The sequence below is a fragment of the Bordetella ansorpii genome (genome assembly GCF_900078315.1).
In the GTDB taxonomy this organism is placed as follows: Bacteria; Pseudomonadota; Gammaproteobacteria; order Burkholderiales; family Burkholderiaceae_B; genus Bordetella; species Bordetella ansorpii.
Window position 1 is genome coordinate 207,325 of the sequence record NZ_FKBS01000013.1, and the last position, 57,671, is coordinate 264,995.

43 protein-coding genes (2 of these 43 only partly in view) are annotated in these 57,671 nt (G+C 65.0%); 31 read left to right on the forward strand and 12 right to left on the reverse strand.

What is annotated here, in order from left to right:
* From aroA to A7W11_RS07130, 4 genes are all read left to right on the forward strand, one after another.
* On the forward strand, positions 1-416 hold the end of the coding sequence (gene aroA, locus A7W11_RS07115; RefSeq protein ID WP_066410312.1) for a 3-phosphoshikimate 1-carboxyvinyltransferase. It extends 907 nt beyond the left edge of the window; only the last 416 of its 1,323 coding nucleotides appear in the window; its start codon lies off the left edge, out of view; the stop codon is at positions 414-416.
* Between the two features lie 18 nt (positions 417-434).
* Positions 435-1,148: a (d)CMP kinase gene (gene cmk, locus A7W11_RS07120; protein ID WP_066410313.1), complete on the forward strand. Its 714-nt coding sequence runs from the start codon at positions 435-437 to the stop codon at positions 1,146-1,148.
* A 198-nt stretch (positions 1,149-1,346) separates the two neighbouring features.
* Positions 1,347-3,059 (forward strand): 30S ribosomal protein S1, encoded by a 1,713-nt coding sequence (rpsA, locus tag A7W11_RS07125; RefSeq protein ID WP_066126134.1) that lies wholly within the window; start codon positions 1,347-1,349, stop codon positions 3,057-3,059.
* A gap of 3 nt (positions 3,060-3,062) precedes the next feature.
* Positions 3,063-3,428 (forward strand): integration host factor subunit beta, encoded by a 366-nt coding sequence (locus A7W11_RS07130; protein WP_066410314.1) that lies wholly within the window; start codon positions 3,063-3,065, stop codon positions 3,426-3,428.
* Between the two features lie 135 nt (positions 3,429-3,563).
* On the opposite strand, the gene A7W11_RS07135 is transcribed toward A7W11_RS07130, so the two are convergent.
* Both A7W11_RS07135 and A7W11_RS07140 read right to left on the reverse strand, forming a co-directional pair.
* Positions 3,564-6,497 carry an HD domain-containing phosphohydrolase gene (locus tag A7W11_RS07135; protein WP_082887135.1) on the reverse strand — a complete coding sequence of 978 codons (2,934 nt, stop codon included), beginning with the start codon at positions 6,495-6,497 and terminating at the stop codon, positions 3,564-3,566.
* A gap of 260 nt (positions 6,498-6,757) precedes the next feature.
* Positions 6,758-7,843 (reverse strand): tartrate dehydrogenase, encoded by a 1,086-nt coding sequence (locus tag A7W11_RS07140; protein ID WP_066410315.1) that lies wholly within the window; start codon positions 7,841-7,843, stop codon positions 6,758-6,760.
* A 158-nt stretch (positions 7,844-8,001) separates the two neighbouring features.
* Between A7W11_RS07140 and A7W11_RS07145 the strand changes: the two genes are divergently transcribed.
* From A7W11_RS07145 to A7W11_RS28975, 6 genes are all read left to right on the forward strand, one after another.
* Positions 8,002-8,328: a LapA family protein gene (locus A7W11_RS07145; protein WP_066410316.1), complete on the forward strand. Its 327-nt coding sequence runs from the start codon at positions 8,002-8,004 to the stop codon at positions 8,326-8,328.
* 48 nt (positions 8,329-8,376) lie between these two features.
* Positions 8,377-9,600, forward strand: a complete 1,224-nt coding sequence (gene lapB / locus A7W11_RS07150) for a lipopolysaccharide assembly protein LapB (RefSeq protein WP_066410317.1) — start codon at positions 8,377-8,379, stop codon at positions 9,598-9,600.
* Positions 9,597-10,541 carry a D-glycero-beta-D-manno-heptose-7-phosphate kinase gene (gene rfaE1, locus A7W11_RS07155; protein WP_066410318.1) on the forward strand — a complete coding sequence of 315 codons (945 nt, stop codon included), beginning with the start codon at positions 9,597-9,599 and terminating at the stop codon, positions 10,539-10,541. Before lapB ends, rfaE1 begins: the two co-directional genes overlap by 4 nt.
* Positions 10,538-11,530 (forward strand): ADP-glyceromanno-heptose 6-epimerase, encoded by a 993-nt coding sequence (gene rfaD / locus A7W11_RS07160; protein ID WP_066410319.1) that lies wholly within the window; start codon positions 10,538-10,540, stop codon positions 11,528-11,530. Before rfaE1 ends, rfaD begins: the two co-directional genes overlap by 4 nt.
* A 1,185-nt stretch (positions 11,531-12,715) precedes the next feature.
* Entirely contained in the window at positions 12,716-13,237 is a 522-nt protein-coding gene (locus A7W11_RS27920) for a hypothetical protein (protein WP_156523022.1), read from the forward strand.
* Positions 13,238-13,315: 78 nt separating this feature from the next.
* A complete protein-coding gene (locus A7W11_RS28975) occupies positions 13,316-22,441 on the forward strand; it encodes a calcium-binding protein (RefSeq protein ID WP_162270251.1) in 9,126 nt (3,041 codons plus the stop codon).
* A 147-nt stretch (positions 22,442-22,588) separates the two neighbouring features.
* Here the strand turns inward: A7W11_RS28975 and A7W11_RS07185 are convergent, their stop codons facing one another.
* Positions 22,589-23,584 (reverse strand): LysR substrate-binding domain-containing protein, encoded by a 996-nt coding sequence (locus A7W11_RS07185; RefSeq protein ID WP_156523023.1) that lies wholly within the window; start codon positions 23,582-23,584, stop codon positions 22,589-22,591.
* Between the two features lie 478 nt (positions 23,585-24,062).
* Between A7W11_RS07185 and A7W11_RS07190 the strand changes: the two genes are divergently transcribed.
* From A7W11_RS07190 to A7W11_RS07230, 9 genes are all read left to right on the forward strand, one after another.
* A complete protein-coding gene (locus A7W11_RS07190) occupies positions 24,063-26,198 on the forward strand; it encodes a type I secretion system permease/ATPase (RefSeq protein ID WP_066410325.1) in 2,136 nt (711 codons plus the stop codon).
* A 4-nt stretch (positions 26,199-26,202) separates the two neighbouring features.
* Positions 26,203-27,621 carry an HlyD family type I secretion periplasmic adaptor subunit gene (locus A7W11_RS07195; RefSeq protein ID WP_156523024.1) on the forward strand — a complete coding sequence of 473 codons (1,419 nt, stop codon included), beginning with the start codon at positions 26,203-26,205 and terminating at the stop codon, positions 27,619-27,621.
* A 3-nt stretch (positions 27,622-27,624) separates the two neighbouring features.
* The gene (locus tag A7W11_RS07200) at positions 27,625-29,064 is read left to right on the forward strand and encodes a TolC family outer membrane protein (RefSeq protein ID WP_082887137.1); all 1,440 of its coding nucleotides are present in this window, start codon (positions 27,625-27,627) and stop codon (positions 29,062-29,064) included.
* Positions 29,061-29,738 (forward strand): NMCC_0638 family (lipo)protein, encoded by a 678-nt coding sequence (locus tag A7W11_RS07205; protein ID WP_066410326.1) that lies wholly within the window; start codon positions 29,061-29,063, stop codon positions 29,736-29,738. The genes A7W11_RS07200 and A7W11_RS07205 overlap by 4 nt, the downstream gene beginning before the upstream one ends.
* A 198-nt stretch (positions 29,739-29,936) precedes the next feature.
* Positions 29,937-31,508, forward strand: a complete 1,572-nt coding sequence (locus A7W11_RS07210) for an ABC transporter substrate-binding protein (protein ID WP_066410327.1) — start codon at positions 29,937-29,939, stop codon at positions 31,506-31,508.
* Between the two features lie 66 nt (positions 31,509-31,574).
* The gene (locus tag A7W11_RS07215; protein WP_066410328.1) at positions 31,575-32,564 is read left to right on the forward strand and encodes an ABC transporter permease; all 990 of its coding nucleotides are present in this window, start codon (positions 31,575-31,577) and stop codon (positions 32,562-32,564) included.
* Entirely contained in the window at positions 32,564-33,478 is a 915-nt protein-coding gene (locus A7W11_RS07220) for an ABC transporter permease (RefSeq protein WP_066410329.1), read from the forward strand. The genes A7W11_RS07215 and A7W11_RS07220 overlap by 1 nt, the downstream gene beginning before the upstream one ends.
* A 7-nt stretch (positions 33,479-33,485) precedes the next feature.
* Complete coding sequence (locus A7W11_RS07225) at positions 33,486-34,460, forward strand: ABC transporter ATP-binding protein (RefSeq protein ID WP_066410330.1); 975 nt, start codon at positions 33,486-33,488, stop codon at positions 34,458-34,460.
* Complete coding sequence (locus tag A7W11_RS07230; protein ID WP_066410331.1) at positions 34,457-35,449, forward strand: ABC transporter ATP-binding protein; 993 nt, start codon at positions 34,457-34,459, stop codon at positions 35,447-35,449. Before A7W11_RS07225 ends, A7W11_RS07230 begins: the two co-directional genes overlap by 4 nt.
* A 19-nt stretch (positions 35,450-35,468) precedes the next feature.
* Here the strand turns inward: A7W11_RS07230 and A7W11_RS29105 are convergent, their stop codons facing one another.
* Together A7W11_RS29105 and A7W11_RS07235 are read right to left on the reverse strand one after the other, a co-directional pair.
* Complete coding sequence (locus A7W11_RS29105; RefSeq protein WP_412778709.1) at positions 35,469-35,585, reverse strand: hypothetical protein; 117 nt, start codon at positions 35,583-35,585, stop codon at positions 35,469-35,471.
* Complete coding sequence (locus A7W11_RS07235) at positions 35,540-36,445, reverse strand: LysR family transcriptional regulator (RefSeq protein ID WP_066410332.1); 906 nt, start codon at positions 36,443-36,445, stop codon at positions 35,540-35,542. Before A7W11_RS07235 ends, A7W11_RS29105 begins: the two co-directional genes overlap by 46 nt.
* A 192-nt stretch (positions 36,446-36,637) precedes the next feature.
* On the opposite strand from A7W11_RS07235, the gene A7W11_RS07240 reads away from it, so the two are divergent.
* The 3 genes from A7W11_RS07240 to A7W11_RS07250 all read left to right on the forward strand — a co-directional run bounded on the left by A7W11_RS07240 (position 36,638) and on the right by A7W11_RS07250 (position 40,656).
* A complete protein-coding gene (locus tag A7W11_RS07240) occupies positions 36,638-38,038 on the forward strand; it encodes a D-serine ammonia-lyase (protein WP_082887138.1) in 1,401 nt (466 codons plus the stop codon).
* Between the two features lie 51 nt (positions 38,039-38,089).
* Positions 38,090-39,070: a Bug family tripartite tricarboxylate transporter substrate binding protein gene (locus A7W11_RS07245; protein WP_066410334.1), complete on the forward strand. Its 981-nt coding sequence runs from the start codon at positions 38,090-38,092 to the stop codon at positions 39,068-39,070.
* 62 nt (positions 39,071-39,132) lie between these two features.
* Positions 39,133-40,656 carry an amidase gene (locus tag A7W11_RS07250; protein WP_066410335.1) on the forward strand — a complete coding sequence of 508 codons (1,524 nt, stop codon included), beginning with the start codon at positions 39,133-39,135 and terminating at the stop codon, positions 40,654-40,656.
* 48 nt (positions 40,657-40,704) lie between these two features.
* On the opposite strand, the gene A7W11_RS07255 is transcribed toward A7W11_RS07250, so the two are convergent.
* A complete protein-coding gene (locus A7W11_RS07255; protein ID WP_066410336.1) occupies positions 40,705-41,622 on the reverse strand; it encodes a LysR family transcriptional regulator in 918 nt (305 codons plus the stop codon).
* Between the two features lie 138 nt (positions 41,623-41,760).
* Here A7W11_RS07255 and A7W11_RS07260 point away from each other — a divergent pair, with 138 nt between their 5' ends.
* From A7W11_RS07260 to cysM, 5 genes are all read left to right on the forward strand, one after another.
* Positions 41,761-43,077: an MFS transporter gene (locus A7W11_RS07260; RefSeq protein WP_412778707.1), complete on the forward strand. Its 1,317-nt coding sequence runs from the start codon at positions 41,761-41,763 to the stop codon at positions 43,075-43,077.
* A 7-nt stretch (positions 43,078-43,084) separates the two neighbouring features.
* Positions 43,085-44,596, forward strand: a complete 1,512-nt coding sequence (locus A7W11_RS07265) for a M81 family metallopeptidase (protein ID WP_066410337.1) — start codon at positions 43,085-43,087, stop codon at positions 44,594-44,596.
* A 113-nt stretch (positions 44,597-44,709) separates the two neighbouring features.
* Positions 44,710-45,156, forward strand: coding sequence for a ComEA family DNA-binding protein (locus A7W11_RS07270; protein WP_082887139.1), 447 nt, complete (start codon positions 44,710-44,712; stop codon positions 45,154-45,156).
* Positions 45,157-45,280: 124 nt separating this feature from the next.
* Positions 45,281-45,445 carry a hypothetical protein gene (locus tag A7W11_RS28260; protein WP_162270247.1) on the forward strand — a complete coding sequence of 55 codons (165 nt, stop codon included), beginning with the start codon at positions 45,281-45,283 and terminating at the stop codon, positions 45,443-45,445.
* Between the two features lie 171 nt (positions 45,446-45,616).
* Positions 45,617-46,537: a cysteine synthase CysM gene (gene cysM / locus A7W11_RS07275; protein WP_066410417.1), complete on the forward strand. Its 921-nt coding sequence runs from the start codon at positions 45,617-45,619 to the stop codon at positions 46,535-46,537.
* Positions 46,538-46,546: 9 nt separating this feature from the next.
* Here the strand turns inward: cysM and mltB are convergent, their stop codons facing one another.
* Positions 46,547-47,695: a lytic murein transglycosylase B gene (gene mltB, locus A7W11_RS07280; protein ID WP_066410418.1), complete on the reverse strand. Its 1,149-nt coding sequence runs from the start codon at positions 47,693-47,695 to the stop codon at positions 46,547-46,549.
* Positions 47,696-47,783: 88 nt separating this feature from the next.
* Complete coding sequence (locus A7W11_RS07285; RefSeq protein WP_066410339.1) at positions 47,784-48,221, reverse strand: DUF4259 domain-containing protein; 438 nt, start codon at positions 48,219-48,221, stop codon at positions 47,784-47,786.
* Positions 48,222-48,471: 250 nt separating this feature from the next.
* On the opposite strand from A7W11_RS07285, the gene A7W11_RS07290 reads away from it, so the two are divergent.
* The 3 genes from A7W11_RS07290 (at position 48,472) to A7W11_RS07300 (ending at position 51,133) form a co-directional block, all read left to right on the forward strand.
* The gene (locus A7W11_RS07290; RefSeq protein ID WP_066410419.1) at positions 48,472-49,386 is read left to right on the forward strand and encodes a histone deacetylase family protein; all 915 of its coding nucleotides are present in this window, start codon (positions 48,472-48,474) and stop codon (positions 49,384-49,386) included.
* 65 nt (positions 49,387-49,451) lie between these two features.
* Positions 49,452-50,201, forward strand: coding sequence for an electron transfer flavoprotein subunit beta/FixA family protein (locus tag A7W11_RS07295; RefSeq protein ID WP_066410340.1), 750 nt, complete (start codon positions 49,452-49,454; stop codon positions 50,199-50,201).
* A 2-nt stretch (positions 50,202-50,203) separates the two neighbouring features.
* Positions 50,204-51,133: an electron transfer flavoprotein subunit alpha/FixB family protein gene (locus tag A7W11_RS07300; protein ID WP_066410341.1), complete on the forward strand. Its 930-nt coding sequence runs from the start codon at positions 50,204-50,206 to the stop codon at positions 51,131-51,133.
* A 142-nt stretch (positions 51,134-51,275) separates the two neighbouring features.
* On the opposite strand, the gene A7W11_RS07305 is transcribed toward A7W11_RS07300, so the two are convergent.
* The 4 genes from A7W11_RS07305 to A7W11_RS07320 all read right to left on the reverse strand — a co-directional run bounded on the left by A7W11_RS07305 (position 51,276) and on the right by A7W11_RS07320 (position 56,142).
* Positions 51,276-51,764 carry a hypothetical protein gene (locus tag A7W11_RS07305; protein ID WP_066410342.1) on the reverse strand — a complete coding sequence of 163 codons (489 nt, stop codon included), beginning with the start codon at positions 51,762-51,764 and terminating at the stop codon, positions 51,276-51,278.
* Positions 51,765-51,909: 145 nt separating this feature from the next.
* Positions 51,910-54,306 (reverse strand): TonB-dependent siderophore receptor, encoded by a 2,397-nt coding sequence (locus tag A7W11_RS07310; protein ID WP_066410343.1) that lies wholly within the window; start codon positions 54,304-54,306, stop codon positions 51,910-51,912.
* A gap of 220 nt (positions 54,307-54,526) precedes the next feature.
* Complete coding sequence (locus A7W11_RS07315) at positions 54,527-55,603, reverse strand: FecR family protein (protein WP_066410344.1); 1,077 nt, start codon at positions 55,601-55,603, stop codon at positions 54,527-54,529.
* Positions 55,600-56,142, reverse strand: a complete 543-nt coding sequence (locus A7W11_RS07320; RefSeq protein ID WP_066410420.1) for a sigma-70 family RNA polymerase sigma factor — start codon at positions 56,140-56,142, stop codon at positions 55,600-55,602. Before A7W11_RS07320 ends, A7W11_RS07315 begins: the two co-directional genes overlap by 4 nt.
* A 225-nt stretch (positions 56,143-56,367) precedes the next feature.
* Here A7W11_RS07320 and A7W11_RS07325 point away from each other — a divergent pair, with 225 nt between their 5' ends.
* A protein-coding gene (locus tag A7W11_RS07325; protein WP_066410345.1) for an acyl-CoA dehydrogenase crosses the window boundary here: on the forward strand, positions 56,368-57,671 show its 5' portion. 541 nt of this gene lie beyond the right edge of the window; only the first 1,304 of its 1,845 coding nucleotides appear in the window; its start codon is at positions 56,368-56,370; the stop codon falls past the right edge of the window.

The following is a 57,671-nucleotide window of genomic DNA, read 5'->3' on the forward strand; positions in this document are numbered from 1 at the left end:
GCGGCGTGCGGGTGGCGCAGGGCGAGCGACTGCGCGCGTTCGATGCGGATTTCAACCTGATCCCCGACGCCGCCATGACGGCCGCGGCGCTGGCCCTGTATGCAGACGGCCCGTGCCGCCTGCGCAACATCGGCAGCTGGCGGGTCAAGGAAACCGACCGCATCCACGCCATGCACACCGAGCTGGCCAAGCTGGGCGCGCAGGTGGAGTCGGGGCCGGACTGGCTGCGGGTCACGCCGCCGGCAGCGGGCCAATGGCGCGATGCGCACATCGGCACCTGGGACGACCACCGCATGGCCATGTGCTTCTCGCTGGCCGCGTTCGGCCCGGCCGCGGTGCGCATCCTGGATCCGGGCTGCGTCAGCAAGACGTTTCCCGGCTATTTCGACGTCTATGCGAGCCTGGTCAGCTCCTGAATCGATAGAGGGATTCGCATGAATCAATCCCCCGTGGCGCCGGCCGACGGCGCCGTACCGGTCATTGCCATCGACGGCCCCACCGCCTCGGGCAAGGGCACCATCGCCCATCGCGTCGCCGACGCCCTGGGCTGGGCGGTGCTCGACAGCGGCGCGCTATACCGCCTGACCGCCCTGGTCGCCCTCAATCGCGGCATTTCCCCCGACGACGCCCCGGCACTGGCCGAGGCGGCCCGCACGCTGGACGTGCGTTTCGAGGGCTCGTCCATCCTGCTGGAAGGCCAGGAAGTGGCCGATGCCATCCGCCAGGAGCAGGTCGGCAACCTGGCCTCGCGGATCGCCGCCTATCCCGCCCTGCGCGAGGCGCTGCTGGCCCGCCAGCGGGCTTTTCGCCAGGCGCCGGGCCTGGTGGCCGACGGCCGCGACATGGGTACGGTGGTGTTTCCGGACGCCCCATTGAAGATATTTCTGGTGGCGGATGTCGAGGCCAGGGCGCAGAGGCGTTGTAAGCAGTTGATCGACAAGGGAAATCCGGCTAATATTGACGACCTGCTCTCCAAGGTGCTGGAAGATCTGCGTGCACGCGATGCGCGCGACTCGCAACGCGCCGCCGCGCCGCTGGTTGCCGCGGCGGATGCCCGGGAGCTCGATTCGTCGAATCTCACGATCGAGCAAACGGTACAGGCCGTGCTGGATCACTGGCATGCGCGGGCAGGGCAGGCGGAACGGTAATCCGTTCTCTTGCAAGAGCAGTACCGAGTACCCATATTCTGTATCACAGCTGTAGGCCCTGACGGCCAAGCGCGCATCCCCACGGGACCACCCCGCAAGCATGCGTGATGCCGGCAGGTTTCTTTCACTCCGCTGGAGCGGGCAATCCGCCTTGGCGTGTATTCAACCCGGCCATTTTGGCCATGGACGCATAACCTAATGTCTTCCGTTTCCACTTCCGACTTTGGCGGCGAAAGCTTTGCCGCCCTTTTCGCCGAGAGCCTCAAGAACCAGGACATGAAGTCCGGTGAGGTCATCAGCGCTGAAGTCGTTCGCATCGACCACAACTTCGTGGTCGTCAACGCCGGCCTGAAGTCCGAGGCGCTGGTTCCCCTGGAAGAGTTCCTGAACGACCAGGGCGAACTCGAAGTCCAACCCGGCGACTACGTCTCGGTGGCCATCGACTCGCTGGAAAACGGCTACGGCGACACCATCCTGTCGCGTGACCGCGCCAAGCGCCTGTCGGCCTGGCTGCAACTGGAAACCGCGCTCGAGAACGGCGAGCTGGTTACCGGCACCATCACCGGCAAGGTCAAGGGCGGCCTGACCGTCATGACCAACGGCATCCGCGCGTTTCTGCCGGGCTCGCTGGTCGACCTGCGCCCCGTCAAGGACACGACGCCGTACGAAGGCAAGACCCTGGAATTCAAGGTCATCAAGCTGGACCGCAAGCGCAACAACGTCGTGCTGTCGCGCCGCCAGGTGCTGGAAGCCAGCATGGGCGAAGAGCGCCAGAAGCTGCTCGAAACCCTGCACGAAGGTGCCGTGGTCAAGGGCGTGGTCAAGAACATCACCGACTACGGCGCGTTCGTGGACCTGGGCGGTATCGACGGCCTGCTGCACATCACCGACATGGCATGGCGCCGCGTGCGTCACCCGTCCGAAGTCCTGCAAGTGGGTCAGGAAGTCGAAGCCAAGGTCCTCAAGTTCGACCAGGAAAAGAGCCGCGTCTCGCTGGGCGTCAAGCAACTGGGCGAAGATCCTTGGGTGGGCCTGGCCCGTCGCTACCCGCAGGGCACCCGTCTGTTCGGCAAGGTCACCAACCTGACCGACTACGGCGCGTTCGTGGAAGTCGAAGCCGGCATCGAAGGCCTGGTGCACGTCTCCGAAATGGACTGGACCAACAAGAACGTCGATCCGCGCAAGGTTGTCACCCTGGGCGAAGAAGTCGAAGTCATGGTCCTGGAGATCGACGAAGACCGTCGCCGTATCTCGCTGGGCATGAAGCAGTGCCGCCAGAACCCGTGGGAAGAGTTCGCCACCAACTTCAAGCGTGGCGACAAGGTCCGCGGCGCCATCAAGTCGATCACCGACTTCGGTGTGTTCGTCGGCCTGCCCGGCGGCATCGATGGCCTGGTCCACCTGTCCGACCTGTCGTGGACGGAAACCGGCGAAGAAGCCGTGCGCAACTTCAAGAAGGGCGACGAGCTCGAAGCCGTGGTTCTGGGCATCGACACCGACAAGGAACGCATCTCGCTGGGCATCAAGCAGCTGGAAGGCGACCCCTTCAACAACTTCGTGGCTACCTATGACAAGGGCGCCGTCGTTCCTGGCACGATCAAGTCGGTCGAAGCCAAGGGCGCCGTCATCACCCTGTCCGTGGACGTCGAAGGCTACCTGCGCGCTTCCGAAATCTCGGCTGGCCGTGTCGAAGACGCCACCACCGTGCTGAAGGCCGGCGAGAACGTCGAAGCCATGATCATCAACGTCGACCGCAAGGCGCGTTCGATCCAGCTGTCGATCAAGGCTCGCGACAACGCCGAAACCGCTGAAACCATCCAACGCATGTCGGATGCCAGCGCTTCGTCGGGCACCACCAACCTGGGCGCCCTGCTGAAGGCCAAGCTGGACCAACAGCGTAACGACGGTTGATAAGTGACCAAGTCGGAGCTGATCGCCGCGCTGGCGGCCCGCTATCCCCAGTTGGCCGCCCGCGACACCGATTACGCCGTCAAGACCATGCTTGACGCGATGACCCAGGCCCTGGCCTCGGGTCAACGCATCGAGATCCGTGGTTTCGGCAGCTTTTCGTTGTCGCAACGGTCGCCAAGGATCGGGCGCAACCCCAAGTCGGGCGAACAAGTGCTGGTGCCTGGTAAGCAGGTGCCGCACTTCAAGGCCGGCAAGGAACTGCGCGAACGCGTGGATCTGGTTGCCAGCGAGCGGGACGGCGCGGCCGCGTCGGGTTCTGTGGATTCCGATCCGCAGGCCTCGACGATGGACATGCATGCGATGCACTGACTGAAGCACTTCGACCCGGCAATACCCCAGAAGGCCCTCCATTTGGAGGGCCTTCTGTCTTTGGGGCGGGTAGCGGGAGCCAGGAACTCCCGGCCGCATCGGCCTGGACGGCCCGCCCATCCCTGCGGTGGTTGCTCAGCCTGCCGGTTGCGGCTCCGGCAGATAAGAGGCCACGTCCACCTCGTCGATCTGCTGCGCCGCAAGATAAGTTTCCGCGTAGCGTTGAAAAACCCCCGAGGTCAGGAACAGCTTGAACAGGTCGCCGTCGATGTGCCCGCGATCGCGGAAGCCCGCCAGGATATGCACCGCCTCCGACAGCGGCTTGGCCTTCTTGTAGGGCCGATCGGAGGACGTGAGCGCCTCGAAGATGTCGGCGATGGCCATGATGCGCGCCGGAATCGACAACTGGTCGGCGCGCAGCCGGCGCGGATAGCCCGTGCCGGTCAGCGTTTCGTGGTGCGTGCCCGCGTACTCGGGCACGCGCTGCAGATTGGGCGGCAGCGGCAACTGGTCGAGCATCACGATGGTCTGGATGATGTGCTCGTTGATCTTGAAGCGTTCTTCCGGCGTCAGTGTGCCGCGCTCGATGGTCAGGTTGTGCAGCTCGCCGAAGTTGTACAGGTCCTTGGGCACTTCCATGCGGAAGCCGTAGCGTTCGTCGTAGCGGTTGCGGTCGGTGCGCGGCACGACGTGTTCGGGCCGGTCGGCCAGCAGGTGTTCGCGTACCGGCAGCTCTGGCACGGGCAGTTCCGCCATGCGGTCCTGTTCGGCATAGGACAGGCCGATGCGGTCGTCGAAATAACGCAGCCAGGTGCGCTCGCCGATCTGGCGCAGCCGTTCGGCCGTGCCGGGGGCCATGGCTTCGCCGCCGATGTTGCATTGGGCGATGAAGGCATAGTCTTCATGCAACTGCGCGCGCAGCGTCTCGTAATCGCGTTGCGCGCCCGAGGCATCGGTGCCCGACAGCAGCGACTGCAGGCGCTGGATCTCGGCGTCGCGCAGCAACACCTCGAAGCGGGTACGGATCTCGTGGATGCGGTTGTAGATGGTTTCCAGCTTGGTGGCCTTGTCCACCACGTGCTCCGGCGTGGTGACCTTGCCGCAATCGTGCAGCCAGGTGCCGATGCGGAACTCGCGCCATTCGTCGTCGGTCTCGAAGCGGAAGTCGGCCAGCGGACCGCTCTTCACCTCGCAGGCCTCTTCGGCCAGCATGCGGGCCAGTTCGGGCACACGGGCGCAATGCGCGCCCGTATAGGCGCTCTTGGCATCGATGGCGCCGGCAATCAGCTTGAGCATCGAATCCATCAGCTCGCGCTGCGAGGCGATCAGGTTCAGGTTTTCCAGCGCGATGCCGGCCTGCGCCGCCAGCGTCTGCGCATAACGCACCGTTTCGGCGTCGAAGTTCACGTCGCCGTGGCCGGACAGCACCAGCACGCCCAGCGGCTTGTCGCCGCGCGCCAGCACCGGCACCGCCAGCAGCGCGCTGGGTTCGCCGCCCGGCAGCAGGCGCTGCACGCCCAGGTCGAATTCGTGCACGGAGCTGTCCAGCCGCAACGGCCGTTTGTGCGTCAGTGCCCACACACAGGGATCCAGCGGCGTGTCTTCCGAGGATACGTGCAGGGCAGGGGTGGGCCAGTCGTGATTGTCCTCGAACGCATGCGCGGCCAGTTGCAGCGTATCGGGGCGGATACATAGCCAGAACTGGCCGGCATGCGCATGCCCCAGTTGGCAGGCGCTTTCCAGGATCTGGCTTAGTACCGTGTCGCGGCTACGGCGCGACGCCAGTTGCATGCCGCTGTCCAGCAGGCGCTGCAGGTTGACGCGGGCGTCGTCCAGCGCCTGCGTGCGCTGCCGGATGGCCGTCTTCATCGTGTGCTGGGCACGGCCCAGCAGGTCGATCTCGTGGAAGATCGAGTGGACCGTGCGCTCGCCGCCGAAATCCAGGCGCTGGATGCGCTCTGCCTCGGCGGCCAGCCGCTCCAGCGCGCCGGAGATGCGCCGGGCCACCAGATAGGTCAGCGGCAGGCACAGCGCCAGGATCGCAATGCCATACAGCAGCAGGCCGTTACGGGCGGTATCCACCGAACCGGTGTACAGATTCATCGGCGCGAAGGCCACGACATGAATGGCGGTGCGGGGCGTGATGGCCACCGAGCGGCTGGCGTAGGCCAGGTCGGCGCCGTCCACGTTGATGATCTGCGTGCCGTTTTGCCGCAGCAATTGCGCCGCCTGCAGGAACAGGGGGTTGGTCGTGCGCGAGGCGAGCTGCGTCGCCTCGATCTGGGGGGCGTTGAAATTGCGGCTGGCGTGGGTGGCCAGCACGCGGCCCCGGTCGTCAGTGATCAGGATGCCGCCGTCGCGGCCTTCCAGCGAATCCGCGGCGAAGCTTTCCAGGTCGCCCAGCGAGACGTCCGCGCCGAATACCCCATTGCCCTCGCGCAGCGCACGCGACAAGGTCAGGCCCAGCCCCTGCAGCGAGTCGTAGACATAGGGATCCGTGATGTGCACGCCCGACGTGGCCAGGGCGCTGTCGTACCAGGGGCGCGAGCTCGGCACGTAGGTGGCCGGGTTGACCAGCGTGCCCAGTTCTTTTTCGTTGTTGGCCAGGAAGCGATAGGTTTCGGTTCGCTCGGTGGGATCGATCAGGCGGACGGCGTAGTAAGTGCCTGCCGGTGCATGGATGCGGTCGGCGATGCGGGTATCGCCGCGCACGCCGATCACCTGCAGGAATGCGCCGTTGCCGAAGCCGTAGTACAGGCTGTAGATACGCGGATGCGCACGCAGGGAGGCCGTCAGGGCGGGCACCAGCGTGGTTTCGTTGATCCTGCCGTCGGCCAGGACCTGCTGCGGCAACAGTATCGACTGCGCGTCGACCACGTCCGCGGCGTTGGCCAGCACGGCCTGCAACTGGTCGGCGTTGCGCTGCGCGATCAGCGAGAACACCGTGCTGGCGCTGTCCTCGGACAGGTTGCGCAGCTTGGACATGGAGAACACGATCATGACCGTCGTCAGTGCCAGCACGAACGCGCCCAGCAACATGGTGGGCAGCAGGTGAAAGCGGACTTTCATGAGGTGAGTTCCTACGCGAAGACGCCATGGACCGATGCCCAATGCGATCGTAAAGGATACTGCGGCAATTAGACACCGATAGTTACAACAAGCGTGAAAACTGTCGGCGGCTCCATAGGATTAACCCCTAATGCCATGAGGACTGCACCGGTGTGGTGCGAGCGTTCAGGGGCGATTCGGCCCGTGAGGGCAGGGGAAGGCACCGGGTAGCAAGGGCCGGCGCCGCGAGGCCCGATCTTGCGACCGGGCCTCGATGGCGATCAGACCGCCTCGATGGCGCGGGCGATGGCCAGGCCGGCCTCGGTGGTCGAGGCGCGGCCGCCCAGGTCGGGCGTGACGTCGCCGTCCAGCAGCGTCTTCTCGATGGCGCGCAGGATGGTGTCGTGCGCCTCGCGGTACTTGCCTTCGCCGTGGCCCAGGAAATCCAGCATCATCGCGCCCGACCAGATCATGCCGATGGGGTTGGCGATGTTCTTGCCGTAGATGTCGGGGGCCGAACCGTGCACGGGCTCGAACAGCGAAGGGAACTTGCGCTCGGGGTTCAGGTTGGCCGACGGGGCGATGCCGATGGTGCCGGTGCACGCCGGACCCAGGTCGGACAGGATGTCGCCGAACAGGTTCGAGGCCACCACCACGTCGAAGCGTTCCGGACTGAGGACGAAGCGCGCGGCCAGGATGTCGACGTGGTATTTGTCCCAGCGGACGTCCGGGTAATGCTTGGCCATGGCTTCGACGCGTTCGTCCCAGTAGGGCATGCTGATCGAGATGCCGTTGGACTTGGTGGCCGAGGTCAGGTGCTTCTTGGGGCGGCTTTGCGCCAGGTCGAAGGCGTACTTCAGGATGCGGTCGGTGCCGCGGCGCGTGAAGATCGACTCCTGCAGCACGAATTCCTGCTCGGTGCCCTCGAACATGCGGCCGCCCACCGACGAGTACTCGCCCTCGGTGTTCTCGCGCACCACGTAGAAATCGATGTCGCCGGGCTTGCGGCCGGCCAGCGGCGAGGGCACGCCGGGCATCAGGCGCACCGGGCGCAGGTTCACGTACTCGTCGAACTGGCGGCGGAATTTCAGCAGCGAGCCCCACAGCGAGATATGGTCGGGCACCGTGTCGGGCCAGCCCACCGCGCCGAAGAACAGCGCCTCGCAGTCTTTCAACTGGTCGTACCAGTCGGGCGGCATCATGTCGCCATGCTCGGCGTAGTAGTCGCAACTGGCCCAATCGATGTGCTTGAGTTCCAGCTGGATGCCAAAACGCCTGGCGGTGGCTTCCAGCGCGCGCACGCCTTCGGGCATGACTTCCTTGCCGATTCCGTCTCCGGGAATGACTGCGATCTTGTGAGTTTTCAAGGCGACCTCTGGTTGTGGTGCGGACAGTAGGGGGATGCAAAAAAGCCCGGCGGCAAGCCATGTGCCGCGAACCGATCCATCATAAACGCAGCCGCGCGGGCAGCGCGCGGCGGGTTGCGCTTACAATCTATGTCTCGATTTTCTAGGAGCATCGCGCCATGCGCTATCTCGTCTGGGCCCTGCGGCTGCTGGTTTTCGTTGCGGTGCTGATGTTCGCCCTCAAGAACACCGAGCCGGTCGCCGTCAAGTTCTACGCCGATTACGTCGTGCAGAACGTTCCCTTGATCGTGGTGATGCTGGCCGCCTTCGTGGTCGGCGCCCTGTTCGGCCTGCTGCTCAGCGTGCCTGCCACCATGCGCCGCCGCCGCGAGGCCATCCGCCTGCGCCGCGAGGTCGATCGCCTGCAGGCGCAACTGAACGGCGGCCCGGCGCCCGCCCCGGCGACGGTCGCGCCCGAGTCCGTGGCGCCCATGTCGCCGCTGTAAGCGGGCCTTGCGGCCTGTCCGTCCTGATTTTCCGCACGAGTCCGAAACGTGGATTTTGAACCCTGGTGGTTGATTTTCCTGCCCATGCTGTTCGCATTGGGCTGGCTGGCGGCGCGGTTCGATTTCAGGCAGATGCTGCGCGAGACGCGCACGCTGCCCGATTCGTATTTTCGCGGCCTGAATTTCCTGCTTAACGAAGAACCCGACCGCGCCATCGACGCCTTCGTCGAGGTCGCCAAGCTCGACCCGGAAACCACCGAGCTGCACTTTGCGCTGGGCAGCCTGTTCCGGCGCCGTGGCGAAATGGAGCGCGCCATCCGCGTGCACCAGAGCCTGCTCAACCGCTCCGACCTGCCCGTGGTCGAGCGTGACCACGCCCAGCACGAATTGGCCCAGGATTTCCTGAAGGCCGGCATGCTGGATCGCGCCGAGAGCGCCTTCGGCCAGTTGAAGGACACGCGCTATGCGCTGCCCGCGCTGCGCTCGCTGATCCGCATCTACGAGTCCGAGCACGACTGGGGCCGCGCCATCGAGGCCGTCAAGAACCTGCAGGCCCTGGCCGACGAGCCGGTGCCGCAGATCGTGCACTACCACTGCGAACTGGCCCAGACGGCGCTGGGCGCCAAGCCGGCCCCCGACCTGGAAACCGCCCACTCCGCGCTGGATGCCGCCGACAACGCGGCCCAGGCTGCCGAGCGCGCGGGCCATGCGCCCAAGGGCGGCCGGGTGCGCATCGCCATGCTGCGGGCCAAGCTGGCGGCCATCGAGAACGATCCCAAGGCCGAGCGCCTGTACCTGGGTTCGGTGCTGTCCGAGGCCCCGGAATTCGCGGGCCTGGTCGCCGAGTCGCTGCTGGCCAACTACCGCAACGCCGGCCAGCCGGCCGAAGGCCTGGAAGCCCTGCGCCGCCAGTACGAGCGCCATGCCTCGCTGGACCTGTTCAACGTAGTGTTCCGCGAGCTGCGCGTGCAGCAGGGCGGCGGCCCCGCCTGGACCTTCGCCCGCGAGGCCCTGCGCCATCATCCCTCGCTGCTGGGCCTGGACAGGCTGCTCGAGGCCGAACTGGCCACGCCGGCCGACGCGCCCAAGGATGCCGCGGTGCCCGGGGGCGACCTGGGCCTCTTGCGCAGCCTGATCCACAAGCATACGCAGCGCCTGGACCGCTATTCCTGCCGGTCCTGCGGCTTCCAGCCGCGCCGCTTCTACTGGCAATGCCCCGGCTGCAACGCCTGGGAAACCTACGCACCGCGCCGCCTGGAAGAACTTCAATGAACCTGCAATTCCCCACTGCCGCCGTCAGCCGCTGCCGCGTGCTGGTCGTGGGCGACGTCATGCTGGACCGCTACTGGTTCGGCGAGGTCGACCGCATCTCGCCCGAGGCCCCGGTGCCCGTGGTGCGCGTGGCGCGCCGCGAAGACCGCCTGGGTGGCGCGGCCAACGTGGCGCGCAACATCGCCGCGTTGGGCGCAAAGGTCACCCTGGTGGGCGTGGTCGGCGCGGACGAGGCGGGCGACCGCATCGCCCGCATGTCGGCCGAGGCCGGCGTGGATGCCGACCTGATCCGGGATGCCGAACATCCCACTACGCTGAAGATGCGCGTGCTGGGCCGCGCGCAGCAGTTGCTGCGTGTCGATTTCGAACAGCATCCCGAGCCGATTGCCCTGGATGGCATCGACGCCGCCATGGCGCGCCATGTTTCCCGCCACGACGTCATCGTGCTGTCCGACTACGCCAAGGGTGCATTGGATCGCGTGTCTTCCCTGATCGCCCTCGCGCGTTCGGGGGGCGTGCCGGTGCTGGTCGACCCCAAGGGCGACGATTACGCGCGCTATCGCGGCGCCACGCTCGTCACCCCCAACCGTTCCGAAATGCAGCAGGCCGTGGGCCGCTGGAATACGGAATCCGAACTGACCGACCGCGCCCAGCGGCTGCGCGCCGAGCTGGAACTGGAGGCGCTGCTGGTCACGCGTTCCGAGCAGGGCATGACCCTGTTCCACGATGCCGGCCGCGAGCACGTCGATGCCCAGGCGCACGAAGTGTTCGACGTGTCCGGCGCGGGCGACACCGTGCTGGCCACGCTGGCCGTGATGCGCGGCGCGGGCCTGCCGTGGCTGGACGCCATGCAGTGGGCCAACCGCGCCGGCGGCATCGTCGTCGGCAAGCTCGGCACTTCCATCGTCACCGCCGAAGAATTGGCAGGAGAAGCGACATGATCATCGTCACCGGCGCCGCTGGTTTCATCGGCAGCAACATCGTGCGCGGTCTGAACCGCCGTGGCATCCAGGACATCATCGCCGTGGATGACCTGACCGAAGGCGACAAGTTTCGCAATCTGGTGGATTGCAGTATTGCGGATTATCTGGATCGCGACGATTTCCGTGCGCGGGTGCATAGCGGCGATCTGCCTGAAATCCAGGCCGTGTTCCACCAGGGCGCTTGCTCGGACACCACCGAGCGCGACGGGCATTACATGATGGATAACAACTACCGCGTCACGCTGGAGTTGTTCGAGTTCTGCCAGGCGCGGAAGGTGCCGTTCATCTATGCGTCGTCAGCGGCGGTGTATGGCGGGTCGTCGGTGTATGTGGAAGATCCGGCCAACGAAGGTCCGTTGAATGTGTACGGGTATTCGAAGCTGCTGTTCGATCAGGTGCTGCGTCGTCGTATGCAGGCCGGGTTGACCGCGCAGGTGGTGGGATTGCGGTACTTCAATGTGTATGGCCCGCACGAGCAGCACAAGGGGCGCATGGCGTCCGTGGCCTTCCACAACATGAACCAGTTCCTGGCGGAAGGGCATGTGAGGCTGTTCGCGGGGTGGGATGGGTATGTGGACGGCGGCCAGAGCCGGGATTTCATCTCGGTGGAGGATGTGGTCGCGGTGAATCTGCATTTCCTGGATCATCCGGAACAGTCGGGCGTGTTCAACTGCGGCACGGGACGGGCGCAACCGTTCAATGACGTGGCAGCGGCGGTGGTGAATACGCTGCGGGCCGAGCAGGGGGATGCGGAGCTGCCACTGGATGAGCTGGTGAAGGCCGGATTCATTCGGTATATCGCGTTTCCGGATGATTTGAAGGGTCGGTATCAGAGCTATACCCAGGCGGATGTCACGAAGCTGCGCGCGGCGGGGTTTGCGGCGGCGATGCGGGATGTGGCGACGGGGGTGGGTGAGTATGTGAAGTATTGGCGGGCCAAGGGCTGATCGTCCGCGTGGTTCGCCGCCAAACAGAAAAGCGCTTCTTCGGAAGCGCTTTTTTTTGGCTTGTGCGCCTAGCATGGGTGCACTCCTGCGGGTGCAAGTCCCGCCGTAAGTAGATCACGACGAACGAAGCGAAACGCAACTGCATGAGGGTGACCGAGTGTGGGGAGGAAGCGTGTAGCGTAAATCGCGAGCCGATGGACAAGAACCGGATAGAAGGCGTTGCCGAGCAGGGCGAGCGGGCAAGCAACCGCGAAGCTCTAGTGGTCAAGGCGAGGCGGCGTAGATCCGGCGGTTGTGCGATGAAGGAGTGCGCAATTACCTGGGGAGATCTCGCCTTGTGCCTGAAAGGGCGACAGCGCAAGCTGGAGCGAGAAGTCAGCAGAGGTCGTAGTAGCCGGAGTATCGGGGCTGGTGAGGCCAGAAGATAAACGGCGAAGGACCGAAGGATAGGGAGGGCAAGCGCTCTGATTATCGGAATCGAAGCGTCTCAGATGTTCGCGAAAGCGAAGCTCGCCAGAGAGGTGGATAGGGTGAAGCCCGACAGGCCGTGGCAGCGAGAAATCGAATCCGCCGAATCAGGTCAGGTAAGTCCAGGAGCCGGGTCGGCAGTGCCCCAAGCCCGGCGACCTCAACTTATTCAACCGCCCAGTGCGGACCCGCATGCCGGGTAGTGTGGCAGGGGCGCAGCCCGTAAGGGCTGCCCCCTATGCCGATTTGTGGGCTTCACTTCTGGTTTTTTGGTGGAGGTTTTCTGATTATGACTAGGGGTTAATTAATTTTCATTTTTATGGTTTTTTGGATAGATTGAGGGCTGGTACGCCCATCTACTCTCAGGGGCTGAAGAGGGTCGCGTACAGACAGTCGTATGAGCGCCGCTGGACTTGCCGGGGGGCGGCGGCAACTGCTTCTGGATTCGGATCCAGGGCCTGGATCGGGGTCTTCTCATCGACCGAGAGCTTCGCGGCATTCTCGGTTGAGTTCGTATACCGCCAGACCACATCGATCTCCTTTTCGGCAAGGCGCGGATCGGCACTGATCTTGAGGATTCCGTATCCGGTGCAGCGTCAGGTCGACTGGCCGGGATGTGCTGCGTAGTCAGAGTGAGGATCTCGCACACCTGCTGCTACGACTGCTTGCGACGGGCGATGGATAAAATTTCTTTCGTGATGAAAGTAAGGGTGTGTTATGAATTGGTTGAGAAAAAATAGTTGGAGAAATGGTGTCAGATTGGTTATGGCGGCCATAATTTTCTTCTTCCTTGTTTTGCCTGATTTTTATACGTATTTAAATAAGATTCCGCCAGAATCGGAATGGAAGCGGACGGTTGGTGTTGTGGATTTTAAATATAAAAAAGGCCGAGGGAATTTGATGGCTGTTGGTGGGGTGCCTGTTTCTTGTGCGGGGAATGTGCACCTTTCTCAGGATTGCATCTATGGGGAACAGGCTAGAGAGTCATTGAGAGGCAGCGAGGTGGAGGCGGTGTGGTTTAGATGGTCGATATATCCGATGGTCTACGAGAATCGTTTGCTGTCTCTGCGGAGGGGAGCGGCGGTAATCGTGTCGATAGAGGAGACGCGCTCTGAAATTGACAAGGGTTTTGATCGGTTGATGCGCTCGACAATTATTCAGTTGATATTCATGTCGTTGGCGTGGATTGCGGCGGAATGGTTGATGAGAAAGAACGAGCGGGGTAGCGATCTTGCTTAGTGATTTATCGGAGTTTTGTGATATTTGATTAATCGAAACTTTATATTTTTGTGATGAGGGTGTATGAGTTCAGCGGCAATGATGACTACGCAGGATGCTATTAGCGCGGTTGCGGCTTTTTTTTCCAGCCATACCAATGCAATTCCTGCGATTTCTAGTGGGGCAAGCGGAAATACGTTAGGAGCCTTGACGGGCCTCGGTCAGGTGGCCGTTAGCCTGATTCAGGCTTTTGGCCGGAAAGTTGCCATGCCTATAGATTTTATAGTCACCGCCGCCAGCACAGCAGCGACTCTTAAAAAAATAAGCGATGATTATGAAAAAAAAGGAGTGGTGGATAAAGCAGATCTTTGGTCGGTTGCCTCTGGAGCGGCTGGTCTTCTTGGTATCGTTGGGGTAGCTGCGGTTTCTAGCGTGCCGATGGTTCTGGCGACTGTGGCTGCTGCAACGGTGGCGACTACCGTGCTGACGGCTCTGGCACTGACGTCAACGGGCACTGTTGATATTGACGGCCCTTTGAAGTTCATCAAAGAATCGGTGCAGCGTGCTGCTGAAATATCTGGCTCGGCCCTTTTTTCATATTTGGATCTGTTCACCAGTAAGACGTTTCCGGCAATAGCGGAGCAACTCGATATTTCCTCAACGGATGGTGGGAAGGTTTCGTTTTCTGTCTTGTCGGATGGCACAAGATTTGTCACTGATGCCGAGCGAATTACAGACTTTGGTGTGGACGTGGATGGCAAAGTCTATCTGCAGGCGAGTCTTGGCAGTGTCTCTGCAGTGACCGATCCTAGGATCGTCTTTGACGGAGTTACTGGTTCATACATCGCAGCTAATGGCGTGAAAGTTGTAGGTATTCCTCCGGGGGCCGTGCTGGTTCAGGGTCCTGGCTCTCTGACTGCGACTTCCGTGATAAATGGTTTCACACAGGAAATCACATTCGATGGCCAGAGCGTCTCCGTGCAGTGGCGCAGCTCGGATGGAAGTATTGTCGTCAAGTCTGCATCCAATTTGACAGAGGTCAACGGAACACTCCAATGGACTCAGAACGGTCAGACATTTACCGGGGGAGACCTGGATGGCTTTGTCAGGAGCATCGCGGCTGGTGTCCAGACGACAAAGTCTGCAGGTATTGTCCAAGCATCCATGAACCAGCTCGCGGCCCGGTTCAACGTGCAGGCGCTTGGGGTCAGCGATGCGTTGAACAACGCCATCACCAATCAGTACATGGGAGATAGAATTACCTTCGGCAATGTGCCCGAGCGATGGTTCCCCGCGTTTCTCAACAGCGACATGGTGAATCAACTATCGCTGGCTAATACGCAGTCCGCCGCCATACAGCAGGCCTTGATTTCCCAGGCGGCATGGCAGGCCAAATTGCCCTACACAGGATCGATAATTACCGTACTCGTTTATGAGAATGGTAGGTGGATAGGCCCGTTCGGCTCAGTTGTCGGAGGTGCGCCTGCTCCCTTTCTCGGGAACTCGAGCCCCCGATTTCCTTTAGTGCTGGATCTGACCGGCAAAGGTGTCTCCCTGATTCCAGCATGGCAAAGCGATGCTGTATTTGATCTGGATGCCGACGGCGAGAAGAAAGTTACCAGTTGGGTCGATGCGGAAGCTGGCATTCTGGTGTTGGACCGTAACGGCAACGGCATCATTGACAACGCGAGCGAATGGTTTGGTGAGTCTTTCTCCGCGTATGGGCAGACTCCTCTCGCGGGCCAGGATGGCTTCAAAGCGCTGGCCACGCTGGCTGCCAGCGGCACCTCCATGTTTTCGCGGGCAACGGCGCGCACAGATAGCGTCACCGGCAAGAACTTCTTCGACTTGGTTCAAGTCTGGCAAGATGCCAATGGCAACGGTGTAACCGACGCAGGAGAGTTGCGCACGCTTGCGCAACTAGGGATCGAGTCCATTGATCTCAATGCGACATCGGATGGCAGAAAATTCTCTGCGGGTGAAATCGGTGCCGTCGCCGGGTATACGGCGGTAGGCGGTGGACGCGGCCAAGCCGTGGACGTTGGCTTGTTGCCTGCCGGTGTCAGTATCACGACGCCGACATGGATGCCGTCGGCTGCTGCGGTGATCTTTGCCGAATACACCGCCAAAGGCTATGCCGTGATTTCGCAGGCACAGGCTAATGGTATTCAGCAGGCGTTGTCGGCACGCAGGGCAAACTTCTCTGCGGAGATTTCGAAGCTCCAGTCGTGGATGTCGACGATACGGTATAGGACATCCGGAGGTATCCAGCAACCCGTGGCGCCTATTGGGGATGCATCCCTGATCTCCGTCTACGATAGTGTCAGGGGTTCAAGTGGCAGCCGTGCGGGCTTGGATATGGTGGCGCTTTTGCAGGACGGGATATCGTTCGATGCCCAAGTTGTCAACGTTGCCTCGGCTATTTCCGGCGGTTCCGGATCCATTTTCTCTGCCGAAACTGCTGCTCAAGTTGCCAACGCGACGGGAAAAACCTCGAACTTCGCCTCAGCTTTGAGCTCCGCGAGAGCTGCCGCTAATCAGTGGGGCAGTGCGATGACATCGTTCCTGGATACCTACGCAGTGTCGCTGTCATTGAACAACAGAATGCTGGCTCTGCAGACCGAACTGAATCAGTTCATTCCGGTAAATAGGGATCCGGCGAACCACCTGCCTGGCGGCAAGACCTATTTCTCGGCAGGCGATGCTGATTTTGCAGCCGACACGTTTACCTCCTACGCCAACATGCTGCAATTCCTGAGCGACCGCAAGGCCGCAATGGATCAGTTGCTTGGCGCGATTGCACAATCCTCTGGCTACGCCAGCGCCTATGTCGCTTCGTCGGGGCAGATCACAACCGCAGGCTCGGGCTTCAATCTTCTGTTGGCACAAGGCAGTCCTACAGTGGTGTTGGGTAGCCGCGTGGATCACGTCTTGCTTAGCGCCGCCGCATCGCAGGTTTCGGTGCGGAACTTCTCTTCAGGCGCCGCAGGGGACCAACTCAAGTTCTTGGGCATTGGTGATACGGTCAGTGTTCTGAGTATCGCGGGCGGGATTCGTATTCAGGCCCAGAACGGGGCCTATGCCGATCTTGCTGGCGTGACGGCCTCGACGCTGGACCTGTTCTCCAACGTGGTGGGGGTGTCGGCTATTTCTTTTGCCGGCATGCTCCAGTCAGGTACCTATGAGTTGCGCGGCGATTCGTTCTTCGACGGGCAGGTGCACCTCAACAAGATCATTGCGTCGAATCTGGGGGATACGCTGATCGGCGGAGCTTGGCAGAGTGTGCTGCAAGGTGGTGAGGGTAACGATACTTTCGTCGTTCGGGGGGGCGAGTACGCCATTGACGGAGGCCTCGGAAAGGACGTTGTGTCCTACGCCGAATTGGGCGGTAGCGTGATGGTCAATTTGGCCGCAGGTCAGGACAACCTTGGCAGCACGCTCGTCAGGGTGGAAAACGTCGTGGGCACCCGGTACCGAGACTGGTTGACGGGGGACGGCAGCAACAACGTATTGGAGGGCGGTGGCGGGGCGGACACCTTGACGGGCGCGGGTGGCAACGACCGATACGTATACGGCCGAGGGGATGGCGCCGATACGGTCATCAACGGGGTCTTGTCGAATGCCAGTGCATCTTCCGTCCTGGTGTTCAAGGATAATCTTGGCGCGAACGACCTGTGGCTGACGCGCAGCGGAAACGACCTGTTGATTCAGATTTTGGGTGGGCATGACCAGATCAGGGTACAGGGATGGTATGCCGATGAGTCCTACAAACTGGGCGCTATTCAGCTTGCCAATGGTCTGCGCCTGGATACTGCGGGAGTCGAAGATCTGGTGACGATGCTGGCTGGCTATGCAGGTTTCGACCCTCGCCGTACGTCGGCCTTGCCTGGCGGGCTGTCGCTCGAGACCTACTTCCAGCAGCGCAACGTTCCCGAAGTGCCTGAGACGATCAACGTCGTCCTTGAAACCAAGGATGCCTACACGAGCGGTAATGCCAGTGCCAAGGCTGCCGTCGCCAACGCCATTGCAGCGGCTATCAATCAATCCGCTGGTTTGGCGAGTTCGGCCGGATCGGCAGCTTCATCGCAGGCAAGCGTCGTCACTCCGCGGGAGTGGACTGCCTCGTATCGCATCTATCGCTACACGACGAGCAAATTCCCGGGCACTTTCTACACCGTCACCCAGTCCAATTTCTCGAACACACAGACGCAGGCGATTTTTGGAATTACCTGGTACGAGGAGTTGTCCGGGTTCGAGGCGGGGCGGATCTATTACGACGTAACAAATCGGCCGACGAACGGGACGCTCAGCCGAGACGTAATGGAAGGCGAGGCGGGCGTAATGGACGCCATTTTGAATGCCCTGTCTACGGCGAATAGCGCGCTGTCGCCGATCGGTGCGATCGCGAGCAGATTCGGGACAGCGTTGGCGGCTAGGCAGCAGGCATTGGCAGCGGCTGTGACCGCCAATGAAACGAGCTCACCGAGTTCGGGGGCCGTAGCGTCCTCCCTGTCTTTCGAGGATAAGTTCTTCGCTGCGATCAATTCATACCAGGGTATCTATCCTGCCTTGGCGCGTGCGCAGGCAGCATTGGCTGGCACCAGCGCGTTGCTGGCCAGGTTGGCGGTGCCAGCCAACACGACCAGTAGCAACGGTGGCACGACCTCCTATTCGTTCCATTCGTCGGTGGACCAGGCGAAATACAACGCATTGGCCGCGGCAATACAGTCGGCGAACAACGCCTATGCCACGGCTCAGGCACAGGTTGCCGGGTTGTTTGGCACCTTGTCTGGCATCGGAAAATTCTCGCAGGTGCGCTATGTCGAGCCGAGTGGTACAGCTGTTGCCGGAGCCGGCGGTGAGTTGCTCATCGGGGGTGGTAGCGGTCGGCACATACTGATTGGCGGTGCAGGGCGAGACCTCTTCGCCCTGACCAACAATCTCCTCATAGGTCCAGCAAGAGACACCATCAAGCTGTTCCAGGTAGGAACCATGGGTGACCGCTTGCTGCTGGAGACATCGGGCTCAATACTCAGAGGCGGGGCAGGAGTCGGGTTCTTTTCCCAAGAAGCGGATGGAACTGTCGTCGTGGAGTACTACGCGAATGGCTCGCGTGGCGTGGTTCGCCTTGATGGCGTTACCTACGACAAAGGTCTGTCTCTCTACGACAATTTCCTTGGCATGGAACTGGCGGACTTTTCTGCCGGAAAAAGCGGTGTGAAAATTTCGCTGGATTCCGCCACGTCAAGAGCAAAAGATGGCTTTACCCATATTTCCAGTCTAAAGGGTACGGCTTACGCTGATACCCTGATAGGTGACTCGCAAGACAATACGTTGTACGGCGGCGGCGGAGACGACGTCTTGACGGGTGGCGCAGGTAACGACACCCTTTACGGCGAGTCTGGGAATGACACCATGATCGGCGGGGCTGGTGACGATACTTATTACGTCGGGTCTTCGGGCGACATCATCATCGAATTGGCCGACGAAGGCGTCGATACGGTTTCGTCCTCGCTCTCGTCCACCACCCTGTTGGACGACGTCGAGAACCTGGTCATCACCTCCAGTTCGGCTGCCAACGGGTATGGCAATGCCTCCGATAACGTCATTTACTCCGGCGCTGGCAATAACATCATGGATGGTGGGTTGGGCAATGACACCGCCAGCTACACGGCTTCGATCGTCGGTGTCACGGTCAGCTTGGCTACGACGAATCCGCAAGTGACGGGGCACGGCACCGATACCCTGCTCAATTTCGAGAACCTGACCGGCAGCAATTATGCCGACAGGCTCACGGGCAACGCACAGGACAACGTGCTTGACGGTGGTGTGGGCGCGGATTGGATGAGCGGTGGAGCCGGCAACGATATCTACTATGTTGACAACGCTGGCGATGTCGTCGTGGAAGCCGTGGACGAGGGTATCGATACCGTGTATTCGTCGCTGGGCGCCCATATCTTGGGAGCCAACGTCGAGAACGGGCGGATCCTGTCGACCGGCGTGGCAAACATGACGGGGAATGGCCTGTCCAATGTGATCTACGCTGGCAGCGGAAACAACGTCATGGACGGCGGAGCCGGCATCGACACGGTTTCCTATCTTTACGCGACGGGTGCGGTGACGGCGAGCCTGGCCACAACGGCTGCGCAGGCGACGGGCGGGTCGGGCAGCGATACGTTGCGCAACGTCGAAAACCTGACGGGCAGCGATTACAGCGACACACTGGCCGGCAACGCCGATGCCAACGTGATCGACGGCGGCAAGGGTGCCGACCAGATGTCCGGTGGCGCGGGCGACGACCGCTACATCGTGGACGATGCCGGCGACAAGGTCATTGAGGCTGCCAACGCGGGCATTGACCAGGTCGACTCATATCTGGCCGCCTATACCTTGGGCGCCAACGTAGAGGATGGCCGCATCATGTCGACCGGCTCGGCAAACATGACGGGCAACGCGCTGGCGAACTTGATATACGCGGGCGACGGCAACAATGTCATCACCGGCGGCGCGGGTGCAGGCAACGACACGGTGTCCTACTTGTATGCCAAATCTGCCGTGACCGTTTCCCTGGCCACGACCGCCGCACAGAACACGGGCGGCTCGGGTACCGATACGCTCAGTGGCATCCAATGGCTGACGGGCAGCAACTATAACGATACGCTGACCGGTAGCGACGGCGACAATCATATCGACGGTGGCGCGGGTGTGGATCGGATGATCGGCGGAGCCGGCAACGATCTCTACTACATCGATAATCCAGGCGACATCATTGTCGAACTGGCCGGCGAGGGCACGGATACCGTTTATTCGAAAGCCACGTCCTATACCCTACCCGATTACGTCGAGAACCTGCGTATCTGGACGAGTTCATCTGCCAATGCGACGGGCAACGGGATGAACAACACGATCTTTGCGGGTAACGGCAACAACGTGATCGATGGCGGCGCGGGTAACGACACCGTGTCCTACCAATTCGCATCAGCCGCGGTCACCGTCAGTCTGGCGACAACGACTGCCCAGGCTACGGGCAGTTCGGGTGTGGATACGCTGCGCAATTTCGAGAATCTGACCGGCAGCGATTTCGACGATACGCTGACGGGTGATGCGAATAACAACATCCTGCTCGGTGGCGCGGGGGCCGATACGATTTACGGCGGCGCAGGCGCGGATCGCCTGGACGGCGGCGCCGGTAACGATACGTTGATTGGCGGCACCGGTTCGGATGCGCTGTACGGCAGCCTGGGCAATGATACGTACGTGTTTGGCCGGGGCGACGGCGCCGACACCATCTACGAGAACGATGCCACCGCCGGCAATCAGGACGTCGTTTCGTTCGGCGCGGACATCCAGAACAAGCAGCTGTGGTTCTCCCGCAGTGGCAATAACCTGGTGGTCGATCTCATCGGTACATCGGATCGCATCACCATCAGCAACTGGTATCTGGGCGCGCAGTATCGCGTCGAGACGTTGCAGACTGCCAGCGGAGCAATCCTGGCGGCGGAGAAGGTCGAGGCATTGGTGCAGGCCATGGCCGGCGTTACCAAGCCGTCGTCTGGTCAGTTGGTTTTGAATGCCGCGCAAGAGGCCGCACTGAGCGGTGTGCTGGTCTCCAGCTGGCAAGGGGGCTCCGGTCCAGCCAGCCGGACACAGGAAGGCACCGAGGGTGACGATACCCTATCGGGAGACGACGGCGACGATACGCTGATCGGTCACGGCGGCAATGACACCCTGAACGGTGGGGCGGGCCGCAATACGCTGATCGGTGGGGCAGGCAACGATGTGTACATCGTCAGCAATGCGAACGATGTGATCGTCGAGCTTGCCAATAAGGGTATCGACCGTGTGCAAGCCTCCGTTTCCTTCGTGCTGCCAGACAACGTCGAGAACCTGTTGTTGAGCGGCACTGCCAGCATCAACGGCACCGGCAATGCGCTGAACAATACGGTGACCGGAAACGCCGGCAACAATATCCTGTCTGGCGGTGCCGGAGACGACCTGCTGGTGGGCTTGGGAGGCGACGATGTCCTGATTGGCGGAACCGGTAGTGACCGTTATCTGATGACCTCGCAATCCACGAGTCGTATCATCGAAACCGAGTCGCTTGCGGGAGACGTCGATGTCGTACAGGTATCGGTGGCGCCGGAGAAGCTATGGTTCCGTCGCGTGGGCAATGATCTGGAGGTCAGCGTCATCGGCATGCCGGGCCGGTCGTTGGTGACGGACTGGTATCTCGGCAGCCAATATCAGGTCGAGAGGTTCGTCCATGGCGTGGCGAGCATGTTGACAAGTGATCGTGTCGAGCAGTTGGTGGTTGCCATGTCCGCCTTTGCTCCGCCGCCGGTTGGGCAATATTCGCTGACTGCCGCGCAGGAAGCCGCATTGGGCAGCGTGCGGCAGTCGAGCTGGCAAACTTATGTCGAAGTGGGAGCCCCTATCGGTGGATCAGACGACGACAGGCTGGAAGGTACCGAAGGTGCCGACACCCTGTTGGGGGGCGACGGTGACGACACTCTGATCGGTTACGGTGGCAACGATATGCTGGATGGCGGATCCGGCCGCAATATGCTGATCGGCGGCAAGGGGGACGACGTCTACATCGTCAGCAACGAGACCGATACCATCATCGAGCTTGCCAGCGAGGGGGCGGACCGTGTGCAGGCTTCCGTTTCTTTCGTGCTGCCCGATAACGTGGAGAACCTGACGTTGACCGGCACCGCCAACCTGAACGGTACCGGCAATGCGTTGAACAACTCGCTGGTCGGCAATAGCGGCAACAACATCCTGGCCGGTGGCGCGGGGAACGACACGCTGCTGGGCGCAGGAGGCGACGATGTTCTGATTGGCGGCACCGGTAGCGACCGCTATGTGATGAGCGCGCATACGGACCAGACCGACCGTATTGTCGAAACCGAATCGCTGGCCGGGGATGTGGATACCCTGCAGGTGGCTGGTGCGCGGGACAAGCTGTGGTTCCGCCAGGTGGGCAACGATCTGGAGGTCAGCATCATCGGTATGTCGAATACGATGCTGATAACGGATTGGTATCTCGGCAGCCAGCATCGCGTCGAGAAAATCCTCGCAGGCGGGGCGACGCTGACGGATGATCGTGTCGAGAACCTGGTTGCCGCCATGGCGGCGTTTGCGCCGCCCGCCGCGGGTCAGACGACGTTGCCGGCCGCATACCAGACCGCTCTGGCGCCTGTCATCGCTGCCAACTGGCAGTGACGTCGGTTGGAGCCGCAGGTAAGGGGCTCCAATTGAAAAGCCCGCATCGTTTCCGGCGTCGTCCGGACACAATGCGGGCTTCTTTCATGGCGGGTGTTCTGGCCAGGCGTCACGGAAGACAGGACGAAGCGCCTCGCGGACGGTGCATTATTCCTTCCAAGCCGCCTTCAGGCGCGCCGCGACCTGGGTGGCCAATACATTGTTGGCATCTGCCGTGACCATGGCCAATTGCAGGTTTGGCAATGCAGGCAGATTCAGCGCTGCGGTGGCGATAGCCTGATCCATGGCAAGGGTTCGCCGTGGCAGTACACCGATGCCGAGTCCGGCTGAAATCGCGGCATGCACATTTTCGATGTTCGCGCTGGCGCAGACGATCGTCCATTTCCGGTTTGCCTGAGCCAGCGCCTCCAGTGCGCATTGGCGGTAGATGTAGCCATCTGGAGACGTGACCAGTGGCACCGCTTGCGTGATGTCGAATCCGGTATCCCGCGGTGCTGCCCAGCACAGATCTTCGGTTTCCAGAACTTGTGCCATTGGAGGCAGAGGGGCGGATTCCCGTTGCTTGAAAATGATGAGATCCAGTTTCTGATGCAGATCGCGCAGGAGCTGCTGGGACGACCCCGTCTGTACCTGCAATTGCAGCCCAGGCCAATCCATGCTGGCCAGCGTGGGGGCAATCCTGGGTAATGCATCCTCGGGCACTCCCAGGCGGACCACTCCTTCCACTGATGCGCGCCGGGTAGTTTGGATCGTGGCGCTGACTCGGCGCAGTATGTCGCGCGCGCCGGGTAGAAAGCGTTCGCCCGCATCCGTCAGATCTGTAATGCGCCCTTGTTTGCGTGCCAGCAGGATATGGCCCAGCGCTGACTCCAGTTGCTGCAGTTTCTGGGTGACGGCGGACTGGGAGCGGTGCAGCACGAGAGCGGCTTGGTGAAAGCTGCCCGAGTCGATGATGGCGACGAAGGTACGGAGCTGATCGAGCGTAACCCGAGAGTCATCAAGGAGCGGGCTGGTGAGCGAAGGGGGAAGATCTGAGGGGGCGTTCATGGCCTGTAATACGGCGGTCAGGCGCGCGAATACTTCGAGGTCAGGAGTTGTACACGGAAAGCTGAAGTTACAAAAGTGAATAAAAAATGAAAGCAAGTTGCAAGATTGCTATGCGGCATCTTACTTGGTTCGAAAAATTTAATTTTGATATTAGAAAAATAATTTTACAATTCTGTGTTTTGCATGGATTATTCCTGCCGTTTTGGACGGTAAATGGGGTTTGATTTCCAGTGGGATTGTTTGGAAATACCCAGGGAAACCTTCATTTTTCAGGATTCGCAGCAGTGTTTTGGTCGGAGCAGATATTCCAGAGGCGCATGCCGGCATGCCGCGCAACCGATAAAGATTCCCCCGTCGAATTGACTGAATCCTTGGCAATCTCGGTTCCTTTTTTTCCTGAAACCTTGAGTTCGATCAGATCTACAGCTCCGTTCCCAATTCCCTTACCCGCCCGTGTGAAATGCCGCGCCGTATGCGCGGCAAGTTGGAGTTTTCACCAATGAAAAGCCTGGACATTATCCCTGGAGGGCAGCCACCGGGGCCGCCAGGCGCTCCCCTCTCGGGCCCAGGTGGCATGGGAACGACGCTGCCGCCCGAATCCGGCCCCCCCATGGACACCGGCCTGATCTGCCTGGCAATGCTGGCCCGCTACCACATGGTGGCGGTAGATCCCGATCAGTTGGCCCATGAGTTCCGCGTGGACGGCGCGCCGTTCGGCGTAAACGAAATCCTGCTGGCCGCCAAGAAGCTGGAACTGCGCGCCCGCTGCGCCACGATCCGTCCGGCACGCCTGGGCACCACGCCGCTGCCCGCCATCGCGCTGGACAACGACGGCGGCTTTTTCATCCTGGCTCGCGTGGATGCCGGCAAGGTCCTGATCCAGGACCCGCGCCAGAAGGGCGCCGCCGAACTGACGCTGGCCGAGTTCGAACAACGCTGGACCGGCGAACTGATCCTGCTGGCTTCGCGCGCCTCCATCGCCGGAGAACTGGCCAAGTTCGACTTCAGCTGGTTCATCCCCGCAGTGGTCAAATACCGCCGCCTGCTGGCCGAGGTCTTCATCGTCTCGCTGGTGCTGCAACTGTTCGCCCTGGTCACACCGCTGTTCTTCCAGGTGGTGATGGACAAGGTGCTGGTGCACCGCAGCTTCACTACGCTGGACGTGATCGCGATCGGCCTGTTGGCCGTGGTCACCTTCGAAGTGGTGCTGACCGGGCTGCGCAGCTATGTGTTCGCTCACACGTCCAGCCGCATCGACGTCGAATTGGGCGCGCGCCTGTTCCGCCATCTGCTGAACCTGCCACTGTCCTATTTCCGTGCGCGTCGGGTCGGCGACTCGGTGGCGCGCGTGCGCGAGCTGGAAAACATCCGCTCTTTCCTGACCGGCAACGCCATCACCGTGGTGCTGGACCTGATCTTCTCCGTGGTCTTCCTGGCGGTGATGCTGTACTACAGCGTGTGGCTGACGCTAATCGTGCTGGCCTCGCTGCCGTGCTATTTCATCCTGTCGATGGGCTTCACGCCCTCGCTGCGCGCACGCCTGAATGAGAAGTTCAATCGCGGTGCGGAGAACCAGTCGTTCCTGGTCGAGACCATCAGCGGCATCGAAACCCTGAAAGCCAGCGCGGTCGAGCCGCAATGGATCCGCAAATGGGACAACCAGTTGGCCGCGTATGTGAAGGCGGGCTTTCGCACGACGGCCATCGGCACGGTCGCCAACGGCGGCGTCACCTTCGTCAGCAAGCTGGTCACCGTGGGCACCATGTGGCTGGGCGCCAAGCTGGTGATCGACGGACAGCTTACCGTCGGCCAGTTGATCGCCTTCAACATGCTGTCGGGCAACGTGGCCGGGCCGGTGATGCGGCTGGCGCAGCTGTGGACGGACTTCCAGCAGGTCGGCATTTCGATGCAGCGGCTGGGCGACATCCTGAACACGCGTACCGAGGTGCATGGTGCGCGGCCGGCGCTGCCGCCCGTACGCGGACGCATCGATTTCGACCAGGTCGAGTTCCGCTATCGCCCCGGTGCGCAACTGGCGCTGCGCGGCGTCACGCTGAACATCCAGGCCGGCGAGACCATCGGCATCGTGGGCCGCTCCGGTTCGGGCAAGAGCACGCTGACCAAGCTGGTGCAGCGGCTCTATCAACCGGAGCAGGGCCGGGTGCTGATCGATGGCGTGGATATCGCCACCATCGACGCCAGTTCGCTGCGCCGGCAGATCGGCGTGGTGCTGCAGGAGAACGTGCTGTTCAACCGCAGCATCCGCGACAACATCGCGCTGCACGATCCAGGCATGCCCTTGCAGCAGATCATGCGCGCGGCACAGCTGGCTGGCGCGCACGAGTTCATCGCCGAGCTGCCGGAGGGCTACGAAACCATGGTGGGCGAGCATGGCGCCACGCTGTCCGGCGGACAGCGCCAGCGTATCGCCATCGCGCGTGCGCTGCTGTCCAATCCGCGCATCCTGATCTTCGACGAGGCCACCAGCGCCCTGGACTACGAGTCGGAACGCATCATCCAGAACAACATGCGCGAGATCTGCAAGGGCCGTACGGTGATCATCATCGCGCACCGCCTGTCGGCCGTGCGGGACACGCACCGCATCGTCGTGATGGATCGCGGTGCAATCGTCGAGATGGGTCGGCATGCCGATCTGCTGGGCAAGGCGGACGGGCACTACGCCGCGCTACACAACATGCAGCAGGCGTAGAACGATGAAGATGTTGCTATCCGGATGGGGCGAGCTGGTCAAGCGCTACGGCTCGGTGTTCGCGGCTTCATGGGCCGAACGCAAGAACTGGGAAGGGACGCGCTACCAAGCCGCCGAGGCGGAATTCCTGCCCGCGGCATTGGCGCTGCAGCAGCGCGCGGTCTCGCCCGCGCCCCGCGTGGCGATGTGGCTGTTGATCCTGTTCGCCGTGCTGGCGGTGCTGTGGGCGGTGCTGGGGCACGTGGACATCGTCGCGACGGCGCAGGGCAAGATCATTCCCAGCGAGGGCACGCAGACGATACAGCCGATCGGCACGGCGACGGTCAAGGCGATCCACGTGCGGGAAGGGCAGGCTGTGCGCGCGGGCGATCTGCTGCTTGAACTGGACGGCACGGTGACGGCGGCGGAAGAGCAGCGGCTGGTCAGCGACATGCGCACCTGGTCTTTGCAGGCGGCGCGGGCAGCGGCCATGCTCGATGCCATCGACCAGGGACGCTCGCCCAATGTGGCGGCCGTGGATGGCGATGCAAAGACGCTGGGCGACGCGCAGCGCCTGGCCGAGGGCGAGTACGCGGCCCTGCAGGCCAAGCTGGCCGGGGTCGACGCCCAATTGGCGCAGCATCAGGCCGAGCGGCAGTCCACCGCCGCGCTGGTTCGCAAGCTGGAGTTGACCTCGCCCATCGCGCGCGAGCGCGCGGCGGCCTTGAAGGAGTTGGCGGGCGAGCAGTACGTGGCGCGCAGCACGTACCTGGACCGCGAGCGCGAACGCATCGAGCAGGAGTCCGACCTGGTCATGCAGCGCAGCCGCATCAAGGAGATCGACGCGGCCATCGCGCAGGTACGCCAGCAGCGGCTGACGTTGCTGGCCGATGCGCGGCACGAGAACCTGGATCGCCTGACCGAAGGCCGCCAGCACGTGGCGCTGCTGGAGCAGGATCTGGTGAAGGCGCGTCAGTCGCAGAAGCTGACGCGATTGACCGCACCCGTGTCCGGCACCGTGCAGCAGTTGGCCGTGCGCACGCTGGGAGGCGTGGTGACGGAAGCCCAGCCGGTGATGCTGATCGTGCCGCAGGAAGACAAGCTGGAGATCGAGGCATTTCTGGAAAATCGTGACGTGGGTTTCGTGAAGCCCGACCAAGAGGCCGAGGTGAAGATCGAGACCTTCCCGTACACGAAGTACGGCGTGGTGCCGGGAACGGTGGTCACGGTGTCCGACGATGCGATCAACGACGAAGAGCGCGGCCTGGTCTACAGCATGCGCATCGCGATGTCGCGCGCGACGGTGAACGTGAAGGGCACGGACGTGCGCCTGGCGCCAGGCATGGCTGTGACAGCCGAGATCAAGACAGGGCAGCGGCGCGTGATCGAATACTTCCTGGATCCGTTGATCCAGTATTCCAGCGAAAGCATCCGGGAGCGTTGAAGGATGGCATTCGCAGGCATTGATGTCGTCGGGACGGTCCGGCGCGGCTTGACGGTATGCGCGCTGGCGCTGCTGGGCGTGCAGGCACAGGCCGCCGGTTTGATGGAGTTCTACGCCCGCGCGCTGGAATACGACCCCACGTATCGCGCGGCGATGAAGGAGCGCGACGCAGGACTGCAGCAACGCAACATTGGGCGCGCGGCGCTGTTGCCCAATTTGTCTTATCAGTACCAGACCGGGAGGAATTGGTCCGAGGTCAATGAGCCGGGCTTCTTCGGCCCGGTCACGTCGAACCGCAACTACCGCAGCTATTCGTCGTCGCTGTCGCTGCAGCAGCCGGTGTTCGACTACGAGGCGCTGTCGCGCTACTACTACGGCGTGGCGCAGGCGCATTATGCCGACGCGCACTTTCGCAGCCGCAGCCAGGAACTGGCGGTGCGCGTGGTCAAGGCATATACGGATGCACTGTATGCCGCGGACCAGATCGATCTGGTGCGTGCGCAGAAGCGCGCCTATGCAGAGCAGATGACCTTGAATCGCCGCCGCCTGCAGGCGGGCGAGGGTACGCGCACCGACGCGCTGGAAACCCAGGCACGGTATGACCTGGCGCAGGCGCAGGAGATCGAGGCGCAGGACGGGCTGGACGCCGCCTTGCGGGAGTTGTCGGTGCTGGTCGGGCAGGAGGTGCAGGCCGAAGACCTGGCGCCGATGGTGGGGAAGATTCCGGTGCAGGCCCTGCAGCCGGCCCGCTTCGACGAATGGCGCACGCTTGCGCTGCGTAACAACCCCGAGCTGGAAGCCTTCGAGCATTCGGTGCAGGCTGCGCAGGAACAGGTCGAACAGGCGCGCGCGGGGCATTTCCCCAAAGTCAGTCTGTATGCGTCCGCGGGTCGGCAAAAGTCGAGTTCGGAGTCGACGTTCGAGCAGCGCTACAAGACCGACAGCGTGGGCTTGCAGGTGAGCGTGCCGATCTTCGCGGGCGGCGGCGTGTCGGCCAGCGTGCAGCAGGCCGTGGACAACAAGGAACGCCTGCGCTACGAGAATGATGCCAAGCGCGAACAGACGCTCAATGAATTGCGCAAGCAGTTCAACCTGTACAACAGCAGCGCAGCCAAGATGCGGGCGTATCAGCTGGCGGTGGATTCGGCGCGCGAACTGACGGTGGCGATGAAGAAAAGCGTGGCGGGCGGCGAGCGCGTCAACGCGGACGTGCTGGACGCGGAGCAGCAGTTGTACGACGCGCTGCGCAATCTGGCGCAGGCGAGGTATGCGTATCTGCTGTCATGGCTGACGCTGCGGTTTCATGCGGGGGTGTTGAGCGAGGCGGATGTGCAGGCGGTAGCGGAGCATTTTGCCGAGCCTGCTTTACAGGTTACCGACCCCATGAATATCGAGTTCATGCCTCGGGAAAATATGACGATATCGCGGAGAAGTGAAAAATGATGGATTTGAAAGTAGCCGCACTGGCGGCGACGATGCTTTACGCTTTGGCGGTCGGCGGCGCTGCGGCGCAGCCTCCAGCAACGAAGGCACCGGCTGCAAGCCAGGCCAGGGCGGCGAAATGGAAGCCCGAGACATCGGCCTGGACGCTTTGGATGCGGACATGCGGGCAGCATATGTCGGACACTGGCAACGTGCTGCCCATGATGCGACGCGAGGGGTACGAAGAGAATCCTGCGTGGGCGGTGTACAGGTTGGGCGGGCTTCCTGGGCATATCTGGTATGTCCCTGTGCAGTCCCATCAAATGTTGCTTGTGTTGCTCGATAACGGAACCTGCGAAGTATTTCTGCGGCGCGGCGATGTCGATGCGGCCGAACGCGATATGCAAACTTATCTCGATCTGCAGCGAAAGCAGGATTACACGGTAAAGGCAGAGGCAGACTCGGTCGTGCCTGGCCAGAAGAACGCACGCAAGATCATATATTCCATTGAGCAACACCGGCCTACTCCAAAGACCTGGACGCTGGGCGTCAGTCTGATTCGAGACCTTTCCGGTATCAGCGACGACAGGGCCACGCAGGTCATGATCTCGATGGTGCAGGGAAAAGGTGAAGGCTCTCGCTTTAACCTGAAAACCAACAAACAGGGCGGCTCGAGCAACTTTCTGATCCGATGACGGTGGTGGCGGCGTGAGGCACGCGATTTTCGGGGCAGACCGCGGCATGCCGTGAATGAGTTGGAATAAGGATATATATCCCCATCCTCTGCCACACCCCAGCCGTCCCCCATTATCGGCACAAACCCCTAATTGACGCCGGTTCGGCGCCTAGGCAATATCTGCAACCATTATTCAGATATATGTCAGGAGTCGTTCATGCGCCGTACCTTGCTTGCATTGGCAATCGCAGCCGCTGTCGCGGTTCCCGCGCTCGGCCACGCCAAGACGTTCCGTTGGGCCGCCCAGGGCGACATCCTGACGATGGATCCGCACTCGCAGAACGAGGGCATGACCATCGCGGCCAACAGCTATATCTACGAGCCCCTGGTCGACTACGACGCGTCGTTCAAGGTGATTCCGCGCCTGGCCACGTCCTGGGAACAGGTGTCGCCCACGCTGTACCGCTTCACGTTGCGCAAGGATGTGAAGTTCCACGACGGCGCCGCCTTCACGGCCGACGACGTGGTGTTCTCCGTGCATCGCGCCATGGCGCCCACGTCGAACTACAAGGCCTACACCACCGGCATCAAGGAGGCGCGCAAGGTCGATGACCATACGGTCGAGATCGAGACCACCGCCCCCAATCCCGTGCTGCTGCGCCAGTTGCCCAACGTGTTCATCATGAACAAGGCTTGGTCGGAGAAGAACAACGTCACCAAGCCGCAGGACTTCGTCAACAAGGAAGAAACCTTCGCCGCGCGCAATACCAACGGCACCGGCCCGTACATGTTGAAGACACGCGAGATCGACGTGCGCACGGTGTTCGTCGAGCATGCCGGCTGGTGGAACAAGAAGGACAAGAAGGGCAACGTGACGGAAGTCGTCTTCACGCCGATCAAGCAGAACGCCACGCGCACCGCGGCGCTGCTGTCGGGCGAGATCGATTTCGTGCTGGACCCGGCCGCGCAAGACCTGGAGCGCCTGCGCCGCGAGGCCAAGGTGGTGGAAGGCAACGAGTACCGCACCATCTACATCGGCTTCGACCAGAAACGTCCCGAATTGCTGTATTCCAGCGTGAAGGGCAAGAATCCGTTCACCGACGTGCGCGTGCGCGAGGCCCTGTACCGCGCCATCGACGTCGAGGCGATCAAGCGCGCGGTGATGCGCGGATTGTCGGCGCCGACGGGCACGATGATCGCGCCGCAGGTGCATGGCTGGACGGAAGCGCTGCACAAGCGCGTGCCCTACGACATCGAGAAGTCGCGCGCGCTGCTGAAAGAGGCCGGCTACGACGGCACGCTCAGCTTCACGCTGGACTGCCCGAACAACCGCTACATCAACGACGAGGCCATCTGCCAGGCGGTGGTGGGCATGTGGGCCAAGGTGGGCGTGAAGGCCTCGCTGAACGCCATGCCGCGCGCCACGTATTTCCCCAAGGTGCAGAGCCGCGACACCAGCGTGTTCCTGTTCGGCTGGGGCGTGCCGACGTTCGACGCGATGTACACGCTGCAGAACCTGATCCGCACCAAGGGCGAGGGCGCGGATGGCATGTACAACCTGGGCGACTACAGCAACAAGGAAGTCGACGCCATCATCGACCGCGTAAAGACCGAGACGGACACGGCCAAACGCGACGCCGACATCCACAAGGCGCTGGAGATGCATGCCAAGGAATTCGGCCACATTCCGCTGCATGACCAGGTGATTCCGTGGGCCATGCGCAAGAACGTCAGCGTGGTCCACCGGGCCGACAACCGCCTGGTCGCCGACTGGGTCAAGGTCGACTGATCCCGTCTCGCTCCTTCCATTGCAACGGCGCCTTGCGGCGCCGTTGCCCTCCGGTTTCACATCCCCATGCTCGCATTCATTCTTCGCCGCCTGTTGCAGGCCGGTGCGGTCATGCTCACGGTCGCGCTGCTGGCGTTCGTGCTGTTCCAGTATGTCGGTGACCCGGTCACCATCATGCTGGGCCAGGACGCCACGGACGCCGAGCGCGTCGAGCTGCGCCACAAGCTGGGGCTGGACGATCCGCCGCCAGTGCAGTTCGCCCGTTTCGTGGGCAATGCCGTGCAAGGCGATTTCGGGGTGTCGCTGCGGCAGAGCGAGCCTGTTTCCAGCCTGATCCGCAGCCGTCTGCCCGCCACGCTGGAGCTGTCGTTCGCCGCCGCGCTGCTGGCGCTGGTGGTGGGCCTGCCGCTGGGCGTCTACACGGCCCTGCGCCGCAATGGACTGCTGTCCCAACTGGTGCTGGCGGGGTCGCTGCTGGGGGTGTCGCTGCCGACCTTCCTGATCGGCATCCTGCTGATCCTGGTGTTTTCCGTGCAACTGGGCTGGCTGCCCAGCTATGGCCGCGGCGATACCGTTGCGCTGGGCTGGTGGACGACAGGCCTGTTGACGCCCACGGGATGGAAGCATCTGATCCTGCCGGCCATCACGCTGTCGCTGTTCCAGATGACGCTGATCCTGCGGCTGGTCCGCTCGGAGATGCTGGAGGTGCTGCGCACCGACTACATCAAGTTCGCGCGGGCGCGGGGCTTGAAGCGCCGGGCCATTCATTTCGGGCACGCACTGAAGAACACCATGGTGCCCGTCATCACCATCACGGGGCTGCAGCTGGGCGGCATCATCGCCTTCGCCATCGTCACCGAGACCGTGTTCCAGTGGCCGGGCATGGGCCTCTTGTTCATCCAGGCGGTGCAGTTCGCGGATATCCCCGTCATGGCGGCCTACCTGTGCCTGATCGCGCTGGTGTTCGTGGCGATCAACCTGGCGGTGGATCTGCTGTATTTCGTCGTCGATCCGCGCCTGCGCGCGGGACTGGGCGGCGCCCGGGGAGGCCATTGATGGGCACCGTGTTGAAACGCTGGTGGAACAGCGATCTCTGTTGGTCGTGGCGGCACGCGCCGGTTGCGATGGTCGCCACGGTGGTGCTGCTGGTGCTGCTGGGGGGCTCGTTCGGGGCGGGCTGGGTGGCGCCGCACAATCCGTTCGACCTGGCGTCCATCGAGCTGCTCGATGCCTTGCTGCCGCCCGTCTGGGAAGACAACGGCTCGGCCAAGTATCTGCTGGGCACCGACAGCCAGGGGCGCGACCTGTACTCGGCGCTGCTGTACGGCATGCGGGTGTCGCTGCTGATCGGGCTGGCGTCGGTGGTGGTATCGATGCTGCTGGGTATCGTGCTGGGCCTGCTGTCGGGCTACGTGGGCGGGCGCGTGGATGCCTTCATCATGCGCGTGGCCGACGTGCAGCTGTCGTTTCCGGCCATCCTGATCGCGCTCTTGATCGACGGCGTGGCGCGCGCGGCCGTGCCGCGCGAGTTGCACGAGGTGATCGCGTTTCCGGTGCTGATCGGCGCCATCGCGCTGGCCGGCTGGCCGCAGTATGCGCGCACGGTGCGCGGCTCGACGCTGGTGGAGAAGAACCGCGAGTACGTGCAGGCCGCGCGCGTGATCGGCGTGTCGTCCCCGGCGATCATGTTCCAGCACGTGCTGCCCAACGTGATGGGGCCGGTGCTGGTGCTGGCCACCGTGCACTTGGCCACGGCCATCATCACCGAGGCCACGCTGTCCTTCCTGGGGGTGGGCGTGCCGCCGACCTCGCCGTCGCTGGGCACGCTGATCCGCATCGGCAACGACTTCCTGTTCTCGGGCGAATGGTGGATCACCATTTTCCCCGGCGCGGCCCTGGTGCTGCTGGTGCTGTCGGTCAACCTGGTGGGCGACTGGCTGCGCGATGCGCTGAACCCGAGATTGAACTGAGGCGGCCATGAGCGAATTGCTGGAAGTGAAGAACCTCTCGGTCGAGTTCCCCACGCGGCACGGCGTGCTCAAGGCGCTGGACGACGTGTCGTTCTCCATCGCCCAGGGCGAGGTGCTGGGCGTGGTGGGCGAGTCCGGCGCGGGCAAGTCGCTGACGGGCGCGGCCATCATCGGCCTGCTGGAACCGCCGGGCCGCATCAGCGGCGGACAGATCCTGCTGTCGGGCCGCCGCATCGACAACCTGCCCGACGACCAGATGCGCCGCGTGCGCGGACGCGAGATCGGCGCGGTGTTCCAGGACCCGTTGACCTCGCTCAATCCCTTGTACACGGTGGGGCGGCAACTGGCCGAGACCATCGTCACGCACCTGCCCATGAGCTGGAGCCAGGCGCGCACGCGTGCCATCGAGTTGCTGGCCGCCACGGGCATTCCCGCCGCGCGCGAGCGCATCGACCACTATCCGCACCAGTTCTCGGGCGGCATGCGGCAGCGCGTGGTGATCGCGCTGGCGCTGGCCGCCGAGCCGCGGCTGGTAGTGGCCGACGAGCCGACCACGGCGCTGGACGTGTCGATCCAGGCGCAGATCATCGAGCTGCTGAAGAAGCTGTGCCGCGAGCAGGGCGCCTCGGTGATGCTCATCACCCACGACATGGGCGTGATCGCCGAGACGGCGGATCGCGTGGCGGTGATGTACGCCGGGCGGCTGGCCGAGATCGGGCCCGTGGCCGACGTGATCCATCGTCCGCGCCATCCGTATACGGTGGGCCTGATGGGCTCGATCCCGTCCATGCGCGGCATGGCCGAGCGCCTGGTGCAGATCGACGGCAGCATGCCGCGCCTCAATGCCATCCCGCCGGGCTGTGCCTTCAATCCGCGTTGCGGCCGGCGCATGCCGCGCTGCACGCGGGAGCGTCCCGAATTGCTGGCCGTGGGCGGATCGCGCGCGGCCTGTTGGCTGCATGATGTGGAGGTGGCGGCATGACGGCCCCCCTGGTTTCCGTGCGCGATGCCGCGCGCTGGTTCGACGTGTCGCAACCCTGGCTGGAGCGCGTGCTGGCGCGCAAGCCCAGGCAGATGCTGCGCGCGGTGGACGGCGTGTCGTTCGACATCGCGCGCGGCGAGACGCTGGCCCTGGTGGGCGAATCCGGTTGCGGCAAGTCGACGGTGGCGCGCCTGCTGGTCGGGTTGTATGGCCTGACGCGCGGCGCCATCGAGTTCGATGGCCGGCCCGTGGCGAGCATGCAGGGCCGCTCGGGCCGCGCGCTGCGCCGGCGGCTGCAGATGATCTTCCAGGATCCCTATGCCAGCCTGAACCCGCGCTGGCGCGTGGGCCGCATCATTGCCGAGCCCCTGGTCACGCACACGGACATGAGTCCGGCGGCGCGGCAGGCGCGCGTGGCCGAGCTGCTGACGCAGGTGGGGCTCGATCCGGCGGACCAGAACCGCTATCCGCACCAGTTCTCGGGCGGCCAGCGCCAGCGCATCTCGATCGCGCGCGCGCTGGCCATGCGGCCCGAGTTCCTGGTGTGCGACGAGCCGACATCGGCCCTGGACGTGTCGGTGCAGGCGCAGGTGCTGAACCTGATGAAGTCGCTGCAGCGCGAGCTGGGCCTGACGTATCTGTTCATCTCGCACAACCTGGCCGTGGTGCATCACGTGGCCGACCGCGTCGGCGTGATGTACCTGGGCCGGATCGTCGAGGTGGCGCCGCGCGACGCGCTGTTCGCGCATCCCCGGCATCCCTATACGCGCATGCTGCTGGATGCGATTCCCGACCTGGAAGGCACGGGCAGGCCGCGCACCGCGGTGGCCGGCGAGGTGCCGAATCCCCTGAATCCGCCGACGGGATGCACGTTCCATCCGCGCTGTCCCCATGCCAATGACCGGTGCCGCAGTGAGGTGCCGGTGGCCATGCCCGCCGGGCCGGGCGTGGTGGCTTGCCACGCGGTACAGGAGGGGCGGCTGGACTGATATGTGGGTACTGGCCCGTCTACACCTCCACCCACTCCCGCAGCAGGTTGTGATAGCAGTTCGTCAGCGGGGCGTGTGAACAGGCCCTGCCTAGCGCCGGACTTCGGCGATCACGTGGGCGATGAACGCCTTGCAGGCTTCGGGCAGGGGCCGCCCCGCCAGGGTCTGCACTTCGAAGTGCCGTTCGTTCATCTCGCGGTCGCGCAGCGGCAGGCAGACGATGTCGCCGCGCTTGACGCGCTCGCGGATGGCCAGCTCTCCGCAGAACGTGACGCCGCCGGATGCGGCCGCGAAGGTGATCAGCGCGTCCAGGTGGCTGCTGGTGAAGACGGGGTCGTAGACCAGTTGCTGACGGCTGCAACTGATTTCCAGCAACTGGCGCAGCGTGGAAGCCCGGTCTGGCAGGGCCATCGGATAGGGGGCGAGCTGGGCCAGCGAGAGCGTGCGTTTCCTGGCCATGGGATGATCGGGCGCCACGACGGCCATGACGGGGGCGGGCGTGCGCAGTTCGACGCGGATATCGTTGTGCGAGGTCAGGCTCAGGGTCAGCCCGATGTCGGCCTCGCCGTCGCGGATGCGCAGGGGAATGTCGTGCTGGGAGACCGCCTGCAGTTCGAAGCGTATTCCCGCGTATTCGCGGCGGAACGAGGCGATCAGCGCGGGGACGAAACCGAAGGCGTAACCCTCGGTGCAGACCAGCCGGATACGGCCCTGGCGTACGCCTCGCAGGGCCAGGATGTCGCCGTTGAGGCGGTCGATGTCCTGCCGGGTGCGCTTGGCGTGGGCCGCCAGCAGTTCTCCCGCCGCATTGGGCACCATGCCGCGCGCATGGCGCTCGAACAGCAGCGTGTTCATCTCTTTTTCAAGCCGGGCGATCTGGCGGCTGACCGCCGAGGGGGCAACGTCCAGGCGTTCGGCGGCTTCGGTCACGGAGCCGCTGCGCACGACCTCCAGGAAGTAGCGCAGGGCGGGGCTTTGCAGGGTGGAAAGCGTCATGGTGCGTCGTATTCCGGGGCCGGGCCGAGCCGTCAGGGTATTCCCGATAGGCTGGGCGGCTTCTCTCGTAGCATTGCCGATTCGGCAACGATGGATTGTAGTCGTTGAGGTTGTTGCGCAACGCGGGCATGCCTAGGATTACAAAAGGGTTGCAGCCGCACTCGGCCACTTCTTCTGATTCCCATACTGCTCATGACCGCTACTTTTGCTGCTTATCCTGAAGGCTCGGCCGATGCCGGCGTTTCGTCCGGCGTTACGACTCAGGCTGTCCGGACGCTCGAAGCATTGCGCAGCGCGCAACCCTGCCTCTGGACTCGGCCTGCGCAGCACCGAGGCGATCCCGCGTCCGCGCAGACCGGATTTCGTGCGGCATGGGTGGAGCAGGCGCAGGCGCGCTTCCAGCGCTTTGCCCCCTTGCTGGCCGAGCTCGCGCCCGAAACGGCCGCCAGCGGCGGCATCATCGAATCGCCGCTGCTGCGCGCCACGCACATGCAGGGGGCATTGCACCTGCCCACGCAGATGGGGACGCTGTACATCAAGGCCGATCATGGCCTGGCCGTGGCCGGGTCCATCAAGGCGCGCGGCGGTATCCACGAGGTGCTGGAGTTCGCCGAGACGCTGGCCTTGCGCGAACAACGGCTGCGGCCTGGCGACGACTACCGGGTCCTGAACACTCCCGCCGTACGCGCCTCGTTCGCCCGCCACCGCGTGGCGGTGGGGTCTACGGGCAACCTGGGCATGTCCATCGGCATCGCGGCCGCCCTGCTCGGGTTCCAGGCCGAGGTGCACATGTCCGCCGATGCCAAGGCCTGGAAGAAGGCACGGCTGCGTGCGCACGGCGTCAAGGTCATCGAGCACGCCGGCGACTATGCGCAGGCGGTGGCGGCCGGACGCGCGGCGGCCCAGGCCGATCCGTTGACGCACTTCGTCGACGACGAGCGGTCCGCGTCGCTGTTCGCCGGTTACGCCGCGGCCGCGGAGCACCTGTGCGCGCAATTGCGCCAGGCCGGCGTGCAAGTGGACGCCGCGCACCCCCTGTTCGTCTATCTGCCCTGCGGCGTGGGCGGCGCGCCGGGCGGCATCGCCTACGGCCTGAAGCAGCGGCTGGGCGAGCACGTGCATTGCTTCTTCGCCGAGCCCGTGCAGTCGCCGTGTTTCCTGGTGGGGATGATGGCGCAGGGGGGCCTGCTGCCCGGCCTGCCGGCGTTGCCGTCGGTCTACGACATCGGCCTGCAGAATCGTACCGAGGCCGATGGCCTGGCGGTGCCCAGCGCCTCCGAACTCGCGTTGGCGGAAATGGCCACGCGGCTGGCCGGGGTCTATACCGTCGCCGATGAACGGCTGTTCGCCGACCTGTACCGCTTGTACGGCAGCGAAGGCCTGCGCATCGAGCCGTCCGCCGCCGCAGGCTTCAGCGGTCCGGGGATGCTGTGCGGCACCCCGGCGGGGCAGGCGTACCTGCGCGAACAGGGCCTGCTGGCGCACATGCCGCAGTCCACCCACCTGGCGTGGACGACCGGGGGAAGCCTGGTGCCGCCTGATGAATTCGACGTATTCCTGAGCCGCGGCAAGTCAAGCGCGACCGTCCTCTGAGCGCCCTGACCGGGCCTCTTTCATCCACCAGTACCTTTCGCACTTCCTGCCATGAACCTTCGAACTCTCTTCGCCGCGGCTGGGTTGGCCGCGGCTTGTGTGGCCGCCGCTCCTGTCCTCGCGGCGGATGCCTATCCCGCCCGTCCCGTCACGCTGGTCGTGCCTTTCCCGCCTGGCGGGGCGACCGATGTCGTGGGCCGCGTGCTGGCCCAGGGGCTGAGCAAGCAACTGGGCCAGAGCGTGGTGGTCGAGAACCGCGCGGGCGCGGGCACCGTGATCGGCGCGTCCTATGTCGCGCGGTCCGCCCCGGACGGCTACACGCTGCTGGTCAGCTCCGGCACGACCTTCACCATCAACCCGGTCGTGCGCAGCGACCTGGCCTACGATCCCATCAAGAGCTTCCAGCCGCTGGGCATCGTGGCGCGCACCGGCCTGATCCTGATCGCCAATGCCCAGGTGCCGGTGACCGATGTGGCATCGTTCCTGAAGTACGTGAAGTCGCCGTCGCGCGAGTCCACGCCCTACGGCTCGTTCGGCAGCGGCAGCACCGCCAACTTCGTGGGCGAGGCCTTCTCGTCGGCAGCCGGCCTCAAGCTCACGCACGTGCCCTACAAGGGCAGCGCGCCGGCGATGACGGACCTGATCGGCGGGCAGATTCCGTTCTCGGTCGATACCGTGGCGGCCGCCTTGCCGATGATCAAGAACGGCAAGATCAAGCCCGTGGCGGTGTCCAGCCCGCAACGCTCCAGCTTCCTGCCCGATGTGCCGACCTTTGCCGAACAAGGCTATCCGCAGATCGCCATGGACACCTGGCTGATGGTGGCCGCGCCGCAAGGCATTCCGGCCGACGTGAAGACCCGTCTGGAAAAGGCCCTGGCCGCGGTGGTGGCGGATGCCGCGACGCGCGACAGCCTGCAGGCGCAGGGCTTCGAGGTCGGCTTCCAGGATGCCGCGGCCGGCTCGGCGCTTATTGCCAGGGAACTGCCGCAGATGCGTGAGATCGCGCAGCGCGCCAACATCAAGCTGGACTGATTCATCGTCCCGCGCCATGCGGCCTGTCGCGGCATGGCGCGATAACGGAAAGGAGACTCCGAATGTCGTCGAACTCATCCCTGGTCGGCCTGGATGCCATCGAACTGCGGCGCCTGATCGGCACGCGCCAGGTATCGCCCGTCGAACTGCTCGAGGCCTGCATCGAGCGCATCGCGGCGATCAATCCCTACATCAATGCCGTCACCGCCACGGCGTACGAGCGTGCGCGCGCCGAGGCGCGGGCGGCCGAACAGGCCGTCATGCGCGGCGATGCGCTGGGGCTGCTGCACGGCCTGCCGATGGGCGTGAAAGACCTGGAACCCACCGCCGGCCTGCTGACCACGTACGGTTCGGCGATCCATCGCGGCAATGTGCCCACGCAGGACGTGACGCTGGTCGCCCGTCTGCGGCAGGCCGGCGCCATCGTCACGGCCAAGACGAACGTGCCGGAGATGGGCGCGGGCGCGAATTCGCGCAATACGGTGTGGGGCGCCACGGGCAATCCGTTCAATCCCAACCTGAATGCGGGCGGGTCGTCCGGCGGGTCGGCCGCGGCATTGGCCAGCGACATGCTGCCCGTGTGCACCGGCTCGGATACCGGCGGCTCGCTGCGCATCCCGGCCGCGAAGTGCGGCGTGGTCGGATTCCGCCCGTCGCCGGGTGTGGTGCCCAGTGTGCGCAAGCTGCTGGGCTGGACGCCGATCTCGGTGGTGGGCCCCATGGGGCGCACGGTGGCCGACGCCTGCCTGCAGTTGGCCGCCAGCGCGGGGATGGATGCGGGCGATCCCCTGAGCTATCCGCTCGATCCGCTGTCTTTCCTGCAGCCCGGCCGTGCCGATCTCGGCCGGTTGCGCGTGGCCTATACCGAGGACTTCGGCGTGTGCGACGTGGACGAAGGCATCCGTGCCACCTTCCGTGCCAAGATCGATGCCATGCGCCATCTGTTCCGCACCTGCGATGCGGTGCCGTTCGACATGGCGGATGCCCACGGATGCTTCGACGTGCTGCGCGCGGAATCCTTCGTGGCGGGCATGCGCGATGCGTACGAGAAGGATCCCGCCAGCCTGGGGCCCAACACCCGCGCCAACTACGAGATGGGCGCGGCGATGAGCCTGAAGGACAGCGCCTGGGCGCAGGCCGCGCAGACCCGTCTGATCAAGCAGTTTCAGTCCGTGTATGCGGATTACGACCTGGTGCTGTCCCCCACGACGCCGGTATCGCCGTTCCCCTGGACGCAGCTGTATGCCGACACGGTCGGCGGGCTCAAGCAGGAGAACTACTACCGCTGGCTGGCCCTGACGTACGTCATCACGCTGACCACGCATCCGGCGATCTCGCTGCCCTGCGGACGCGACCACAAGGGTATGCCGTTCGGCCTTCAAGTGGTTGGCCGCTTCCGTGGCGACCATGATCTGCTGGCGGCGGCCCAGGCCATGGAGCAGGCGTTCGCGGCCTCGGAAGTGCTGGCGCGCCCGCGGCCCGACTTGTCCGGATTGACCCATGCCGAACCCGCGTTGACGTCCATCGTCACCACGCCGCCGATCCTGGATGGCGCGGGCGGCGGCCAGGCGGTGTCGGCCGTCTGATCGGCCTGGTCCGCCCGATGCGCGGGCGGCGCGCGGCGGCCGGGCAGGTCATTGCGGTTTGGCGAACAACGGCAGGCGCGATTCGATCCGCAGCAGCAGCTCCGCGGCGGCCGTGGACAGCGGCCGCCCCAGGCGGACCATCAGTTGCATTTCCGCCTGCCGCATCAGCGGATGGTCGATGGGTACGAGCACCAGATCGCCGTTGGCCAGCTCGGGGCCCCCGCCCAGGTTCGCCATCAGCACGACGCCAGCGCCACTCAGCGCATATTGGCGCAGCACGCCCAGCGAGTTGGTGGTCAACGCGGGAGACAGGTGGATCTTCTCGCTGAACTCCAGCATGTCCACGATACGCCGTAACCCGTAAGGGGCCGTCATCAGCGCCAGCGGATAGCGCAGCAGCTCTGCGGGCGCGATGCCCTTGCGGCGCCGCGCCAGCGGGTGCCCCGCCCGGACCAGTACGCCGACGGGAATATGGCGGCGCGCCCGGATGCGGACGTCGGGATGCGAGGGCGGATTGAAGGCCAGCCCGATGTGCGCGCGGTCGGTACGCACCATTTCGACGACTTCGTCGACCGACGCCGTATTGATGCCGATGCGGATGTTTGGAAACTCGAGGCAATAGGGGCCCAGCACGTGCGTCATGAGAGGCTCGATCATGCCTTCGCTCAGGCTGATGTCGACGTGTCCCCGGCGCATGCCGCGCAGCGCCTGCAGTCGATCCTGCAGGTGTTCGTGCTGTGCGCGATAACCGCGCAGAAACTCCTCCAGCATCTCGGCGGCCTCGGTGGGTACCAGGCCGCGCGCGCGGCGCTCGAACAAGGGCAGGCCGACCTCCTGTTCCAGCAACTGGATCTGGCGGCTGATCACCGAGGCCGACATGTCCAGTTTCTCGGCCGCGCCGCGCACCGATCCGCACACGATGACTTCGTGCATGTAGCGCAGCCTCGCTTGATTCAGTTCCTGCATGGAGCGCGTCCCGGTGCCTTGGTGGCGAGTGTTGCTTGAAAGCGAACGATAAGTTCAGATCGCGCCGTTGTCCACAACGCAGGGGTCTGCGAGCATTGCCTTGCCACAAGCAATTACTACGACACAAGGGAAACTCAGATGACACTCGGCATTTCGATGTCCGGGACGCAGGGCGCGCGCACTGCCGCCGACCTGTCCGGCCTGTACCGCAAGATCAGTTGGCGCCTGCTGCCATTGCTGCTGCTCTGTTATTCGTTCGCCTACCTGGACCGCGTCAACATCGGCTTCGCCAAGTTGCAGATGCAGGCCGACGTGGGGCTGTCCGATGCCGCCTATGGCCTGGGGGCCGGCATCTTCTTCCTGGGCTACGTCCTGTTCGAGATCCCGAGCAATCTGCTGCTGGTGCGCGTGGGCGCGCGCCGGACCATCTGCCGCATCATGGTGCTCTGGGGCCTGACTTCGGCCTGCATGCTGTTCGTGCGGGACGAATACAGCTTTTACGCGTTGCGCTTCCTGCTGGGTGTGTTCGAGGCGGGCTTCGCGCCCGGCATGATCTTCTATCTGACGTATTGGTACTCCAGCCGGCGCATGGCGGGTGTCATGGCGGTCGTGATGTGCGCCGGGCCGCTGGGCGGCATGCTCGGCGGGCCCCTGTCCGCGTGGATCATGACGCGTTTCAGCGGCGCGCACGGCCTGGACGGCTGGCAGTGGATGTTCCTGCTGGAAGGGCTGCCGTGCGTGCTGCTGGGCGTGGCGGCGTTCTTCGGCCTGGCCGACCGGCCCGAACAGGCGAACTGGCTGTCCGCCCGCGAACGGGCGTTGCTCGCGGACGATCTGCGCCAGCGGCAGGACACGCACAGCACGCATGCGTTTCGTGACGTGTTGCGCGACCCTGGCATCTACGCGCTGGCCATTCCGTATTTCTGCCTGATCAGCGGCATCTATGCCGTGAGCTTCTGGCTGCCCACCCTGCTGCAGGCGGCGGGCATACGCGACACCATGCAGATCGGGATCTGGTCGGCGGTGCCGTACGTCGCCGCCATCGCCGCGATGTTCCTGCTGTCGCGCCGCTCGGACCGCCTGCGCGAACGGCGCTGGCACGTGGCCGCGCCGGCCATCGTCGCCGGTGTGTCGCTGGCCGCGGCCCTGGCCACGCCGCAGTACTTCGTTCTGTCCATGGCGTTGCTGGTGCTGGCGACCGCACTGATGTGGGCGGCGTACACCGTGTTCTGGGCCGTGCCGTCGCAGCACCTGAAGGGGCCCGCCGCGGCGGGGGGCATCGCCTTGATCAACAGTATCGGCCTGCTGGGCGGCTTTGCCAGCCCGACGCTGATCGGCTGGGTGAAGACCGCGACGCAGTCGCTCAACGGCGGGCTTTACGTGATCTCGGGCCTGCTGATCGTGGGCGTGCTGCCCATTCTGTTCACCCGTCACGCCCGCGTACAACAAGGATGATGTTCCGATGAAGATTCTCGTGGCCGGTTTCCAGCACGAAACCAATACGTTCGCGCCCAGCCGGGCAGCCTATGCCAACTTCGTGCGTGGCGAAGGGTTCCCCGCGATGACGCGCGGCGCCGACATGCTGGCGTTCGCCGGCATCAACATCCCGGCGGGCGGCTTCATCCGGGCCGCGCAGGCGGCCGGGCACACCGTCGAGCCCGTCATCTGGGCAGCCGCCAGTCCCTGCGCGCACGTCGAGCAGGATGCCTTCGAGCGCATCTGCGGCGAGATTCTCGACGCGGCCCGCCGTCTCGCGTACGACGCCATCTATCTGGACTTGCACGGCGCGATGGTGACGGAAGCGCACGACGATGGCGAGGGCGAACTGCTGGCCCGGTTGCGCGCGTGCGTCGGGCCGGAGATGCCGATCGTGGCCAGTCTGGACCTGCACGCCAACGTTACGCCGCGAATGCTGGAGGAAGCCAGTGGACTGGTCGCGTATCGCACGTATCCGCATGTGGATATGGCCGGCGCGGGCGAACGCGCCCTTCACTTGCTGCAACAGGTGCGGGCTGCCGGTGGCCGCCTGCACTCGCGCTCTGTGCGCCTGCCGTTCCTGATTCCCATCAATGGCATGTGCACGATGGTCGAGCCCGCGCGATCCGTCTATACCCGGCTGGAGGCGCTGGAGAGACGGCCGGGCGTTGCCTGCATGTCCTTCACGCCAGGGTTTCCGGCCGCTGATTTTCCGGGATGCGGGCCGGTCGTGTGGGCGCATGGCGATGATCCCCGGGCGGTCGAGGCGGTGACGCAGGAGCTGGCCGCGCTGGTCAACCAGGCCGAACCGCATTGGATGGTGCCGTTCCTGGAGCCGGCCGAGGCGGTTCGCCAGGCGCAGGCGCTGGCGCGCGAGGCGGACCGGCCGGTGGTCATCGCCGATACGCAGGACAATCCCGGCGCGGGCGGAGACTCGAACACGACGGGCATGCTGCGGGCCTTGATAGAGGCCGATGCCCAGGATGCGGCGTTGGGCCTGCTCTGGGATCCCGACGCCGTGCAGGCGGCCGTCCGCGCGGGCGTGGGCCAGCGCCTGACCGTGCCGTTGGGTGGACGATCGGGGGTGCCGGGAGACGAACCGCTGACGGCCGAATTCGTCGTCGAGCACCTGGGGGACGGCAAATGCCGTTTCGACGGTCCGATGATGCACGGCGTGCAGGCCGACGTCGGGCCGGTCGCCTGCCTGCGCCATGGGGGAGTGCGCGTGGTGGTGAGCGCCGGCAAGTCGCAGATGCTGGACCGCAATCTCTTTCGCACGGGCAATGTCCAGCCGGAGCGCATGAAGATTCTGGTGGTGAAGAGTTCGGTGCATTTCCGCGCCGATTTCCAGCCCATGGCGCATGCGGTGCTGGTCGCCAAGGCGCCTGGCCCGATGCGTGCCGACAGCGCCGATCTGCCCTGGACGCGCCTGGCGCCCGGGATGCGTGTGCGGCCGATGGGCGAACCTTTCGCACCGCTCGATCGGGATGTCGCATAGGTAGAAACCGAAGGGGCATATTCATGCACTGCCCGTCCCCGGACAGGCGGGGAGGGGACATGATGCAGGCAGGGCGGATGCTTCCTTCCGCCCGCGTGCATCAGGAGAACCGCATGAATCCCTTTATCCAAGAACCCATCGCGCGACCCCATACCGAAACGTGCCGCTTCGTCGCGCGGATTCCCGCTGCCGGCCGGCCCACGCGCCGCCTGCTTGTCCGCACGGTGGGCCGGCTGGCCGTGGCGGGCTCGCTGGGCCTGGCGGCGTGGCCCGCCAGTGCGCTGGACGTGAATACCGCCAACGCCGAGCAGCTCGAAACGTTGCGCGGCGTGGGGCCGCGCATGGCCCGGACCATCGTGCAGGAACGCACGCGCGGCGGACGCTTCGAATCCCTGGAAGACCTGTCGGACCGCGTGCGCGGCATCGGCCCGAAGCGGGTGCAAGCCCTGCAGGCGGCGGGGCTTGCGGTGGGGCCGGACGTCGGCTCGGCCGCCCGGCCGTCGATGGCGTCGGCGCCGGGGAATGCGGGCGCGCAACGGCGGCCGGCGGCGGGCAAGTAGCACGGGCCGGCCCCGGCCGAATTGCGGGAGTTGGTCTTAATTTGCGCCTGCGCGCAGAAATTTGGCTCAGGACTGGCATAAAAACTGGTCCTGAGCCCGAGAGGGAGCCAGATTGGAAAAGACCTTGGACATCGCCAAACTTGAAGCGGACATCGCAAAGCTGATTGCCGAGAGCATGAAACTGCACGCGGAAACCTGCAAGATGAATCGAGAACGTGCGTGGTATCCGGTGGTGGTCGGGGCTGCGGTGGCAACGGCTTTCATCGCATTTGCAAAGCTGTTCGTCTGATGGCCGTCCGCAACGGCGGAGGCGGCCGAATCGTTGTCATCGCCGCTCGTTGGCCGGCGGGCGGCAACGGTACGCCGTGTATTTGCCGCGTGCTCGCCGTCCACCGCCGTGTCCCTGGCGCCAGCGCGGCCATTTCGCCCGATGTTGCGCCGCGGAGTTATCATGCCCCGCATGGATCCGATCACCTACCCCACCATCGAGCAAACCGTCGGCAATACGCCGCTGGTTCGTCTGCAACGCATTCCCGGCGATGCCGGGCAGCCTCGCGGCAACGTCATCCTGGCCAAGCTGGAGGGCAACAACCCGGCCGGTTCGGTGAAGGACCGCCCCGCGCTGTCGATGATCCTGCGCGCCGAGCAGCGCGGCGAGATCCGTCCGGGCGACACGCTGATCGAGGCCACCAGCGGCAACACCGGCATCGCGCTGGCCATGACGGCCGCCATGCGCGGCTACCGCATGATCCTCATCATGCCGGACAACCTGTCGGTCGAGCGCCGCGCCGCCATGACGGCCTATGGCGCGCAACTGATCCTGACGCCCGCCGACAAGGGCGGCATGGAGTACGCCCGCGACCTGGCCACCGAGATGCAGTCCGAAGGCAAGGGCAAGGTGCTGGACCAGTTCGCCAATCCCGACAATCCCCAGGCCCATATCGACGGCACCGGCCCCGAGCTGTGGACCCAGACGGGCGGACGGATCACCCATTTCGTCAGCGCCATGGGCACCACGGGCACCATCATGGGCGTGTCCGCCTACCTGAAGTCGCAGAACCCGGCCATCCAGGTGGTGGGTGCGCAGCCGGCCGAAGGCTCGCAGATCCCCGGCATCCGCAAGTGGCCCGAGGCCTATCTGCCCAAGATATTCGACCGCAGCCGGGTGGACGCCTACGAGTCCATCGAGCAGAGCGAGGCCGAGACCATGGCGCGCCGCCTGGCTGCCGAAGAGGGCATCTTCGGCGGCATTTCCTCGGCTGGCGCGCTGGTCGCCGCGCTGCGCGTGGCGCAGCGGGTCGAGAACGCCACCATCGTATTCATCGTCTGTGACCGCGGCGACCGCTACCTCTCCACCGGCGTGTTCGACGCGCCGGCCTGAGCGCAACCGTCAGTACCGCACCTGGCTGGCGATGGCGTCCGCCAGGTCGGACACCGCCGTGGCGTAGAAGTAGCTGCGGTTGTACTGCGTCAGCGCGAAGAAATTCGGCGTGCCCGTGCGGTATTGCACGGTGCCGCGCGCTTCCTCCACCAGATCGACCACGCCCAGCGGCATGGACTGCCAACTGGCCGGCGCCGCGCCCGGGCCGAGCCTGGCGCCAGCCGCCTGCAGCCTGGCCCAGTCCTGCGTGGGTTCGAGCCCGCCCGTGGCCAGCCCGGACGGGTCGGCGGGCAGCACCACCGGCGCGAACACCGGCGCGCCCCGCTGCCAGCCGTGCCTGGCCAGGAAGCTGCCCACCGACAGGATGGCGTCGGCGCGGCTGTTGGCCAGGTCGATGTGGCCGTCGCCATCGCCGTCCACGGCGTAGTTGCGGATGCTGCCCGGCATGAACTGCGGCATGCCGATGGCGCCGGCGAACGAGCCGCGCGTCTCCAGTTCGAGCTTGCCTTCCAGCACCAGCACGATGAAGTCGCCCAACTGGTCGCGGAACAGCTGGATGCGCTCGGGCTTGGCGGGCTGCGGGTAGTCGAAGGCCAGGGTGGTCAGCGCGTCCATCACCCGGAAATTGCCCATGTTGCGCCCGTACAGGGTTTCGACGCCGATGATGGCGGCGATGATGGGGGCGGGCACGCCGTACTGCTGCGCCGCGCGGTTCAGCAGGTCCTGGTTTTCCTGGTAGAACTCGACGCCCCAGCGGATGCGCTTGGGCTCGACGAAGCGGCCGCGATAGGTGTTCCAGCTGCGCCAGATCTTCTTGCCCGGCGGGGCGGGGGCGATCAGGCGGGCCACCGTGGCGTTGTAGGTGGAGCCGTTCAGGCTGGCCGTGACGCGCTCCAGCGGCAGGCCGTTGCGGGCGGCCAGCTCGCGGGCGTAGGCCTCGACTTCGGGGCGCAACTGGCCCGTGGGCGTGGCGACGGAAGAGGGCTCCGGCGGCGGCGCCGTGGGGCCGATGCGCATGGCGCCGTTGGCCTGCGGCGTGGCCGGCTGCACGGCGGGCAGGGGCGCGGCGGATGCCGACGGAGCGGGGGGCTTGGATGCCGCGCAACCCGCCAGGGCCGCCAGCATGCCGAACTGCAGTACTCGCCTACAAATGAACATGATCTTCCTGTTGAGGGGCGGCAGCGGCTGGATGCCGGACCTGCCGCCCGATGCGCCGTGCATGCGGCGCGTGGGAATGGTGCGCGATTCAGGCCGGTTCGTCGAGTCCCGCGCTGACGGCCGCACGCAACCGGGCAATGGATTCCAGCCAGGTCTCGTCGCCGCTTTCTTCCCAGAGATCGGCCAGCTCCGACGTGCCGGGCTCGATGATGGCGTCAAGGACCTGCACCGCCTTGGCCTGCAATGCCTTCACGGGCTGCCCCTTCAGCGCGACCAGCCAGGCGACGATGGCGTCGGGATACTCCTCGGCGGGCATGGTGCCTCTGCCCAGCGAGGCGGCGATCACCTCGGCGGCCGCCACCGCGAACTGGGCGTCGCCCGCATCGATGTCCCCATCGTCGTCCGGATCGGCCAGGACCGCGTCCAGGGTGTCTTCCAGATAGGCCAGATGACCCTCGCCGACGATACCGGTTACCCAGTCGTGCGCGGCATCGTTTCCAAACGGTTGATGTGACCAGGTACCCATGGCGGCTCCTTACGGGACGGGGGCGGTTCGGCAAAGCGGGCGTCGTCGGCGCGTCGGGTGGCTATACTGGGGCCGGGCGGACCGTGACGGAGCCGCCGAAGGCGCCGCGCATTCCTGCGCGTCCGGCACGGGCCAGGACGCCCCCGTGCCGCGGACCTTCACTGAACAACAAAGCAAGAGCACCCGGTTCCAGGCGGCACGACATGCGCGTGCGGCCTGCAAGGAAACCACTTACGTGACGTACGAGACACTGTATCTTACCCACCCCTCATGCCGCCTGCATGAGATGGGAAGCTGGCATCCGGAATGCCCCGAGCGGCTGGACGCGATCTCCGACCAGTTGCTGGCCAGCGGCGTGATGCCCTACCTGAATGAGCGCCAGGCGCCCGAGGCCGCGCGCGCCGACGTGCTGCGCGTGCACCCCGAGTCCTACCTCGAGATGCTGCGCGAGAAGCTGCCCACCGAGGGCTACACGCCCATCGATCCCGACACGCTGATGAACCCGCACACGCTGGAGGCCGCGCTGCACGCCGCGGGCGCCGCGGTGGCCGCGGTCGACGCGGTGCTGGCGGGCGAGGCGTCCACGGCCTTCTGCGCGGTGCGCCCGCCCGGCCATCATGCGTGCCCCTCGCAGGCCATGGGCTTCTGCTTCCTGAACAACGTGGCCATCGCCGCGGCGCACGCCATGGCCGTGCACGGCATCCAGCGGCTGGCCATCGTCGATTTCGACGTGCATCACGGCAACGGCACCGAAGCCGTCTTCGCCGGCGACGAGCGCGTGCTGATGTGCAGCTTCTTCCAGCATCCGTTCTTCCCGAACAGCGGTACGGCCGATCCCGCTTCCAACATGCTGAACGTGCCGCTGGCCGCCTACAGCACGGGCACCGCGGTGCGCAACGTCGTCACCGACCAGTGGCTGCCGCGCCTGGCGGCGCACAGGCCCGAACTGATCCTGATCTCGGCCGGCTTCGACGCCCACCGCGAGGACGACATGGCGCAGATGGGCCTGGTCGAGGCGGATTACACCTGGGTCACCGAACGCCTGGTGGAAGTGGCGGACCGCCATGCGCAAGGGCGCATCGTCAGCACGCTGGAGGGCGGCTACAACCTGTCTGCCCTTGGCCGCAGTGTGGTTGCCCATATACGCGCGTTGGCAAAGTTGTAGAATCAATTAATTGTGCACTGCAAGCTTGGCTCCGCCGGGCAATTACATATCTTGGAGGCTGTTGGATGAAGGTGCTTGTTCCTGTCAAGCGCGTCGTTGACTACAACGTCAAGGTGCGTGTGAAGTCGGACCAAACGGGCGTGGACATCGCCAACGTGAAGATGTCGATGAACCCGTTCGACGAAATCGCCGTTGAAGAAGCCACGCGCCTGAAGGAGAAAGGCGCTGCCGCGGAAGTGATCGCCGTGTCGTGCGGCGTGGCGCAGGCGCAGGAAACCCTGCGCACCGCGATGGCCATCGGCGCCGATCGCGGCATCCTGGTGCAGACCGACGTCGAACTCCAGCCGCTGGCCGTGGCCAAGCTGCTGAAGGCGGTGGTCGACAAGGAACAGCCTCAACTGGTCATCCTGGGCAAGCAGGCCATCGATGACGACGCCAACCAGACCGGCCAGATGCTGGCCGCGCTGCTGGACTGGCCGCAGGCCACGTTCGCCAGCAAGGTCGAACTGGCCGATGGCAAGGTCACCGTCACCCGTGAAGTCGACGGCGGCCTGGAGACCATCGCCCTGACGCTGCCCGCCATCGTCACCACCGACCTGCGCCTGAACGAGCCGCGTTACGTCACGCTGCCCAACATCATGAAGGCCAAGAAGAAGCCGCTGGACACCGTCACGGCCCAGGACCTGGGCGTCGACCCGGCTCCGCGCCTGAAGACGCTGAAGGTCTCCGAGCCTCCTGGCCGCAAGGCCGGCATCAAGGTGGCCGACGTGGCCGCGCTGGTGGACAAGCTCAAGAACGAAGCGAAGGTGGTGTGAACATGACGACCCTGGTAATTGCCGAACACGATAACGCCCAGCTCAAGGCGGCCACGCTGAACACCGTGGCCGCCGCCGCCAAGATCGGCGGCGACGTGCACGTGCTGGTGGCTGGCGCCAATGCAAAGGCGGTGGCCGACGCCGCCGCCAAGATCGCTGGCGTGTCCAAGGTGCTGCTGGCCGATGGCGCGCAACTGGCCGATGGCCTGGCCGAGAACGTCGCCGCGCAAGTGCTGGCCGTGGCCAGCTCGTACAGCCACCTCCTGTTCCCGGCCACCGCCGCGGGCAAGAACGTGGCGCCGCGCGTGGCCGCCAAGCTCGATGTGGCGCAGATCTCCGACATCATCTCGGTCGAGTCCGCCGACACCTTCCAGCGCCCGATCTACGCCGGTAACGCCATTGCCACCGTGCAGTCGGCCGACTCGGTCAAGGTCATCACCGTGCGCACCACCGCGTTCGACGCCGTGGCCGCCGAAGGCGGTTCCGCCGCCGTCGAGGCCGTGGATGCCGTCGCCGATTCCGGCAAGTCCTCGTTCGTGGGCCGCGAAGTCGCCAAGAGCGACCGCCCCGAGCTGGCTGGCGCACGCGTCGTCGTGTCCGGCGGCCGTGGCCTGGGCAGCGCCGAGAACTTCAAGATCCTCGATCCGCTGGCCGACAAGCTGGGCGCCGCCCTGGGCGCCTCGCGCGCCGCCGTCGACGCGGGCTATGCCCCCAACGACTGGCAGGTCGGCCAGACCGGCAAGATCGTCGCGCCGCAGCTGTACGTGGCCGTCGGCATCTCCGGCGCCATCCAGCATCTGGCCGGCATGAAAGACTCCAAGGTCATCGTGGCCGTCAACAAGGACCCGGAAGCGCCGATCTTCGGCGTGGCCGACTACGGTCTGGTGGGCGACCTCTTCACCGTGGTGCCCGAGCTGACTTCGGCGCTGTAAGCCGCCTGCGCAGTCCGGCCATCGCGGCCGGCCCGCCTTTGTCATGCGAAACGCCCGTCCTGGCAACAGGACGGGCGTTTCCTTTCTGGCATTGGTTTCAAGCGGCAGCGTCTTGGTGGGCGTCGGCGAGCCGCGCCGCCGCTCAACCGCCGCTCAGGAACAGCTTGTCGCAGTAATCGCCCAGCAGGTCATAGGACACGATGGTCTTGTTGGCATCCGTGGTGAACAACATGCGGCAGACTTCGCCTTCCTGGGCGTAATAACCGGTCGGCGCCGTATTTTGCTGATAGATCGGAATGGCAGCCTGGCCGCCGCCGGCCGGCAGCACCGTGACCAGCGTGCTTCCCGTCGACGCCGTGCCTGTCTGCACGAAGCGCTGGTGCTGGGTGGAGCCGTAGCGGCTCCAGGTGTGCATATAGCGGGGATTCTGCGGGGTGCCGATGTTGGGGTAGGTGGCCGACCCCCCCTGGTGATCCTCGGGACCGAACTGCCGGGTGACCTCGGCGAGGTTCTGGCCGACCATGCTGCTGGCATAGCGGTCCATCTTGTTGGCGGGCGGGTGGTAGACGCAACCGCTCAGCAGGACGAAACCCAGGGCGGTGGAACAAGCGGGCAGGGTACGGCGAATCATGGCGCTTTTTCGTGAAGTCTCCGGAAGCGCGAATTCTATTTGCTGACCTGTCGAGACAGGAAATCGTCAGCGTAAGAGAATTTAACCGTGCGGGCTGGGCAACGTCCCGGAACGTACGCCCAGCCTCCCCGTGACCCCGGCCGCGTTACCAGCGGTACTTCACGCTGGCGATGACGGTGCGGCGCGAACCCAGGTAGCAGTAGCCCGCGTCGCAGGTCGTGTACTCGTGGTCGAACAGGTTGCGGGCGTTGACCTGCGTGCTCCAGCCCTTGAACTGCGAGCCCAGGTGCTCCAGGTCGTAGCTGATCTTGGCGTCGACCAATGTGTGCGGGTCGTTGCCGAAGGTGTTGGTGGCATCGCCCCAGCTGCTGCCGGTATAGCGCACGCCCAGGCCCAGGCCCAGGCCGGCCAGCGCCGTGTCGTGCTGGAACGCGTAGTCGCCCCATACCGAGAAGGTGTGGCGCGGCGTGCCCGACAGCGTGCGGCCCACGGTGCCCTCGTCACCGGATCGCGTCACGGCCGCCAGGTACGTATAGGCGCCGCGCAGCTTCAGGCCGCGCAGCAGTTCGTACGCGCCTTCCAGTTCGATGCCGCGCGAGCGGACCTTGCCCGTCTGCACCTGGAACAGCGGATCTTCCGGATCGGTGACCAGGCCGTTCTCCTGCGTCAACTGGAACAGCGAGGCGGCCACGTAGCCGTTCTGGCCGGCCGGCGAATACTTCACCCCCACTTCGATCTGCTTGGACGTGGTCGGCGTGAAGGCGCTGCCGTCCAGGCCCGCGCCCAGGTTGGGCGAGAACGAGGTGGCGTAGCTGGCGTACGGGGCCAGGCCGTTGTCGAACACGTAGGTCAGGCCCGCGCGGCCGGTGAACTTGCGGTCCTGCGCCTTTTCGGTGGAGGCGGCCAGCAGGTCGTCGGTCTGGGTGGTGACCCAGTCGTGGCGGCCGGTCAGCGTGGCGATCCAGCGGTCGAACTTGGCCTGCTCCTGCAGGTACACGCCGGTCTGGCGCTGCAGGCGGTTGTAGCGCGAGTACGTCGAGGCGGGGTCGCTGGTGGAGCCCAGCGGCTCCAGCGTGTCCGCATCCACGGGCGAGGCTTCGCCGAAGCCGATGCCGCCGTCCAGCTTCAACTGCGAATAGTCGACGCCCGCCAGCAGTTTGTGGCGCATGCCCGCCGCGGCGAAATCGGCCTGTAGCTGGTTGTCCACCACGAAGGAACGCAGCCGGTCGTGCACGTAGCCCGTGGAGCGGCTGATGGTCTGGGTGTCCTCGTCGGTTTCGCCCAGGTCGTTGTAGCGCACGTGCGTGTTGGCGGCGCCATAACGCAGGTTCTGCCGCACGGTGAACGTGTCGTTCAATTGGCGTTCGGCCTCGTAGCCGATGCGGTATTGCTCCTGGGTCTGGCCGTTGTAGTCGCCGATGCTGCCCAGGGCGTTCTGCTTCGAACCGGTCCACGCGTAGGCGGGCAGCGACGCGGGCGTCTTGGATCTCTGGTATTCGGCCAGCAGCGTGACGTGGGTGCGCGCGTCGGGCCGCCAGGTCAGGGCGGGGGCGATGGAGGTCATGCGGTCGGTGCCGCCGCCCAGCACGTTGGGCGAGCCGGCGTCGCGCACCACCCCGGTCAGGCGGTACAGCCACTGGCCGCTTTCGTCGGCGCGGCCGCCGATGTCGAACTGGCCCTGCTTGCGCTGGTAGTTGCCGGTCTGCAGCTCGACTTCGCCGAAGGGTTCGTCCACCGGGCGCTTCGAGGTGACGTTGACCACGCCACCGGGCGAACCCAGGCCGTACAGCGCCGAGCTGGGGCCGCGCAGCACCGTGACGTCTTCCACGCCATAGGGTTCGATCTTGAACACCGACATGCTGGCGCCGGGCAGGCGCAGGCCGTCGCGGTAGATGCCGTTGTAGGTGACGTCGAAGCCGCGCAGGCTGAAGGCGTCGAAGCGCGGGTCGAAGCCGCTTTGCTCGGTGCGCACGCCGGGGGTGTAGGCGATGGCCTCGGTCAGGGATTGCACCTTGCGGTCCGTCAGCTCCTGGCGTGTGGTGACGGTGACCGACTGCGGCGTCTCGAGCAGCGCGGTGTCGGTCTTGGTGCCGGTGCTGCTGCGCTGGGCCACATAGCCGTCGGCCTGTGCCGTGTCCGCGCTGCCCAGCGTCGTGACGGTCGCCAGGGTCGGCACGGCCTGCTGGCTGGCGGCCGGCGCGGGCCGCAGCACGTAGCCCGAGCCGGTGCGGGCGGCGGCATAACCCGTGCCGCGCAGCAGACGGTCGAAGCCTTCCTGCACCGCGTAGCTGCCCTTCAGGCCGGTGGTGTTCAGGCCGCGCAATCGGCTGGCGTCCATGACGATGGACACGCCGGACTGTTGCGCATAGCGGTTCAGGGCCGGCGCCAGGGGGCCTGCCGGGATGTCGTACTGCACGGCGAGGGCCTGGGCCTGGGCGCTGGTGACGGCGGCGGGGCTCAGGGCGAGCGCGGCGGTGGCGAAGGCGGCGCGCAATGCCAGGACGGTCGGCGAGAGGCGGCGGTGGGACGGCAGGGAGGGCATGGAGCGTTTCCTCGTGAGTGTGGGTTTCCCACGCCTTGACGAACGAGAAACGAAAAGTGGAACCGGAGGACGCAAGAAAATTGTTTCAGGCCGGCCAGCCACCAGGGGTTTGCAGCGCCATTGGCGGATGGCCGGCAGGCGGGTGGCGCCGTGCGGGGCGAGGTGGTGGCGCGAGTGCTTCGTGCCACGGGCTTGCCGTGGGACCGCCTGGCCGCATGGGTCAGCGCCCTTGTGCCGCGGGCACGTCCACCACCACCAGATACGGGGTGTAGGTCCGCACGCGCAGCGCCGGGAAGCTGGCCTGCAGCAGGGCCAGCGCGCGGGCGTTGTCATCGCGCGGCAGTACGGCGCTGATGCGGATGTGCGCGATCTGCTGCCGGTCGTAGCGGATGAAGGCGCGGCTGTGCCGTGACAGTTCGTCCAGCACCCGGTCCAGGGGCTGGTCGTCGACCACCAGTTGGTGTTTGTTCCAGGCCTGTTCCAGGCCGCCGGCGTCCACGGACCGCACCGGGCCGACGGAAGTGGCGGTGATGCGGACCTGCTGGCCGGCGTCGACCCGCACGCTGCCCTCGAGGGCGTTCCCCCGGACGGCGTCCCGCTGGGCGGCATCCCGCTGGGCGGCGCTTTGCACCGCCGTGCTGGACTCGATCATGCTCAGGCGCGTGGCGCCGGCCTCTCGCTCGACCACGAAACGGGTGCCCAGCGCACGGATGCGGCCATGCGTGGTGTCGACGTAGAAGGGCCGCTGGGCGTCCTTGGCCACTTCCACCAGGACGTCGCCGCGCAGCAGCTCGATCTCGCGTTGCTGGCCGCCGTAATGCAGGTTGATGGCGCTGTTGCCGTTCAGGGTGATGCGGCTGCCGTCGGGCAGGGTGTGCGTCTGCCATTGGCCGCCGGACGTGCGGATGTCGGCCGTCAGGCAGGCGAAGGGCGCGGAGCCCAGCACGGTCCATCCGAGCGTGCCCAGCGCCAGCGCCACGGCCAGGGCCGTGCCCAGCCGCCGGGTGCGCCGACGGCGCTGGCCGGTGTGCGTCAGCGCCGCGTCCAGCGCGGCGCGGGCGGGACGGGCATTGCCCGAGGCGGCGCCGCGCAGGTCCATCATCCGGCCGACCAGGGCTTCCATGTCGGCGGCCGCGGCGGCATGGCGGGGGTCGGACCGTTTCCAGTCCTCGAACTCGCGGCGTGCGCGTTCGCGCTCGGCCGCATCGTCGTCGGTCAGCAGCACGATCCAGTGCGCGGCCTGCTCGGCCAGCCGGTCGGCGGGCGCCAGCGCGCGGGGGGCCAGCGCGGCCGTCATGCGGCGTGCTCGCCCAGCGCCGGGCACAGGGCGCGGCATTGCAGCAGCACTTGCACCAGGTACTTCTGCACCATGCGTTTGGACACGCCCAGGCCGGCGGCGATGTCCGCGTGTGTCTGGCCGTCCAGGTAGTGCCGCAGGAAGGCCTCGCGCATGCGGGGGGCCACCGTATCCAGCGCCGCGCCGATCTGCTCCAGCGCCTGCACGGCCATCAGGATCTCGTCCGGCGAGGGATGGCAGGGCAGGGTCTCGGCCACCAGGGCCAGTTCCGCCAGATAGGCCTGCTCGATGGCGTGGCGGCGGGCGCGGTCGACCAGCAGCCACTTGGCGGTGGAGGTGAGATAGGCGCGTGGTTCGCGGATGCCCAGCAGCGCGTCGCGCGAGGCCATGATGCGTACGAAGGTGTCCTGCGCCAGGTCGGCGGCATGATGCGCGTCGCCCAGCTTGTGGCGCAGCCAGCGCTGCAGCCAGCCGTGATGGTCGGCATACAGCGTTTCGACCTGCTGGGGATAGGAAAGCGGGTTGGAGGCCACGGAGATCTTTCTGGTGTCCGCGGCGTACATGCCCGGGCAGTGATGAGGATGGGAACTATTTTCATTCTAGAGGATGCCGATCCCGGCTGGCAAGACGCCGCCGCCGGGCCGCGATTACTGTGGAATTTGCGGGTAGCATTGGATCTGGAGTCATCCCTGAATAATGGCGCGGCGGGCGGGTTCGCCGGGCGGCATCGGCCGCCGTACGAACCTCCGACGGCGCAACCGCAAATGGAGACGAGCGTGACCCCGTTTAATCCCCCTGTGCGTGACATCCGTTTCGTACTGAATGAGCTGGCCGGGCTGGCCGAAGTGTTGAAGCTGCCCGGTTTCGAGGAATTCGGCGCGGACCTGGTCGACGCCGTCCTGGAAGAAAACGCCCGTTTCGTCGCCGAGGTCGTGGCGCCTCTGAACGACAAGGGCGATCGCCAGCCGCCGGTCTGCACCGACGGCGCCGTCACCACCACCCCGGGCTATGCACAGGCGTTCCGCCAGTACGCCGAGGGAGGCTGGCAAGGGCTGCTGCATCCCCAGGCGTGGGGCGGCCAGGGCCTGCCGCACCTGGTGGCCGCGCCGGCCAGCGAGAATCTGCAGGCCGCCAGCCTGGCGTTCTCGCTGTGTCCGCTGCTGACCGACGGCGTGATCGAGGCGCTGCTGACCGTGGGCACCGACGCGCAGCGTCGCCAGTACGTGCCCAACCTGATCGGCGGCAAGTGGACCGGCACGATGAACCTGACCGAACCCCAGGCGGGCTCGGACCTGGCGCTGGTCTCCTCGCGCGCCGTGCCCCAGGGCGACGGCAGCTTCCGCATCAGCGGCCAGAAGATCTTCATCACGTACGGCGAGCACGATCTGGCCGAGAACATCATCCACCTGGTGCTGGCGCGCACGCCGGATGCGCCGGCCGGGGTCAAGGGCATTTCGCTTTTCATCGTGCCCAAGTTCCTGGTCAACGACGACGGCTCGCTGGGCAAGCGCAACGACGTCTGGTGCGCCACGCTCGAGCACAAGCTGGGCATCCACGGCAGCCCCACGGCGGTGCTGCTGTACGGCTCGGGCAAGGGCGAGGTGGGCGAAGGCGCCATCGGCTACCTGGTCGGCGAGCAGAATCGCGGCCTGGAATACATGTTCATCATGATGAATGCGGCCCGCTATGCGGTGGGGCAGCAGGGCATCGCGGTGTCGGAACGCGCCACGCAGCAGGCGCTGGCCTATGCGCGCGAACGGGTGCAGGGCCGCGCGGTGGAAGGTTCGCCGGGCCCGGTGACGATCGCGCATCACCCGGACGTGCAGCGCATGCTGCTGACGATGCGCGCGCTGACGGAGGCCGCGCGCGCGGTGTCGTACGTGGCCGCGGCGGCGCACGACAAGGGTACGCACCATCCCGACGCCGAAGTGCGCAGCCGTAACCGCGCGTTCTACGAATACCTGGTGCCCATCGTGAAGGGCTTTTCCACCGAGTCGTCGGTCGAGGTCGCGTCGCTGGGCATCCAGGTGCACGGCGGCATGGGCTTCATCGAAGAGACCGGCGCGGC

Excerpts from the sequence above, each read along its gene's own strand:
- cmk (WP_066410313.1), top strand. The coding sequence starts at position 435 with ATGAATCAATCCCCCGTGGCGCCGGCCGACGGCGCCGTACCGGTCATT.
- rpsA (WP_066126134.1), top strand. The coding sequence starts at position 1,347 with ATGTCTTCCGTTTCCACTTCCGACTTTGGCGGCGAAAGCTTTGCCGCC.
- A7W11_RS07135 (WP_082887135.1), bottom strand. The coding sequence starts at position 6,497 with ATGAAAGTCCGCTTTCACCTGCTGCCCACCATGTTGCTGGGCGCGTTC.
- A7W11_RS07145 (WP_066410316.1), top strand. The coding sequence starts at position 8,002 with ATGCGCTATCTCGTCTGGGCCCTGCGGCTGCTGGTTTTCGTTGCGGTG.
- rfaE1 (WP_066410318.1), top strand. The coding sequence starts at position 9,597 with ATGAACCTGCAATTCCCCACTGCCGCCGTCAGCCGCTGCCGCGTGCTG.
- rfaD (WP_066410319.1), top strand. The coding sequence starts at position 10,538 with ATGATCATCGTCACCGGCGCCGCTGGTTTCATCGGCAGCAACATCGTG.
- A7W11_RS27920 (WP_156523022.1), top strand. The coding sequence starts at position 12,716 with ATGAATTGGTTGAGAAAAAATAGTTGGAGAAATGGTGTCAGATTGGTT.
- A7W11_RS28975 (WP_162270251.1), top strand. The coding sequence starts at position 13,316 with ATGATGACTACGCAGGATGCTATTAGCGCGGTTGCGGCTTTTTTTTCC.
- A7W11_RS07190 (WP_066410325.1), top strand. The coding sequence starts at position 24,063 with ATGGGAACGACGCTGCCGCCCGAATCCGGCCCCCCCATGGACACCGGC.
- A7W11_RS07195 (WP_156523024.1), top strand. The coding sequence starts at position 26,203 with ATGAAGATGTTGCTATCCGGATGGGGCGAGCTGGTCAAGCGCTACGGC.
- A7W11_RS07200 (WP_082887137.1), top strand. The coding sequence starts at position 27,625 with ATGGCATTCGCAGGCATTGATGTCGTCGGGACGGTCCGGCGCGGCTTG.
- A7W11_RS07205 (WP_066410326.1), top strand. The coding sequence starts at position 29,061 with ATGATGGATTTGAAAGTAGCCGCACTGGCGGCGACGATGCTTTACGCT.
- A7W11_RS07210 (WP_066410327.1), top strand. The coding sequence starts at position 29,937 with ATGCGCCGTACCTTGCTTGCATTGGCAATCGCAGCCGCTGTCGCGGTT.
- A7W11_RS07215 (WP_066410328.1), top strand. The coding sequence starts at position 31,575 with ATGCTCGCATTCATTCTTCGCCGCCTGTTGCAGGCCGGTGCGGTCATG.
- A7W11_RS07220 (WP_066410329.1), top strand. The coding sequence starts at position 32,564 with ATGGGCACCGTGTTGAAACGCTGGTGGAACAGCGATCTCTGTTGGTCG.
- A7W11_RS07225 (WP_066410330.1), top strand. The coding sequence starts at position 33,486 with ATGAGCGAATTGCTGGAAGTGAAGAACCTCTCGGTCGAGTTCCCCACG.
- A7W11_RS07230 (WP_066410331.1), top strand. The coding sequence starts at position 34,457 with ATGACGGCCCCCCTGGTTTCCGTGCGCGATGCCGCGCGCTGGTTCGAC.
- A7W11_RS07235 (WP_066410332.1), bottom strand. The coding sequence starts at position 36,445 with ATGACGCTTTCCACCCTGCAAAGCCCCGCCCTGCGCTACTTCCTGGAG.
- A7W11_RS07240 (WP_082887138.1), top strand. The coding sequence starts at position 36,638 with ATGACCGCTACTTTTGCTGCTTATCCTGAAGGCTCGGCCGATGCCGGC.
- A7W11_RS07245 (WP_066410334.1), top strand. The coding sequence starts at position 38,090 with ATGAACCTTCGAACTCTCTTCGCCGCGGCTGGGTTGGCCGCGGCTTGT.
- A7W11_RS07250 (WP_066410335.1), top strand. The coding sequence starts at position 39,133 with ATGTCGTCGAACTCATCCCTGGTCGGCCTGGATGCCATCGAACTGCGG.
- A7W11_RS07255 (WP_066410336.1), bottom strand. The coding sequence starts at position 41,622 with ATGCAGGAACTGAATCAAGCGAGGCTGCGCTACATGCACGAAGTCATC.
- A7W11_RS07260 (WP_412778707.1), top strand. The coding sequence starts at position 41,761 with ATGACACTCGGCATTTCGATGTCCGGGACGCAGGGCGCGCGCACTGCC.
- A7W11_RS07265 (WP_066410337.1), top strand. The coding sequence starts at position 43,085 with ATGAAGATTCTCGTGGCCGGTTTCCAGCACGAAACCAATACGTTCGCG.
- A7W11_RS07270 (WP_082887139.1), top strand. The coding sequence starts at position 44,710 with ATGAATCCCTTTATCCAAGAACCCATCGCGCGACCCCATACCGAAACG.
- cysM (WP_066410417.1), top strand. The coding sequence starts at position 45,617 with ATGGATCCGATCACCTACCCCACCATCGAGCAAACCGTCGGCAATACG.
- mltB (WP_066410418.1), bottom strand. The coding sequence starts at position 47,695 with ATGTTCATTTGTAGGCGAGTACTGCAGTTCGGCATGCTGGCGGCCCTG.
- A7W11_RS07285 (WP_066410339.1), bottom strand. The coding sequence starts at position 48,221 with ATGGGTACCTGGTCACATCAACCGTTTGGAAACGATGCCGCGCACGAC.
- A7W11_RS07295 (WP_066410340.1), top strand. The coding sequence starts at position 49,452 with ATGAAGGTGCTTGTTCCTGTCAAGCGCGTCGTTGACTACAACGTCAAG.
- A7W11_RS07300 (WP_066410341.1), top strand. The coding sequence starts at position 50,204 with ATGACGACCCTGGTAATTGCCGAACACGATAACGCCCAGCTCAAGGCG.
- A7W11_RS07305 (WP_066410342.1), bottom strand. The coding sequence starts at position 51,764 with ATGATTCGCCGTACCCTGCCCGCTTGTTCCACCGCCCTGGGTTTCGTC.
- A7W11_RS07310 (WP_066410343.1), bottom strand. The coding sequence starts at position 54,306 with ATGCCCTCCCTGCCGTCCCACCGCCGCCTCTCGCCGACCGTCCTGGCA.
- A7W11_RS07315 (WP_066410344.1), bottom strand. The coding sequence starts at position 55,603 with ATGACGGCCGCGCTGGCCCCCCGCGCGCTGGCGCCCGCCGACCGGCTG.